The 55670-nt window shown below is 71.0% G+C and carries 56 protein-coding genes and 1 other RNA gene (2 of these 57 only partly in view); 31 read left to right on the top strand and 26 right to left on the bottom strand.

The window, feature by feature from the left end; genetic code table 11:
- Nucleotides 1-58 carry the end of a class I SAM-dependent methyltransferase gene (locus ACGFY9_RS23420; protein WP_393756986.1) on the top strand. It extends 707 nt beyond the left edge of the window, so only the last 58 of its 765 coding nucleotides appear in the window; the start codon falls outside the window, past its left edge; the stop codon is at nt 56-58.
- A 36-nt stretch (nt 59-94) separates the two neighbouring features.
- On the opposite strand, the gene ACGFY9_RS23415 is transcribed toward ACGFY9_RS23420, so the two are convergent.
- Nucleotides 95-727: a response regulator gene (locus ACGFY9_RS23415; protein ID WP_393757412.1), complete on the bottom strand. Its 633-nt coding sequence runs from the start codon at nt 725-727 to the stop codon at nt 95-97.
- Between the two features lie 397 nt (nt 728-1124).
- On the opposite strand from ACGFY9_RS23415, the gene ACGFY9_RS23410 reads away from it, so the two are divergent.
- Nucleotides 1125-2687 (top strand): alpha-L-arabinofuranosidase B, encoded by a 1563-nt coding sequence (locus ACGFY9_RS23410; RefSeq protein WP_393756984.1) that lies wholly within the window; start codon nt 1125-1127, stop codon nt 2685-2687.
- Here the strand turns inward: ACGFY9_RS23410 and ACGFY9_RS23405 are convergent.
- The 3 genes from ACGFY9_RS23405 to ACGFY9_RS23395 are packed head-to-tail and all read right to left on the bottom strand — an operon-like array spanning nt 2665 to nt 5710.
- Nucleotides 2665-3954, bottom strand: coding sequence for a sensor histidine kinase (locus ACGFY9_RS23405; RefSeq protein WP_393756982.1), 1290 nt, complete (start codon nt 3952-3954; stop codon nt 2665-2667). The genes ACGFY9_RS23410 and ACGFY9_RS23405 overlap by 23 nt on opposite strands.
- A 17-nt stretch (nt 3955-3971) precedes the next feature.
- Nucleotides 3972-4688, bottom strand: a complete 717-nt coding sequence (locus tag ACGFY9_RS23400; protein WP_393756980.1) for an ABC transporter permease — start codon at nt 4686-4688, stop codon at nt 3972-3974.
- Nucleotides 4685-5710 (bottom strand): ABC transporter ATP-binding protein, encoded by a 1026-nt coding sequence (locus tag ACGFY9_RS23395; RefSeq protein ID WP_393756978.1) that lies wholly within the window; start codon nt 5708-5710, stop codon nt 4685-4687. The genes ACGFY9_RS23400 and ACGFY9_RS23395 overlap by 4 nt, the downstream gene beginning before the upstream one ends.
- Before the next feature lie 535 nt (nt 5711-6245).
- On the opposite strand from ACGFY9_RS23395, the gene ACGFY9_RS23390 reads away from it, so the two are divergent.
- Genes ACGFY9_RS23390 through ACGFY9_RS23380 form a run of 3 tightly spaced genes read left to right on the top strand, consistent with a single transcriptional unit; the run spans nt 6246 to nt 9209 of the window.
- A complete protein-coding gene (locus tag ACGFY9_RS23390) occupies nt 6246-7121 on the top strand; it encodes a MaoC/PaaZ C-terminal domain-containing protein (RefSeq protein WP_393756976.1) in 876 nt (291 codons plus the stop codon).
- A 29-nt stretch (nt 7122-7150) separates the two neighbouring features.
- Complete coding sequence (locus ACGFY9_RS23385; RefSeq protein WP_393756974.1) at nt 7151-8227, top strand: Zn-dependent alcohol dehydrogenase; 1077 nt, start codon at nt 7151-7153, stop codon at nt 8225-8227.
- A 31-nt stretch (nt 8228-8258) separates the two neighbouring features.
- Complete coding sequence (locus ACGFY9_RS23380; protein WP_393756972.1) at nt 8259-9209, top strand: 3-oxoacyl-ACP reductase; 951 nt, start codon at nt 8259-8261, stop codon at nt 9207-9209.
- A 77-nt stretch (nt 9210-9286) separates the two neighbouring features.
- On the opposite strand, the gene ACGFY9_RS23375 is transcribed toward ACGFY9_RS23380, so the two are convergent.
- Complete coding sequence (locus ACGFY9_RS23375; protein ID WP_393756970.1) at nt 9287-9454, bottom strand: hypothetical protein; 168 nt, start codon at nt 9452-9454, stop codon at nt 9287-9289.
- Between the two features lie 125 nt (nt 9455-9579).
- Complete coding sequence (locus ACGFY9_RS23370) at nt 9580-10872, bottom strand: hypothetical protein (protein ID WP_393756968.1); 1293 nt, start codon at nt 10870-10872, stop codon at nt 9580-9582.
- Between the two features lie 198 nt (nt 10873-11070).
- Here ACGFY9_RS23370 and ACGFY9_RS23365 point away from each other — a divergent pair, with 198 nt between their 5' ends.
- From ACGFY9_RS23365 to ACGFY9_RS23355, 3 genes are read left to right on the top strand one after another with little or no spacing between them, the layout of a single operon-like run.
- Nucleotides 11071-11961 carry a Nif3-like dinuclear metal center hexameric protein gene (locus ACGFY9_RS23365; protein ID WP_393756966.1) on the top strand — a complete coding sequence of 297 codons (891 nt, stop codon included), beginning with the start codon at nt 11071-11073 and terminating at the stop codon, nt 11959-11961.
- Nucleotides 11958-12701, top strand: coding sequence for a zinc ribbon domain-containing protein (locus tag ACGFY9_RS23360; RefSeq protein WP_393757410.1), 744 nt, complete (start codon nt 11958-11960; stop codon nt 12699-12701). The genes ACGFY9_RS23365 and ACGFY9_RS23360 overlap by 4 nt, the downstream gene beginning before the upstream one ends.
- 12 nt (nt 12702-12713) lie before the next feature.
- Nucleotides 12714-14051 carry a bifunctional RNase H/acid phosphatase gene (locus ACGFY9_RS23355; RefSeq protein WP_393756964.1) on the top strand — a complete coding sequence of 446 codons (1338 nt, stop codon included), beginning with the start codon at nt 12714-12716 and terminating at the stop codon, nt 14049-14051.
- Here ACGFY9_RS23355 and ACGFY9_RS23350 read toward each other — a convergent pair.
- The gene (locus ACGFY9_RS23350) at nt 14026-14679 is read right to left on the bottom strand and encodes a bifunctional 4-hydroxy-2-oxoglutarate aldolase/2-dehydro-3-deoxy-phosphogluconate aldolase (protein ID WP_393756963.1); all 654 of its coding nucleotides are present in this window, start codon (nt 14677-14679) and stop codon (nt 14026-14028) included. The genes ACGFY9_RS23355 and ACGFY9_RS23350 overlap by 26 nt on opposite strands.
- A gap of 108 nt (nt 14680-14787) precedes the next feature.
- Nucleotides 14788-15570 (bottom strand): peroxide stress protein YaaA, encoded by a 783-nt coding sequence (gene yaaA, locus ACGFY9_RS23345; protein ID WP_393757408.1) that lies wholly within the window; start codon nt 15568-15570, stop codon nt 14788-14790.
- Between the two features lie 106 nt (nt 15571-15676).
- Here yaaA and ACGFY9_RS23340 point away from each other — a divergent pair, with 106 nt between their 5' ends.
- Nucleotides 15677-17107, top strand: a complete 1431-nt coding sequence (locus ACGFY9_RS23340; RefSeq protein ID WP_393756961.1) for an RNB domain-containing ribonuclease — start codon at nt 15677-15679, stop codon at nt 17105-17107.
- Here ACGFY9_RS23340 and ACGFY9_RS23335 read toward each other — a convergent pair.
- Nucleotides 17058-17603: a hypothetical protein gene (locus tag ACGFY9_RS23335; RefSeq protein ID WP_393756959.1), complete on the bottom strand. Its 546-nt coding sequence runs from the start codon at nt 17601-17603 to the stop codon at nt 17058-17060. The genes ACGFY9_RS23340 and ACGFY9_RS23335 overlap by 50 nt on opposite strands.
- A gap of 33 nt (nt 17604-17636) precedes the next feature.
- Complete coding sequence (locus ACGFY9_RS23330) at nt 17637-19205, bottom strand: FAD-dependent monooxygenase (protein ID WP_393756958.1); 1569 nt, start codon at nt 19203-19205, stop codon at nt 17637-17639.
- Nucleotides 19206-19251: 46 nt separating this feature from the next.
- On the opposite strand from ACGFY9_RS23330, the gene ACGFY9_RS23325 reads away from it, so the two are divergent.
- The 5 genes from ACGFY9_RS23325 (at nt 19252) to ACGFY9_RS23305 (ending at nt 23061) form a co-directional block, all read left to right on the top strand.
- Nucleotides 19252-19917, top strand: coding sequence for a TetR/AcrR family transcriptional regulator (locus ACGFY9_RS23325; RefSeq protein ID WP_393756956.1), 666 nt, complete (start codon nt 19252-19254; stop codon nt 19915-19917).
- Nucleotides 19918-19965: 48 nt separating this feature from the next.
- A complete protein-coding gene (locus ACGFY9_RS23320; RefSeq protein WP_393756954.1) occupies nt 19966-20796 on the top strand; it encodes an AraC family transcriptional regulator in 831 nt (276 codons plus the stop codon).
- Nucleotides 20797-20818: 22 nt separating this feature from the next.
- A complete protein-coding gene (locus tag ACGFY9_RS23315) occupies nt 20819-21793 on the top strand; it encodes a DMT family transporter (protein ID WP_393756952.1) in 975 nt (324 codons plus the stop codon).
- 162 nt (nt 21794-21955) lie between these two features.
- Nucleotides 21956-22371, top strand: an RNA gene (rnpB, locus tag ACGFY9_RS23310) — RNase P RNA component class A.
- 150 nt (nt 22372-22521) lie between these two features.
- Nucleotides 22522-23061, top strand: coding sequence for a DUF2637 domain-containing protein (locus tag ACGFY9_RS23305; protein ID WP_393757406.1), 540 nt, complete (start codon nt 22522-22524; stop codon nt 23059-23061).
- 293 nt (nt 23062-23354) lie between these two features.
- On the opposite strand, the gene ACGFY9_RS23300 is transcribed toward ACGFY9_RS23305, so the two are convergent.
- Nucleotides 23355-23795 (bottom strand): hypothetical protein, encoded by a 441-nt coding sequence (locus tag ACGFY9_RS23300; RefSeq protein WP_393756950.1) that lies wholly within the window; start codon nt 23793-23795, stop codon nt 23355-23357.
- Between the two features lie 424 nt (nt 23796-24219).
- On the opposite strand from ACGFY9_RS23300, the gene ACGFY9_RS23295 reads away from it, so the two are divergent.
- Genes ACGFY9_RS23295 through ACGFY9_RS23280 form a run of 4 tightly spaced genes read left to right on the top strand, consistent with a single transcriptional unit; the run spans nt 24220 to nt 29572 of the window.
- On the top strand, nt 24220-24723 hold the full coding sequence (locus ACGFY9_RS23295; protein WP_393756948.1) for a DUF4365 domain-containing protein: 504 nt from the start codon (nt 24220-24222) through the stop codon (nt 24721-24723).
- An 8-nt stretch (nt 24724-24731) separates the two neighbouring features.
- Nucleotides 24732-25817, top strand: coding sequence for a hypothetical protein (locus ACGFY9_RS23290; RefSeq protein ID WP_393756946.1), 1086 nt, complete (start codon nt 24732-24734; stop codon nt 25815-25817).
- Nucleotides 25818-25847: 30 nt separating this feature from the next.
- Nucleotides 25848-26459: a hypothetical protein gene (locus tag ACGFY9_RS23285; RefSeq protein WP_393756944.1), complete on the top strand. Its 612-nt coding sequence runs from the start codon at nt 25848-25850 to the stop codon at nt 26457-26459.
- Nucleotides 26456-29572, top strand: a complete 3117-nt coding sequence (locus tag ACGFY9_RS23280; protein WP_393756942.1) for an ATP-binding protein — start codon at nt 26456-26458, stop codon at nt 29570-29572. The genes ACGFY9_RS23285 and ACGFY9_RS23280 overlap by 4 nt, the downstream gene beginning before the upstream one ends.
- A 96-nt stretch (nt 29573-29668) precedes the next feature.
- Here the strand turns inward: ACGFY9_RS23280 and ACGFY9_RS23275 are convergent, their stop codons facing one another.
- From ACGFY9_RS23275 to ACGFY9_RS23265, 3 genes are all read right to left on the bottom strand, one after another.
- Nucleotides 29669-30709 carry a TIGR02677 family protein gene (locus tag ACGFY9_RS23275; RefSeq protein ID WP_393756940.1) on the bottom strand — a complete coding sequence of 347 codons (1041 nt, stop codon included), beginning with the start codon at nt 30707-30709 and terminating at the stop codon, nt 29669-29671.
- Nucleotides 30710-31074: 365 nt separating this feature from the next.
- A complete protein-coding gene (locus tag ACGFY9_RS23270; protein WP_393756938.1) occupies nt 31075-31338 on the bottom strand; it encodes a Txe/YoeB family addiction module toxin in 264 nt (87 codons plus the stop codon).
- The gene (locus ACGFY9_RS23265) at nt 31335-31607 is read right to left on the bottom strand and encodes a type II toxin-antitoxin system Phd/YefM family antitoxin (protein WP_393756936.1); all 273 of its coding nucleotides are present in this window, start codon (nt 31605-31607) and stop codon (nt 31335-31337) included. The genes ACGFY9_RS23270 and ACGFY9_RS23265 overlap by 4 nt, the downstream gene beginning before the upstream one ends.
- A gap of 337 nt (nt 31608-31944) precedes the next feature.
- Here ACGFY9_RS23265 and ACGFY9_RS23260 point away from each other — a divergent pair, with 337 nt between their 5' ends.
- On the top strand, nt 31945-32760 hold the full coding sequence (locus ACGFY9_RS23260) for an SAM-dependent methyltransferase (RefSeq protein ID WP_393756934.1): 816 nt from the start codon (nt 31945-31947) through the stop codon (nt 32758-32760).
- A gap of 171 nt (nt 32761-32931) precedes the next feature.
- Entirely contained in the window at nt 32932-33438 is a 507-nt protein-coding gene (locus tag ACGFY9_RS23255; protein ID WP_393757404.1) for a hypothetical protein, read from the top strand.
- Between the two features lie 205 nt (nt 33439-33643).
- Here the strand turns inward: ACGFY9_RS23255 and ACGFY9_RS23250 are convergent, their stop codons facing one another.
- Complete coding sequence (locus tag ACGFY9_RS23250; RefSeq protein WP_393756932.1) at nt 33644-34282, bottom strand: TetR/AcrR family transcriptional regulator; 639 nt, start codon at nt 34280-34282, stop codon at nt 33644-33646.
- 213 nt (nt 34283-34495) lie between these two features.
- Here ACGFY9_RS23250 and ACGFY9_RS23245 point away from each other — a divergent pair, with 213 nt between their 5' ends.
- From ACGFY9_RS23245 to ACGFY9_RS23235, 3 genes are all read left to right on the top strand, one after another.
- Nucleotides 34496-35146, top strand: coding sequence for a nuclear transport factor 2 family protein (locus ACGFY9_RS23245; RefSeq protein WP_393756930.1), 651 nt, complete (start codon nt 34496-34498; stop codon nt 35144-35146).
- A gap of 80 nt (nt 35147-35226) precedes the next feature.
- Entirely contained in the window at nt 35227-35970 is a 744-nt protein-coding gene (locus ACGFY9_RS23240; protein WP_393756928.1) for an SDR family oxidoreductase, read from the top strand.
- Nucleotides 35971-36062: 92 nt separating this feature from the next.
- Nucleotides 36063-36995, top strand: a complete 933-nt coding sequence (locus ACGFY9_RS23235; protein ID WP_393756926.1) for an LLM class F420-dependent oxidoreductase — start codon at nt 36063-36065, stop codon at nt 36993-36995.
- Nucleotides 36996-37100: 105 nt separating this feature from the next.
- Here ACGFY9_RS23235 and ACGFY9_RS23230 read toward each other — a convergent pair whose 3' ends face one another.
- Nucleotides 37101-37619, bottom strand: a complete 519-nt coding sequence (locus ACGFY9_RS23230; protein ID WP_393756924.1) for a cupin domain-containing protein — start codon at nt 37617-37619, stop codon at nt 37101-37103.
- Between the two features lie 30 nt (nt 37620-37649).
- The gene (locus tag ACGFY9_RS23225; RefSeq protein ID WP_393756922.1) at nt 37650-38441 is read right to left on the bottom strand and encodes an MBL fold metallo-hydrolase; all 792 of its coding nucleotides are present in this window, start codon (nt 38439-38441) and stop codon (nt 37650-37652) included.
- Between the two features lie 84 nt (nt 38442-38525).
- On the opposite strand from ACGFY9_RS23225, the gene ACGFY9_RS23220 reads away from it, so the two are divergent.
- A complete protein-coding gene (locus tag ACGFY9_RS23220; RefSeq protein WP_393756920.1) occupies nt 38526-39194 on the top strand; it encodes a TetR/AcrR family transcriptional regulator in 669 nt (222 codons plus the stop codon).
- A gap of 61 nt (nt 39195-39255) precedes the next feature.
- On the opposite strand, the gene ACGFY9_RS23215 is transcribed toward ACGFY9_RS23220, so the two are convergent.
- The 4 genes from ACGFY9_RS23215 to ACGFY9_RS23200 all read right to left on the bottom strand — a co-directional run bounded on the left by ACGFY9_RS23215 (nt 39256) and on the right by ACGFY9_RS23200 (nt 45104).
- The gene (locus ACGFY9_RS23215) at nt 39256-40392 is read right to left on the bottom strand and encodes a C40 family peptidase (protein ID WP_393756918.1); all 1137 of its coding nucleotides are present in this window, start codon (nt 40390-40392) and stop codon (nt 39256-39258) included.
- A gap of 111 nt (nt 40393-40503) precedes the next feature.
- On the bottom strand, nt 40504-41040 hold the full coding sequence (locus ACGFY9_RS23210) for an RNA polymerase sigma factor (protein WP_393756916.1): 537 nt from the start codon (nt 41038-41040) through the stop codon (nt 40504-40506).
- Nucleotides 41041-41230: 190 nt separating this feature from the next.
- Complete coding sequence (locus ACGFY9_RS23205) at nt 41231-41896, bottom strand: M15 family metallopeptidase (RefSeq protein WP_393756914.1); 666 nt, start codon at nt 41894-41896, stop codon at nt 41231-41233.
- A gap of 103 nt (nt 41897-41999) precedes the next feature.
- Nucleotides 42000-45104 carry a BTAD domain-containing putative transcriptional regulator gene (locus ACGFY9_RS23200; RefSeq protein ID WP_393756912.1) on the bottom strand — a complete coding sequence of 1035 codons (3105 nt, stop codon included), beginning with the start codon at nt 45102-45104 and terminating at the stop codon, nt 42000-42002.
- A 402-nt stretch (nt 45105-45506) separates the two neighbouring features.
- On the opposite strand from ACGFY9_RS23200, the gene ACGFY9_RS23195 reads away from it, so the two are divergent.
- The 6 genes from ACGFY9_RS23195 to ACGFY9_RS23170 all read left to right on the top strand — a co-directional run bounded on the left by ACGFY9_RS23195 (nt 45507) and on the right by ACGFY9_RS23170 (nt 51091).
- Nucleotides 45507-46394, top strand: coding sequence for a hypothetical protein (locus ACGFY9_RS23195; RefSeq protein ID WP_393756910.1), 888 nt, complete (start codon nt 45507-45509; stop codon nt 46392-46394).
- A 134-nt stretch (nt 46395-46528) separates the two neighbouring features.
- Nucleotides 46529-46984, top strand: coding sequence for a hypothetical protein (locus ACGFY9_RS23190; protein ID WP_393756908.1), 456 nt, complete (start codon nt 46529-46531; stop codon nt 46982-46984).
- A 430-nt stretch (nt 46985-47414) separates the two neighbouring features.
- Complete coding sequence (locus ACGFY9_RS23185) at nt 47415-49187, top strand: helix-turn-helix domain-containing protein (RefSeq protein ID WP_393756906.1); 1773 nt, start codon at nt 47415-47417, stop codon at nt 49185-49187.
- Between the two features lie 512 nt (nt 49188-49699).
- Entirely contained in the window at nt 49700-50137 is a 438-nt protein-coding gene (locus ACGFY9_RS23180; protein ID WP_393756904.1) for a roadblock/LC7 domain-containing protein, read from the top strand.
- Nucleotides 50134-50508 carry a DUF742 domain-containing protein gene (locus ACGFY9_RS23175; protein WP_393756902.1) on the top strand — a complete coding sequence of 125 codons (375 nt, stop codon included), beginning with the start codon at nt 50134-50136 and terminating at the stop codon, nt 50506-50508. Before ACGFY9_RS23180 ends, ACGFY9_RS23175 begins: the two co-directional genes overlap by 4 nt.
- Nucleotides 50489-51091 (top strand): ATP/GTP-binding protein, encoded by a 603-nt coding sequence (locus ACGFY9_RS23170; protein ID WP_393756900.1) that lies wholly within the window; start codon nt 50489-50491, stop codon nt 51089-51091. Before ACGFY9_RS23175 ends, ACGFY9_RS23170 begins: the two co-directional genes overlap by 20 nt.
- A gap of 24 nt (nt 51092-51115) precedes the next feature.
- On the opposite strand, the gene ACGFY9_RS23165 is transcribed toward ACGFY9_RS23170, so the two are convergent.
- The 5 genes from ACGFY9_RS23165 to ACGFY9_RS23145 form a co-directional block, all read right to left on the bottom strand.
- The gene (locus ACGFY9_RS23165; protein ID WP_393756898.1) at nt 51116-51781 is read right to left on the bottom strand and encodes a DUF4232 domain-containing protein; all 666 of its coding nucleotides are present in this window, start codon (nt 51779-51781) and stop codon (nt 51116-51118) included.
- A 115-nt stretch (nt 51782-51896) separates the two neighbouring features.
- On the bottom strand, nt 51897-52775 hold the full coding sequence (locus tag ACGFY9_RS23160; RefSeq protein ID WP_393756896.1) for an NAD(P)-dependent oxidoreductase: 879 nt from the start codon (nt 52773-52775) through the stop codon (nt 51897-51899).
- A 221-nt stretch (nt 52776-52996) separates the two neighbouring features.
- The gene (locus tag ACGFY9_RS23155) at nt 52997-54394 is read right to left on the bottom strand and encodes a hypothetical protein (protein ID WP_393756894.1); all 1398 of its coding nucleotides are present in this window, start codon (nt 54392-54394) and stop codon (nt 52997-52999) included.
- Between the two features lie 37 nt (nt 54395-54431).
- Nucleotides 54432-54824 carry a MazG-like family protein gene (locus ACGFY9_RS23150; protein ID WP_393756892.1) on the bottom strand — a complete coding sequence of 131 codons (393 nt, stop codon included), beginning with the start codon at nt 54822-54824 and terminating at the stop codon, nt 54432-54434.
- Between the two features lie 43 nt (nt 54825-54867).
- A complete protein-coding gene (locus tag ACGFY9_RS23145) occupies nt 54868-55413 on the bottom strand; it encodes a DoxX family membrane protein (protein ID WP_393756890.1) in 546 nt (181 codons plus the stop codon).
- 122 nt (nt 55414-55535) lie between these two features.
- Here ACGFY9_RS23145 and ACGFY9_RS23140 point away from each other — a divergent pair, with 122 nt between their 5' ends.
- Nucleotides 55536-55670: the 5' portion of a nuclear transport factor 2 family protein gene (locus ACGFY9_RS23140; protein ID WP_393756888.1), read on the top strand. Its footprint extends 192 nt past the window's final position; the window shows 135 of its 327 coding nt (coding positions 1-135); the start codon lies at nt 55536-55538; the stop codon falls past the right edge of the window.

Raw genomic sequence — 55670 nt, 5'->3', positions numbered from 1 at the left:
CTGCTTCGGGGAGGACTTCCTCTGGGCTGCGTTGTTCCGCCGGAGGACCGGAGCGTAGGGAGGGAGAGCAGTGGGGGGCAAGGGGGGCAGGGGGCTACAACCACCCCTGCTGTCGGGCCTCCCGCATGGCCTCCATGCGGTTGCGGGTGCCCGTTTTGCCGATCGCTGACGAGAGGTAGTTGCGGACGGTGGACTCGGAGAGGTGGAGGTTCGTGGCGATGTCGGAGACCGTCGCGCCGTCCACCGAGGCCTTGAGGACGTCGCACTCGCGGGCGGTGAGTGGGTTCGGGCCCGCGCTCAGCGCGGCGGCGGCCAGGGCCGGGTCGATGACCGTCTCGCCGGTGAGAACGCGGCGGATCGCGGCGGCGAGGTCTTCCACCGGGCCGTCCTTCACCAGGAAGCCCGCCGCGCCCGCCTCCATCGCCCGGCGCAGATAACCGGGGCGGCCGAAGGTGGTGAGGATCAACACCCGGCAGTCCGGGGCCTGTTCGCGGAGTTCGGCGGCGGCGTCCAGGCCGCTCATGCCGGGGAGTTCGATGTCGAGGAGGGCGACGTCGGGGCGGTGGGTGAGGGTCGCGTCCACGATCGTGTCACCCCTCCCGACCTGGGCGACGACCTCAAGGTCCGCCTCCATGCCGAGCAGCAGGGCGAGGGCGCCGCGCATCATGCCCTGGTCCTCGGCGAGCAGCACTCTGACGGACTTGGCGGGCCGGTGGTCCCGGGGCATCTCATCCACGGGGCAAGAGTAAGGCCCAGGGAGACCGCGGTCGGTTGTCAAAAACTCTTCATTGTTCGCGTCCGCGAGTCTTGACGGTCCCCGGCTGCGGGCAAACAATCGCCTCGGCATTCCGCAATCACCTCGGAATTTCCGGATGCCGGGCCGATTTCGGAAACCTTTCGACAAACTCTCGACGGTTCGACATTTCGATCGCGAATGGGTTCGGTATATCGATCGAACGAGGTTCGGTATATCGACCAGCCACTCGCGCCGCAACTCCAGGCACCCCGCCTCACCCGCGCTTCACCTCCAAGCACCCCGCCCCACCCGCGCTTCACCTCCGAACAGCCCGCTCCACCCGCACTGACCACCCGCACCGCCCTACCCGCAACAGAAGAGGTGCACCGTGTTCCTGAGATTCCTCCGCACCCGGCCGCGCCGGCTGAGAAACGCCACCCTCGCCGCACTGTCCGCCCTCGTGACCGTCCTCGTGCTGGCCGTCGGCGTGCCGCAGGCGTCGGCCGCCACCTCGCTGCCGTGCGACATCTACGCCACCGCCGGGACGCCCTGCGTCGCCGCGCACAGTCTCGTCAGGGCGCTCTACTCCTCGTACAACGGCTCGCTCTACCAGGTGCAGCGGGCCTCCGACAGTGCCACCGCGAACATCGGCCTGCTGGCGGTCGGCGGGTATGCCAACGCGGCGGCGCAGGACTCGTTCTGTGCCGGTACCACCTGCGTCATCACCAAGATCTACGACCAGTCCGCGCGCCACAACGACCTCACGATCGAGGGCGCGGGCGGGGCCGGTGTCGCCGATGTCGGGGCGCCCGCGGACGCGCTGCCGGTGACCGCCGGCGGGCATCAGGTCTACGGCCTGGAGATCTCGGCAGGCATGGGCTACCGCGACAACTCCACCTCGGGCGTGGCCACCAACGGTGGTGCCGAGGGGATGTACATGGTGACGTCCGGCACCCATGTCAACGGCAGTTGCTGCTTCGACTACGGCAACGCGGAGACCAACAACCAGGACACCGGCAACGGTCACATGGACGCGATCAACTTCGGTACGGAGTGCTGGTTCTCGCCCTGCTACGGCGGGGGCCCCTGGGTGCAGGCCGACCTGGAGAACGGGCTGTTCCAGTCGGACTCCGGGTACAGCAAGAACACGGCGAACACGGGCACCGGGGCGATACCGTTCGTCACCGCTTTGCTGAAGAACAACGGTCAGGACCATTTCGCGCTGAAATCCGGAAACGCCCAGTCGGGGAGTCTCACGACCTCCTATTCCGGGGGTGAACCCACCACGAGCGGTTACTCACCCATGCATCAGGAAGGCGCGATCGTCCTGGGCACCGGCGGGGACAACAGCAACGGCTCCATCGGTTCGTTCTTCGAGGGTGTCATGACCGCCGGCATCCCGACCGACGCCGCCGACAACTCCGTACAGGCGAACATCGTGTCCGTCGGCTACGGCGCCTCGACCGGCACCACCGGAACGCTGGCGGCCGGTTCGGAGATCTCGCTGCGCGCGACCACCTCGTGCTGCACCGGCGACTACATCCGCCACCAGAACAACGCGGCGGTCCTCTCGGCCATCACGTCCAGCAGCGCGGCGCTCGACAAGGGCGACGCCACCTGGATCGTCCGCAGGGGGCTCGCCGACAGCTCCTGCTATTCGTTCGAGTCACGGAACTACCCGGGCGACTTCCTGCGGCACTACAACTACCAGCTCTACCGCCAACCCATGGTCGGCACAACGCAGTTCAGGCAGGACGCCACGTTCTGCGCCTCGACCGGCAAGAGCGGCACGGGCACCTCGTTCGCGTCGTACAACTACCCGACCAGATATCTCCGGCACTACAACTACAACGTCTACATCGCGAGCGACGGCGGCTCCAACGCCTTCGACAGCGCCACCTCGTGGACGGACGACGTGAGCTGGGTCGTCACGGCTCCCTGGGCGCCGTAGACCCGGAAGCAGTCACGACGGAGGGCGTCAACTCCGCTGACTCCACCGGGAGTTCGGCGGTGACCGTGAAGCCGCCGCGTGGTGACGGGCCGGCCCGCAGGGAGCCGCCCGCCACCGCGAGGCGTTCCGTCAGGCCCTTCAGACCGGTCCCGCCGCTGCTCTCGGCGGGTCCGGTCGCAGGGGATCCCCCGTCCCCGGGACCATCGTCCGCGATCGTCAGGCGGACGCGGTCCATGACCCCGTCGAACCTGATCTCGCAGCGGGTCGCGCCGCTGTGCCGTACGACGTTGGTGACCGCCTCGCGGACCACCCAGCCCAGCAGGGCCTCGTTCTGCGGGGTCAGGAGCGGGCCGGACCGGCGGACGACCGGGTCGATGTCGGCGGCGGACAGGGCGGAGCGGGCGCGGTCCAGTTCGGTGGCGAGGCTGCCCTCGCGGTAGCCGGTGACCGCCTCGCGGATCTCGGTGAGCGCCTGCCGGCCCACGGCCTCGATGTCGGTGATCTGGCCGAGCGCGGCCTCCATGTCGCGGGGTGCGAGGCGCCGGGCCGCCTCCGACTTCACGACGATCACCGAGAGGGTGTGCCCGAGCAGGTCGTGCAGATCGCGGGAGAACCGCATCCGTTCCTTCTCGACCGCGCGGCGCGCCAACTCCTCGCGGGCGGCGCGCAGTTCGCGTACGGCCTCGGAGAGGGAGAGGATCGCCGCGGTCACCATCGTCGACAGGAACGTGCCGTAGGCGACGTTGATCGCGTCCCAGCCCGCCCGGTACACGGAGACCGCGGCGGCGAGCGCGGTCAGGGCGAGGCCGACCTGGCCGAGGCGCGGGCCGCGGACGACGGCACCGGTGGCGAGGCCGAGCAGCGGGAAGAAGTAGAGCCAGCTGCCGCCGTAGCCGAGGGCGAGGCCGCAGGTGATCAGGCCCATCACGACCAGCGCCACCAGCGTGGAGACCGCCTGGCGCTTCTCCTTCACGAAGGAGCGGAACACCACATAGATGTAGAGGGAGTTGAAGGCGAACAGGCCCAGGGCGCCAATCCAGGGGTTGGCGGTCTTGCCCTGGAGGAGGTTGGAGAAGGAGCCCATGCCCATCAGCAGCCACGGCAGCAGGGAGAAGCCGGTCGGCGGCGGGCCCGGGTTCTCGGGCCACTCGCCCTTGCGGCGCGCTTCCTTCTGCGCGATCTTGAACTCCGCCATGTCGGCCCTCCACTGGGCCCGCGCCGCCCGCCAATGCCGTAGTTGGCAGGTGATCCCTCGCATCCAGGACATCTCTCTCGCTCCCCCGGTCACACGGTCCGCCCGGTCCGGCGGTACGCCAGCACAGCGTACGAACCGAACGCGAGCAGCCAAGCGGTCAGAACCACGATCGCGCCGAGTGCCGGGGCGTGCCCGTCGGCGACGGAGGTGCCGAGTTCGGCGAAGCGGTTGGTCGGGGTGTAGTGGGAGATCGCGCGCAGCCAGCCGGGGAAGAGGCTGATCGGGAACCACAGGCCGCCGATCACCGCGAGCCCCATGGTGCAGGCCATGTTCGCGACGCCGGTGGTCTGGGAGGTGAGCCCGTAGCCGTTGCCGAGACCGAGCAGGGTGAAGGGGATCGAGCCCAGCCACAGCAGCAGCGCGATCGCCGCCCACTGCCAGGCGTCCAGCCGTACGCCGTTGACCAGACCGCCCGCCGCGAGCACCGCGACGATCGCGGGCAGCACGGTCACCGAACCGGTCAGCGCCCGGCCGAGCACGACCTGCCGCGGGGTCATCGGCGTCACCCGCAACTGCCGCAGCCAGCCGATCGCCCGGTCCTCGGCGACCCCGCCACCGGTGTTCAGCGCGGACCCGATCGCGCCGTAGGCGGCCATGCCGACCATCGCCGTGGCCTTGTAGCCGCTGTCGTCACCGCCGAGGTTCGTGAACAACAGGTACATCATCACCGGCATCGCGACACCGCCGATCACGAAGCCGATGTCGCGCAGGGTCCGGCGTACTTCGAGGCACAGGTAGTCGATCATCGGACGGTCTCCGTCTCGGGGGAGGTGGGAGCGGGGGAGGTGCGGTTCGGGGATGCCGGGGTGGGTTCGCGGCGGGTGCTGTCCGGGCCGGATGAGGCGGTGCCGTCGGCTGCGGGGGCCGCGTCGCGCCGGGCAGGCGGGCTCACGGTCTCCGGTTCGCGGGACGTCAGCGCGAGGAACGCGTCGTCCAGGGACGCCGGCGTGACCTCCAGGCCGCGGATCGCGTTGCGCGCGGCGAGGGCGATCACGGTCGCGTCCGAGTCGTCGGTGCGCAACAGGGCGCGGTCGCCGCGGACTTCGAGGGACCGTACGCCGGGCAGCAGGGCCAGGTCCTCGGTGGCGCGGCCGGCCAGGTCGAAGGAGACGAGGCTGCCGCCGGCCGCGCGCTTGAGCTGCTCGCCGGTGCCGTCCGCGACGATCCTGCCGCGGTCGATGACGACGATCCGGTCGGCGTGCGCGTCCGCCTCCTCCAGGTAGTGAGTGGAGAACAGCACGGTGTGCCCGCGCCGGGCGAAGGCCCGCATCGACTGCCAGAACGCGTGCCGCGCCTCCACGTCCAGCGCCGCGGTCGGCTCGTCGAGCACGATCAGCGACGGGTTCCCGGCCAGCGCTACGGCGAACCGCACCCGCTGCGTCTGCCCGCCCGACAGCCGGTCCACCCGCCGCCCGGCCAGCTCGCCGATACCGGCCAGCTCCAGGGCCCGCGCGACCGGCAGCGGCTTCGGATAACGCCGGGCGACGAAGGCGACCAGCTCGCCGACGGTGACCCGGGGCACCGCCCGCGCCTCCTGCAGCATCGCCCCGACCAGACCGTTCCGTACGGCCAACTCGGGTGCGGCGCCGAAGAGTTCGACCGTGCCGGCGTCGGGCGCGTTCAGCCCGAGCAGCAGGGAGATCGTCGTCGACTTGCCCGCGCCGTTGCGGCCGAGCAGCGCGACCGTCTCGCCGCGCCCGATCTCCAGATCCACACCGTCCACGGCACGCACCGTGCCGAAAGCCTTGACCGCCCCCGCGAAGGACACGGCACGCTCTGCCCGGTCCGCAGCCCCGCTTGCCGACCGCTCCGCCGGCTCGTCTGCCGTCCGGCCCGCGGTCCTGCTTGCCGATCGCTCCGCCGGCTCGTCTGCCGTCCGGCCCGCGGTCCTGCTTGCCGATCGCTCCGCCGGCTCGTCTGCCGTCCGGCCCGCGGTCCCGCTCGCCGTCCGCCCCGCCACCCAGCTTGCCGCCAGGCCCGCCGCCCCACCCGTCTGTGTCATGGCTACGACGCTACGGATCCGGGCCCCTCGCCCGGCAGGTGCGCTTGTACGGACTCGGGCAGGACAAATGTCACGGGTGCCGGTGCGGACGCCGGTGCCGACACCGACCTGACGCACCGTCAGGAGCCTTCACAAGTGCGGGGCGCTCGGCTATACAGAAGGGCGCCGGACTGGAACGCGTTCTAGGTCGGCCCGTGACGACCTCGGTGCGGCCGACGGTGCGGACGGCCGCACCGGGGTCTCTCGCCACCATGACGCACGCCGCCGCCACCGACGTTCGCCGCCACCGAACAGGAGCCCCATGCCGATCGACGCCGCCAGGGCACTCGCCGCCGACCCCCGCTCGGGAGAGATCTCCTGGAACACCAAGGACGTCCAGCTCTACCACCTCGGCCTCGGCGCGGGCACCCCCGCGACCGACCCCGACGAGCTGCGCTACACCCTGGAGTCCCGGCTGCACGTCCTGCCGAGCTTCGCCACCGTCGCGGGCAACGGCTCGCCCGGCGTCATCAGCGGCCTGTCCATGCCCGGCGTCGAGGTCGACCTCGCCCGCGTCCTGCACGGCGGCCAGTCCCTGCGCCTGCACCGCCCGATCCCGGCCCAGGGCACCGCGACCAGCACCGGCAGGATCGCCGCCGTCTACGACAAGGGCAAGGCGGCCGTCCTCGTCATGCGCACCGAAGTCGCCGACGCCGACGGCCCGTTGTGGACCAACGACGCGCAGATCTTCGTACGGGGAGAGGGGGGATGGGGTGGCGACCGCGGGCCCTCCGCCCGTCTCGAACCACCAACAGGCGAGGCAGACAGGGTAGTTGAGCGTGCCATCCGCGAGGACCAGGCCCTCCTCTACCGCCTCTCCGGCGACTGGAACCCGCTGCACGCCGACCCCGAGTTCGCCAAGCTCGCCGGGTTCGACCGGCCCATCCTGCACGGGCTGTGCACCTACGGCATGACGCTCAAGGCGGTCGTGGACACCCTGCTCGACGGCGATGTGACCCGGGTGCGCTCCTACGACACACGGTTCGCCGGAGTGGTGTTCCCCGGTGAGACGCTGCGCATCCGCATGTGGCGGCAGGGCGACACCGGCGCCGGCGCCGGCGCCGTGCGGGTCGCGGTGAGCGCCGTGGAACGGGACGACGCGCCCGTCCTCGCCGACACGATCGTCGAACACTCCTGAGACAAGCCCGAGTTGAGGGGAGCCGCACCATGCTCGCAGCCGTACTGCACGAGATAGGCCAGGACAAACTGGAGGTCCTCGACGACGTCGAGGCGACGGGCTTCGGACCCGGCCGGGTCAGGATCCGGGTGCGCGCCACGGGGCTGTGCCACTCGGACCTGTCCGCGATGGCCGGCGTACTGCCCCAGCCCGCCCCCTTCGTACCCGGACACGAGGGTGCCGGCGAGATCCTCGAAGTCGGCGAGGGCGTAAGCCACTTGAAGCCCGGTGACCGGGTCGTCGTCTGCTGGCTTCCCGCCTGCGGTGTGTGTCCCGCCTGCAAGCGCGGCCAGACCCAGCTGTGCCTGGCCGGGTTCATGAACGCGGGCACCCCCAACTTCAAGCGCCCCAGCGGCGATGTGTTCGGCTTCGCGGGCACCGGCACCTTCGCCGAGGAGGTCGTCGTCGACGCGGGCTGCGCCGTGCCGATCCCCGACGACGTGCCCTTCGACATCGCCGCCCTCATCGGCTGCGGGGTCACCACCGGACTCGGCGCCGCCCTCAACACCGCTGACGTGGAAGCCGGTTCGTCGGTCGCCGTGATCGGCTGCGGGGGCGTCGGCATCTCCGCGATCCAGGGCGCCCGGCTCAAGGGCGCCGCCGAGATCGTCGCCGTCGACCCGGTCGCCTCGCGCCGTGAGGCCGCCCTCAAGTTCGGTGCCACGAGGGCGATTTCACCGGACGAGCTGCCCACGGCCAAGCAGGAGGTCACCGGCGGCGAGGGCTTCGACTACGTCTTCGAGGTCGTCGGCCGCTCCGCCACCGCCCGCACCGCCTACGAGAACACCCGGCGCGGCGGCACCCTCGTCGTCGTCGGCGCGGGCGCCCTGGACGACTATCTCCAACTCAGCATGTTCGAGCTGTTCTTCGACGAGAAGCGCATCCTGCCCTCGATGTACGGCGGGGGAGACGTGCTGCGTTCCTACGAGCGCACGATCGCCCTGTGGCGCGCGGGCCGCGTCGACCTGGAGAGCCTGATCACCCACCGGGTGCCGCTGGCCGACATCAACGAGGCCCTCGACCAGATGCGCCAGGGGACGGCCCTGCGTACGTGCATCGAGATCTGATCCCCGATTCCCCTGTGCTGAAAGGACCTTGATGTCACTGCCACTTGAGGGCCTCTCCGCGATCGTCACCGGCGCCGGACGCGGGCTCGGCCGGGCCGAGGCGCTGGAGCTCGGCCGGCTCGGCGCGGCCGTCGTCGTCAACGACTACGGACAGCCGGGCCGGGACGGTTCGGGGGAGGCGTCCGCCGGTCCCGCCGAAGAGGTCGCCGCCGAGATCCGCGAGGCGGGCGGACGCGCCACCGCCCACACCGGGGACGTCGCCGACTTCCAACAGGCCGCCGAACTGGTCGAGTTGGCGATCGCCGAGTTCGGCGGGCTCGACATCCTCGTCAACAACGCGGGCATCCTGCGCGACCGCATGGTCTTCTCCATGACGGAGGGGGAGTGGGACGCGGTGATCCGGGTCCATCTCAAGGGCCACTTCAACACGACCCACTTCGCGGCCAGGCACTGGCGCGAGCGGTCCAAGGCGACCGGCGCACCGGTGTACGGGCGGATCGTGAACACCTCGTCCGAGGCGTATCTCGCGGGCTCGGCGGGACAGCCCAACTACGCGGCCGCGAAAGGCGGAATCGTCGGCCTGACCACCTCCACGGCCCTCGCCCTCGCCAAGTACGGCGTGACCGCGAACGCCATCTGCCCACGCGCCCGCACCCGGATGACCGAGGACGTCTTCGCCGGGTTCGGGGAGAACGGTGACGGCCTCGACCCCCTCGCACCCGAGCATGTCGCCCCGCTCGTCGGCTACTTGGCCTCACCCGCCGCCGAACGCGTCAACGGACAGCTCCTCGTCGTCCACGGCGGCATGGTCGCGATCGTCGAACGCCCGCACGTGCAGGCCAAGTTCGACAGCAAGCAGGACATCTTCAGCTACGACGAGCTGGACGCCGTACTCACTCCGCACTATGCGGAGCGACCGCAGGGGGAGACGTTCGCGGCGGCCGAGGTGCTGGGACTCAAGCGGGAGCCGGGCACGGCGTAGGGAACGCGGCGGCCCCGCTCGTCAGGAGACGAGCGGGGCCGTGTCGTGCGCGATGGCGCAGGGCGTCCGACGTGTCGTCAGACAGCCGCGTACTTCGACTGCGTGGACTGCTCGGACGGCTTGCGGTGACGGCCGTGGGCGGCCGAATCGCCGTCCTGCGCCGAGACTGGGCCCCGGTGCTTGCCGTGGCCGGAGGCCTCGTGTGTGTCGGCAGACATGGTCTGCCCGGTGTTCGTGTCGTTCATCGGATACTTCACCCCGTAGCAACATGATCCTTCTTACAGCCCGGCGATCTTATCCAGCCGTTCCCGGGGTGAAGCGAGACGGCCTGCCGTCCGGAACGACTTCGTTACCGAGCCACACCACTTCGTTACCCGACCGCCACCCGGCCTTTAAGCGGAGCCTCCCGCAACGGCACCGGACGCGGCGCGACCGGCACCGGAGGATCCGGTTGTGACGGTGCCGACGGTGACGGCGCGGCCTCCCCAGGCGCGCCCCCCGTCCCGTCCCGAACCGGATCCTCCGGGCGTGTTTCCCCCGTACCCCCCACGCCCCCCGCCGCCGCAGGGGATCCCACGTCCCCTGCTTCCCCCGGGCCCCCCGTCCCCCTGGGCACCGCGAACCGCGCCACACCGCACGGCACTTCCCGTGTGGCGTACGGCAGTCGCAGCACCCCGTCCTCGGTCCACAGCCCGGCGCCCGCCAACCACCCCTCGGGCGCCGGGAGTTGGAGCAACTGCCGCTCGGCGGGCCGCCATACGGCGAACCAGGTGCCGGCCGGCCCGTCGACGCGCAGCGCGACCCCGCAGTTCTCCGGCATCAGCACCTGCCCCGGCTGGATCGCGAACGGCGTCACCGTGCAGTCCGGCAGCCGCAGGCACTCCGGGAACCGCACCGGCAGCGTGGAGCCGATGACCCCCCAGCCCAGCCGCTCCTCCCGCCCCGGCGACGGCGCGTCCGAGCTGATGAGGAGCAGCCCGCTGTCGGGATCGGCCGCGAGCAGCCGGTCGTCGCTGTCCGCGGCGATCTGCAGCAGCGGCGACACCTCCCCGTCCCGCTCCAGGTCGACCACGATCGCCTTGGTCCGCCCGCCGACCTCCCGGTCCAGGGCCAGCATCCGCCCGGCCCGGTCCAGCCAGACCCCTCCCGAACACCGCCCCGGGACCATCGCGAGATGCTCCGGCCCGAACGCCCCGCCCGCCACCAGCCACACGGCGGTCGAGCGCCGGCCCACGGCGAGGGCGTACGCCTTCTCGCCCCCCGGCGCGGGCGGCAGCAGCCGTAGCCGGGTGTCGGGGTCCGGGCACTCGATCGCGCCGAGCAGCAGCTCACCCGTGCCCGGGCCGGTCGGGTAGAGCAGCGAGAACGCGTGCCGCCCGTCGACCAGCCGCCGGATGAGCACCCGTCCGTCGCTCATCGGCTGGACCTCGGTGCCGGGTTCCTCCGGCTGGTTGCCGGGCAGGGGCACGGCGTACGGCTCGGGGCCGTCCAGCGTCCACCGCTCCGGGAACAGACAGTCGCCGGCCGGCGCGAGGCGGGCGGCGTACGCCCCGTCCGCGGTGATCGCACACGTGGTGCCACCGTTCCGCGGGTCCCCGCAGTCGTCTCCGCAGTCGTCCCCGTCCTCGTCCGCCGCCGTGGGCTCGATCGCACAGGCCGTCATGGTTCGGTCACCTCCGGCCACGAAACTAGTTTTCGCACGTACGGACGTGGGACCGATGAGCAGCCGCTTCACCAATAAGGGTGGCCAAGTAACGATTCGCCTGAGGAAACCGGGGCGGGTGTGCTGAACGGGGCCGTAGGCCCGCATACGGCGGCTTCAGCGGTTCAGCCGCACAGTGCGGCCAGGTAGCCTTTCCCCGTGCCCCGTCAGTCCGTACCCCGCCTGTCCGAAGTCATCGCCGCGCTGGAGAACCTGTGGCCCGCCGAGCGGGCCGAGTCCTGGGACGCGGTCGGCACCGTCGTGGGCGACCCGGACCAGGACGTCACCCGCGTGCTGTTCGCCGTGGACCCGGTCCAGGAGATCGTCGACGAGGCGGTGAAGCTGGGCGCCGACCTGCTGGTCACCCACCACCCCCTCTACCTGCGCGGTACGACCACGGTCGCGGCCTCCACCTTCAAGGGCCGCGTGGTGCACACCCTGATCAAGCACGACGTCGCGCTGCACGTCGCCCACACCAACGCCGACCGCGCCGACCCGGGAGTCTCCGACGCCCTCGCGGGCGCGCTGGACCTCAGGGTCGTAGGACCGCTCGTACCGGACCCGACCGATCCGGAAGGCCGCAGGGGCCTGGGCCGGATCTGCGAGCTGGACCACCCCCTGACCGTCCGCGGCCTCGCGGCCCGAGCCGCCGAGCGCCTGCCCGCGACCGCGCAGGGCATCCGCGTCGCGGGCGACCCCGACGCCCTGGTCCACCGGATCGCGGTGAGCGGCGGCTCCGGCGACAGCCTCTTCGACGACGTACGAGCGGCAGGCGTGGACGCCTTCCTCACCGCGGACCTCCGCCACCACCCGGTATCAGAGGCCCGCGCCCAGAACTCTCAGACCTCTCAGAACCCTCTCGCGCTGCTCGACGCGGCGCACTGGGCCACCGAGTGGCCCTGGTGCGAGCTGGCCGCCGCCCAGCTCGACGAGATCTCCGACCGCGAGGGATGGGACCTGCGGGTCCATGTCTCCAAGACGGTCACCGACCCCTGGACCGCCCACGCGGCGTCCACCACCACACCTGACAAACCTGGAGCCCCCAACTGAACGCCGCGCCCGCCGACCAGATCCGACTTCTCGACGTCCAGGCCCTCGACGTACGCCTCTCGCAGCTCGCGCACAAGCGCAACTCCCTGCCCGAGCACGCCGAGATCGACTCGCTGACCAAGGACCTCACCCAGCTGCGCGACCTGCTCGTGGCCGTGCAGACCGAGGAGAGCGACTGCGCCCGCGAGCAGACCAAGGCCGAGCAGGACGTGGACCAGGTGCGCCAGCGCGCCACCCGCGACCAGCAGCGCCTCGACTCGGGCGCCGTCACCTCGCCCAAGGACCTGGAGAACCTCCAGCGCGAGATCGTCTCCCTCGCCAAGCGCCAGGGAGACCTGGAGGACATCGTCCTGGAGGTCATGGAGCGCCGTGAGTCCGCGCAGGAGCGCACCGCCGAACTGACCGAGCGGGTCGCTTCCGTGCAGGGCAGGATCGACGACGCGACCGCCCGCCGCGACGCCGCCTACGAGACCCTAGACGCCGAGGAGGCCACGGCCGAGAAGGAGCGCGAGGTCGTCTCGGCCACCATCCCCGCGGACCTCCTCAAGCTCTACGACAAGCTCCGCCAGCAGCAGGGCGGCATCGGCGCGGCCAAGCTGTACCAGCGCACCTGCCAGGGCTGCCGCCAGGAGCTCGCCATCACCGACTTCAACGAGGTCCGCGCGGCGGCCCCCGACACGGTCGTCCGCTGCGAGAACTGCCGCCGCATCCTGGTCCGCACGTCCGAGTCCGGCCTGTAAGGAGCCTGCGCCGTGCGGGAGTTCATCGTCGAGGCCGACGGCGGTTCCCGGGGCAACCCGGGGCCCGCGGGCTACGGTTCCGTCGTCATCGACGCGACGACGGGGGAGACGTTGGCGGAAGCGGCCGAGTACATCGGCATCGCCACGAACAACGTCGCCGAGTACCGGGGTCTGCTCGCCGGCCTCCGCACGGCCCACGCCCTGGACCCGTCGGCCTCCGTCCACGTCCGCATGGACTCCAAGCTGGTCGTCGAGCAGATGTCGGGCCGCTGGAAGATCAAACACCCCGACATGAAGCCGCTGGCGGCAGAGGCGGCCACCGTCTTCCCGCCCGAGCAGGTGACGTACGAGTGGATCCCGAGGGCCGAGAACAAACACGCTGACCGCTTGGCCAACGAGGCGATGGACGCGGGGAAGCGGGGCGGGCAGTGGTCGGCGTCAGACTCAACGGCGGAACTTCGCAGCATAGGCTCGGCTGAGGCTTTTCGGGGGCGCGGGACCCATGCGAAGCCATCCAACGCAGGCTCAGCTGAGGCTTTTCAGCGTCGCGGAACACACGCCGAGCCTTCCAACGCAGGCTCAGGCGAGGCTTTTAAGGGGCGCGGGGAACTGCGCGACCAGCCCCCACCGGCCGCCACTGTGACGACAACGGACAAAACCACAGCCGACACCCGCGCAGCCCGCAACGTAGCGACCCCCCGCGCCGGTTGGGCCCCCGCAGACATGGGCGCCCCCGCAACGTTCGTCCTCCTGCGCCACGGCGAAACCCCCCTGACCCCCCAGAAGCGTTTCTCAGGCAGCGGCGGCACCGACCCCTCCCTCTCCCCCGTCGGCCAGGACCAAGCCACCCGAGCAGCAACCGCGTTGGCAGCCCGAGGCACGATCCAGCACATCATCGCGTCCCCCCTGGCCCGCACAAGGGAGACAGCCGCAGCCGTAGCAGACCGCCTGGGCCTGGACGTGACGATCGAAGAGGGCCTGCGCGAAACGGACTTCGGCGCCTGGGAGGGCCTCACCTTCGGCGAGGTACGCGAGCGCTACCCCGAAGACCTGACCACCTGGTTGGCCGACCCCACGGCCCAACCCACCGGCGGCGGCGAGAGTTTCGCGGACACGGCAACCCGAATCGCCGCCACCCGGGACAAGCTGACCGCGGCCTACGCGGGCCGCACCGTCCTCCTCGTCACCCACGTCACCCCGATCAAGACGTTCGTCCAACTCGCCCTGGGCGCACCGCCGGAGTCCCTGTTCCGCATGGAACTCTCGGCCGCATCGATCTCGGCGGTGGCGTACTACGCCGACGGCAACGCGAGCGTACGACTCTTCAACGACACGTCCCACCTACGCTGAGCGCCGAGGCTTCACGGGCCAGCACTTCGATCCGCCCCCAGTCCCGCGCGGCCACCGCATCCGCCGGAATCATCCAACTCCCGCCCACACACCCGACGTTGGGCAACGCCAGGTAGCCGGGCGCGGAGTCGACCCCTATCCCCCCGGTAGGACAGAACCGAGCCTGCGGCAACGGCCCCGCCAGCGCCTTGAGATACGCCGTACCCCCCGAGGCCTGAGCCGGGAAGAACTTCATCTCCCGCACCCCGCGCTCCAACAACGCGACAACCTCGGACGTGGTCGACACCCCCGGCAGGAACGGCACCCCGGCCCCCTGCATCGTCTCCAGCAGCAGCTCGGTCCACCCGGGACTGACGAGGAACCGCGCCCCCGCCCCCACGCACTCCTTCACCTGCCCCGGAGTCAGCACGGTCCCCGCCCCCACCACGGCCCCCGGCACCTCACCCGCGATCGCCCGCAAGGCCTCCAGCGCGACCGGCGTCCGCAAGGTCACCTCGATCGCCGGCAACCCGCCCGCCACCAGCGCCCGCGCGAGCGGCACCGCATCGGCGACGTCCTCGATGACGACGACGGGCAGCACGGGAGCGAGATCGAGCAGGCCGGAGGAAGGCCATGGCGAGGAAGACATGCCCTCATCCTGCCGAGCCGATGCACCACACGCAAAGCTCATTGCGCACACTGCAACGCACGCGCTCAAAAACCCTCAGTGACGCTTGAAAACCCTCGCTCGAAACCCCTAGTGGATCTCGTCCACCAACACATCCAGCGCCCAAGCCCGCCCCGCCTGCGAAGGCGCCTCCGCCTCCACCACATACCCCAAGTCCCGCAACGCCTCCACCAGCTCACCCGGCGACCCCGGCGCCCCCGCAGAGGTCAGCAGACTCCGCACGATCCGCCCCTTCGTCGCCTTGTTGAAGTGGCTGACGACCTTCCGCGTCGGCGCGTGCAGCACCCGTACGGTCGCCGTCCGCCCCGCGACCTCGCCCTTCGGCTTCCAAGCCGCCGCGTACGCCGACGACCGCAGATCCAGCACCAGCCCGTCCCCGGCGACCTCCGGCAGCACGGCCGCCATCGGCGCCCGCCAGTGCGCGCCCAACGCGCCGAGCCCGGGCAGCCGTACCCCCATCGAGCAGCGGTACGACGGAATCCGGTCCGTCACCCGCACCGCGCCCCACAACCCGGAGAACACGAGCAGCGAGCGCGCGGCGCGCTTCTTCGCGGCCGGTTCGAGCGAGGCCAGGTCGAGGGCGTCGTAGAGAACCCCCGTATAGATCTCCCCGGCGGGCCGTGCGCCGGCCGTCCGCAGGTCGACGTTCTTCGCGATCTCGCCGCGCAGTCCCTCGCTGAGCCCGAGGACCTCGCGTGCCTTGTCCTCGTCGGCGGCGCACAGGTCGACGAGTTCGTCGAGTACGGCCGCGCGGGCGTCGGCGAGTCCCGGCAGGGAGAGCGATTCCGGCTTGAGGGGGGCACCGCGGCCGGAGGAGGCCTTGCCTTCGGACGGCGGCAGCAGGACGAGCACGGCGGGTTTCTCCTTAGGGGACTTCTGGGGGGGGAACTTCTGGCTCACGTGGGGCTTGCGTCAGCGTAAAGGGTGCGGGTCTGCGGATTGTGCCTACGCTCGTGTCATGCCCAGCCGCCGTATCCGGGTGACCGGCGCCCCCGAAGCCCCGCTCCGCGCCGCCCTCACCGCACTCCGCACCGAACTCGGCGTACCCGAGAGCTTCCCGCCGGAGGTACTGGCGGAGGCGGAACGGGCGGCGAAGTCCCCGGTGCCGCCCGCCGAGGACGCCACCGGCATCCCCTTCTTCACCATCGACCCGCCCACGTCCATGGACCTGGACCAGGCGATGCACCTGTCCCGTAGGGGGAGCGGTTTCCGGGTCCGGTACGCCATCGCCGACGTCGCCGCCTTCGTGGTCCCCGGCGGCGCGCTGGACGCGGAGGCCCACCGGCGGGTCACCACCCTCTACTTTCCCGACGAGAAGACCCCGCTGCACCCGCCCCTGCTGAGCGAGGGCGCCGCGAGCCTGTTGCCGGACGTGGCCCGGCCGGCGGTGCTGTGGACGATCGACCTGGACGCGGACGGCCGTACGTCCGCCGTGGACGTCCGTCGCGCGCTCGTCCGCAGCCGGGCCAAACTCGACTACGCCACCGCGCAGCGGCGCATCGACGCGGGCACCGCCGAGGAGCCGCTCGCGCTGCTGAAGGACATCGGCGAGGCACGCGAACGCCTTGAGGTCGAGCGCGGCGGCATCTCGCTCAACGTGCCCGAGCAGGAGATCGTCGAGCGCGACCACACCTACGAACTCGCCTACCGCGCCCCGCTCCCCGCCGACGGCTGGAACGCCCAGATCTCCCTCCTCACCGGCATGGCCGCCGCCGACCTGATGCTCACGCACGGCACCGGCGTCCTGCGCACCCTGCCCACCGCCCCCGACGGCGCCGTCGGCCGTCTGCACCGCACCGCGCACGCCCTGCACATCGACTGGCCGCACCACATGTCGTACGCCGAACTCATCCGCTCCCTCGACCCGCACCTCCCGCACCACGCGGCCTTCCTCCAGGAGTGCACGACCCTGCTGCGAGGCGCGGGCTACACGGTCTTCCGCGACGGCAACCTCCCGCCCGTCACCACCCACGCGGCGGTGGCCGCCCCCTACACCCACTGCACAGCGCCCCTACGACGGCTCGTCGACCGCTACGCCGCCGAACTCTGCCTGGCCCCCTCCTCCCCACCCGCCTGGGTCCTGGCCGGCCTCGACGCCCTCCCCAAACAGATGGCCGACGGCACCCGCCTCGCGGGCACCGTCGAGCGCGAGTGCGTCGACATCGTCGAGGCGGCGCTGCTCAAGGACCGCGTCGGCGACCTCTTCGACGGTTATGTGGTGGACGTCGAGGAACGCCAACCCACCGTGGGAAAGGTGCAGTTGGACACCCCGGCCGTCGTCGCCCGCCTCGAAGGCGGCACGACCCCGCTGCCGTTGGGGGAGCGGCTGCGCGTCCGGCTCACCCAGGCGGTCCCGGGGACGTCGAAGGTACGGTTCGCGCCCGCCTGACCGCGTCCGCAAGGGTTTCTACGACGAGTGCGGCGTCGTCGGCGTGGAAGTGGACGGTGTCGACCTCCCGCCGTCGGCCGAGGAGTGTGAAGTGGGCTACGGGCTCGGTGAGTTGGAGGGTGACGGAGGTGCGGAAGCCGACGGGGAGATCGAGTTCGCCGTCGGACCGGCGCCGGGCCACCTGCAACTCGCCCTCGGCGGAGGCGATATGACCCAGCGGGACGATCACGTCCGCGCGGGCGGCCCGGCGGAGCCGTAGCCCCTGGTCGTCCAGCAGGTGCGGGCGGGCGACGGCGGCCGCGTGCAGGGCGGCGACGGACGCGACCGCGAACAGGCCCAGGACCGGCACCACTTGGTGGAGGACCGGTGAGTCCCGCAGCAGTACCGACATGGTGAGCGTCTCCAGGACGCACGCGAGCGCCGACCCGGCCACCAGGGCCCGTCGCGCCCGCGCATACCCGAACACCCGCCCGCCGCCTGCCCAGTTGGTCCTCATGGGGTCAGTTCAGATGCTGACGTCGCGGCAGTGTCAAGCGCCAAGCGGCGCGCCGAACCAGAGTCCCAGTGCCTCCGAGGGGTCGTCCTCGGTGCCGTCCGTGTCCGACGCCCAGGCGGTGAACCCGTCGGGGCGCACCAACAGCCCGGCCAGTTCCGGGTGTTGGGGGCAGCTGGTGGTCAGCACGTCGACCAGGCCCTCGTAACCGGCCGCGCGGGCCCGGAGTTCGGGGTCGTCGGTGAGGTCGAGGAGGAGGGCGCGGCCGGTGTGGAGGTGGTCGCCCAGGCGGGTGCCGTCGGCGAGTTCGAGGTCGGGGGCGCTGCGGCCGGTCAGCGGGTGGTCGCCGGGGAGGTCGTAGCGCTGCCAGGCGCCGGAGATCCGCTTGACGAAGTACGTCGTGCCGTCGACCGTCCCCGCGAGGTCGCTGATGATCCCGCGCAGGGCACGGGCGTGGGCGTCGGGGCGCATGACCGCGATCTGGGCGCGCGTCCAGTCCAGCACCCAGGAGCCGATCGGATGCCGTTCCGCGGTGTAGGTGTCCAGCAGGTCCACCGGGGCCCGGCCGCTCACCACCAGGGCGAGCTTCCAGCCGAGGTTCATCGCGTCCCCGACACCGAGGTTGAGCCCCTGTCCGCCGAACGGCGAGTGCACATGCGCCGCGTCGCCCGCGAGCAGCACCCGGCCCGAGCGATAGGTGTCCGCCTGACGGCAGTTGTCGGTGAACCGGGTCGCCGTGTGCAGCGCGTGCACGGTGACGTCGACTCCGGTCACGCGGCGCACGCTGGCCTGCAACTCCTCGGTGGTGACCGGGGATCGACGGTCGGCGGGCGGCCCGTCGAACTCGATGGAGACCATCCGTCCCGGCATCGGGCCGTAGGTGTACATCCCCGTGCCGGTGGCGTTCCAGCCCTTGCTCAGCCCCTCGGTGCCGGTCATGCCGGCGATCGCCTGGTAGCCGGTGATCTCCGGTGCGGTGCCCGGGAATTGGATCCCGGCGAATTTGCGGACAACGCTGCGGCCGCCGTCGCAGCCGACCAGCCAGCCGGCGCGAATGGTCTGCGGCGCGGAGCCGTCCGTAGGCGCGAGGTGGACGATCACGCCGTCCCCGTCGCCGTCGGCGTCGTAGCCAATCAACTCGACCTGCCTGCGCACCTCGGCGCCGAGTTCGCCGGCACGCCGGCCGAGCAGCCGCTCCAGCGGGGCCTGCGGGACGAACCGGCCGACCTCGCCGGGCGGACCGACCTCCGCGAAGGCGGGGTCCGACGCGTCGAGGAGATCGGCCCGCAGCGTGATCCCGGCGAAGTGCCCGGCGGACTTCGGCGGCGGGGCGGCTCCCTCGCCGCCGCTCTGCGTCCGCAGGAACTCCTTCATGCCGTTCGCCGTCTCGACCTGCACCTCGGTCAGCGCTGGCAGCAGCCCCCGCCGGTAGAGGGAGACGGCGGTGAGGGTGTTGATCCCGCCCGCCTTGATCGTCTCGTCCACCTCGGCCAGCCGCTCCGCGACCAGCACCCGCGCCCCGCCGAGCCGCAGCTCACAGGCGAGCAGCAGCCCGATGGGTCCGGCTCCGGCGATGACGACGTCGTAGTTCGTGTCGGTGTTCATGCCTTAAGTGTAGTCACTAAAAAATTATGTTGGCTACACTGTTCTCGTGAACGAGAGCGCGAGTGAGAACAAGGGCGTGAGCGAGAGCAAGGACGCGGCCGAGCTGCCGCTGAGGGAGCGCAAGAAGCGGGCGACCCGGCAACGCATCTCGAACGTCGCCTCGGCGCTGTTCCGGGAGCGCGGCTTCGACCAGGTGTCGGTGGCGGAGGTCGCGCGCGCCGCCGAGGTGTCGACGATGACCGTCTTCAACTACTTCCCGCGCAAGGAGGACCTGTTCCTCGACCGCATCCCGGAGGCGGTCGAGATGTTCAGCGGAGCCGTACGCGACCGCGCCCCCGGCGAGACCCCGCTGGCCGCGCTCCGCCGCCTCGCCCTCGAACTCCTCGACCGGCGCCACCCGTTGGCCGGCCCGGACAGCGGATTCCCGGACTTCTGGGAGGTCGTGGCCGACTCGCCCGCCCTGCGCGCCCGGGGCCGCGAAGCCCTGGAGGAGATCGAGAACGCCCTGGCCACCGCCCTCGCCGAGACCGCCCCGGACACCCCCGACCCCGCCCTGACCGCGGCCCTGACCGTCGCCGCGTACCGCACGGTCTACGTCACCACCGCGCGCCGCGTCTTCGCGGGAGAGGGCGCGGAAGGACTCGTAGATGATCATCGGGCACGGATCTGCGCGGCCTTCGACGCGTTGGAGCGGGCGCTCACCCCGGCATGACACGCGGCCCCCGCGCGTTGCACCCTGTGGAGGAAGGGGGTGCGGCCGGTGAGCGCACGTGAGCAGGCACTGTGGACGAGGGCGAGACTGGGCCGCAGTGGCCCGCCGCTCGACCTCCTGACCGCCCGCTTCGACCGGCACGTCTACGCCCCGCACGCGCACGAGGAGTTCACGATCGGCGTCTGCGTCGGCGGCTCGGAACTCATCGACTACCGCGGCGGCCGCATCCGCGCGACCCCGGGCTCCATCGTCGTACTCGCCCCCGGCGAAATGCACACCGGCGGCCCGGGCAGCACCACCGACGGCTACGCCTACCGAGCCCTCTACGCCGACCCCGCCCTCCTCACCGACGGCATCCTCGGCGCCGCTCTCCCGCACTTCCGCGAGCCGCTCCTCGACGACGCCGAACTGGCCGTGGCACTGCGCGCGGCGCACACCCAACTCAGCGCCTGCCCCGACCCGTTGGAGGCGGAGTCCCGCCTCCCGTGGCTCCTCACGGCCCTCGCCCGCCGCCACTCCACATCGAGCCCGGCACCGGACGAGATCCCGGGCGCGGCCTGGGTGGCCCACGCGGTGAGGGACCGCCTGGCGGACGAACTGCTGACCCCGCCGTCGCTCTCCTCCCTGGCGGCGGACTTCGGCCTGTCCCGCTACCAACTCCTCCGCGCCTTCCGTACGACGATGGGGATACCGCCGTACGCCTGGCTCGCCCAGTACCGGGTGACCCGGGCGCGCGGGCTGCTGGAGGCGGGCGGGCGGCCCGCCGAGGTGGCGGCACAGGTGGGCTTCGCGGACCAGGCGCATCTGACGCGGTGGTTCCGGCGGGTGCTGGGGGTGACGCCGGCGGCGTACCGCAACAGCGTTCAAGACTCCCTATGAGGGGGCGGCGCAGACTCGCCGTATGACTGCACGCGGCTGGTTCCTGTTCTCCCTGATGGGAGTGGTCTGGGGCGTCCCCTACCTGATGATCAAGGTGGCGGTGGACGCCCCGCTGTCCCCGTCCATGGTCGTCTTCACCCGCTGCGCCCTGGGCGCCGTACTCCTGCTGCCCTTCGCCCTACGACAGGGCGGCCTCGCCGGCACACTCCGGACGCACTGGCGCCCGATGCTGGCCTTCGCGTGCATCGAGATCATCGTCCCGTGGTTCACGCTGACGGACGCGGAACGGCACCTGTCCAGCTCTACGGCGGGACTGCTGATCGCGGGCGTACCGATCGTGGGCGTGGTGACGGCGAGGTTCTTCGGCGACGCGGAACGGCTGGGGGCGCGACGGGTGGCGGGCCTCGCCCTGGGCCTGTCCGGGGTCACGGTCCTCACGGTCCCGCACCTGACGGGCGGCGACGCGCGCTCGCTGGCGGAGGTGCTGCTGACGGTGCTGGGCTATGCGACGGCGCCGCTGATCGCGGCCCCCCACCTGAAGGACGTCCCGACACTCCAACTGACCGCCCCGTGCCTGGCGTTGGCGGCGATCGTCTACGCCCCCGCGGCGGCGCTCACCTGGCCGTCCTCGGTCCCGTCCCCCCAGGTCCTGGCGTCCCTCGCCGGCCTGGGCGTGATCTGCACGGCGGTGGCGTTCGTGGCCTTCCTGGAACTGATCAAGGAGGTCGGCCCGACGCGTTCGACGGTGATCACGTACGTCAACCCGGCGGTCGCGGTGGCGGCGGGCGCGCTGTTCCTGGGGGAGAGCCTGACGGTGGGGATCGCGGTGGCCTTCACGTTGATTCTGGCGGGGTCGGTGCTGGCGACGGCGGGGTCGGGCGGATCGGGGGGATCGTCGGGGTCGGGCGAACCGGTGAGGTCGGCGGTTCCGGGAGAGCCGATGGGATCGGCGGTACCTGGAGGATCGGCGGGATTGGGTGAGCCGGTGGGGCCGTGAGGTCGGTGGGGCTGGTCGAACCGGCGAGGTCGGAAGGGTCGGCGGGACGGGGTGAACTGTGGGGCCGTAGGGATCGGCGAGGCTGGTCGACCGGTGGGCCGGAAGCATCGGGCGACGGTCGAGGGGGCGGCGCCCGCCCGGTAGCATGGTCGACACGGCAGACGAGCCGGGCGGACGGCCGCGTGGAGTGCCCCTAGGGGGACTTCCCGAGGAACGTCCGGGCTCCACAGGGCAGGGTGATGGCTAACGGCCACCCGGGGTGACCCGCGGGACAGTGCCACAGAAAACAGACCGCCCGGCGCTTCGGTGCCGGGTAAGGGTGAAACGGTGGTGTAAGAGACCACCAGCGCCTGAGGCGACTCAGGCGGCTAGGTAAACCCCACCCGGAGCAAGGTCAAAAGGAGCGGCCGCCTCGCAAGAGGCGCGGCTCTGCGCGGACGTTCGAGGGCTGCCCGCCCGAGTCCGCGGGTAGACCGCACGAGGCCGGTGGCAACGCCGGTCCTAGATGGATGGCCGTCGCCGGGGGGATCGTGAGGTCCTCCCGGACACAGAACCCGGCGTACGGCCCGGCTCGTCTGTCGGTAGGGCTCTGACCTGGACTTATGGCCTGGGCAGGGCCCTTTCCTGTGTCCGGTGGTTTCCCGCTTGTACCTGCGAGAGTTCCTGGGAGTTCCCGTGGATGTGTGCACGCGTTGGCCGGGAGCCGGGGCTTCAACCTGGACCTGTGAATTCGGGCTCTGTGCGCTCTCGTGGTGGCCGGAGTCGCGGCCTACGCCTCGTATGTTCATCAGCGGGAGTTCGCGCTGCAGGGTGGGGCCGATACGGTCAGTGCTTCGTTGTGGCCGTTGTCCGTGGACGGGCTCCTGCTCCTGGCAACGGTCGCCCTGCTGAAGCCCGCAGCGCCGCACGCGCGCCGGGCGAAAGGCGCGGTGTGGGTAGCTTTCCTACTGGGGATCGCGGTCTCGCTGGCGGCGAATATCGCGGCGGCGCCGGCTCCGGAGTGGAAGCCGGTCCTCGTCGCCGGATGGCCTCCCGTCGCCTTGTTGCTGTCGGTGGAACTCCTGGTACATCGCCCGGTTGACCGGCTGGATGTGACGACGGGCCAAACGGGAGAGGGAGGCGGCCACACGAAGGGCGAGCTGTTGCAGCAGGACGACGATCCGTTGCCGCCGCGGGCTCGCATGGTCGATGCCCGGCGCCGGGAACTGCATCAACGACCCGTTTCGGCCGAGATGCTGCGAAAGGAACTGCGCCTCGGCGCGAGGTGATCGAGACAGTTGGCCGCGCTCGTACGGGGGGAGCCGGAGTGGCGACGGCGCGACAGAGGTGTTCCGTAATTGGGCAAATGAACCGCAGGGGCAGAGGGCGTCCAGAGGCTAGGCGAGGTTGTCGGTTGTCTCGGTAGGGGTGGCCGTGCTGAGAGTTCGGAGCGCGCCGAGGGCGTTGACCCGCTGGTCTTCCAGGTCGTTGTAGATGTGGCGGAGGGCGGTGGCCTAGGGGCCGTCGGCGGGGCAGTTCTGGGCCTGTTGCAGGAGATTGTGCTGGCGGCGGGAGACGTCGCTCAGTAGGAGGTGCAGCCGGTCGCGTTCGCCTTGGCGTGGGTGGCGTCGCGGTGTTGGGCGGGTTCGAGGGTGGTGCCCAACGGATCGGGCCGGTGGGGGCAGAGCACATGGTCGGTGTAGCAGGCGGCGAGCGCGTCCAGCAGGAGATCCTCGCGGATGTAGGCAGTTTTGGGGCGGCCGGTGTAGGTGTCGGGTCGGCCGCGGTTGTTGGCTCGGGGCTGGCAGCAGTAGTTGGTGATGCCTTTGCGGTGTTTGCCGAACATGCGCCGGTTGCAGGCGTGCAGGAGCATGCCGCATAGCACGTAGGTGTGGTTCGTCTGCGGATGGGCGTTGACGGTGTCCCTGGTCCGGAAGCCTCGGTTGCCCGGCGGTTTCTGGGTGAGGGCGTCGTACGTCCACTTGGGGATCAGTGGTTCGTGTACCGATTGGGGTGACCACACCCACAGAACAGGGTGGGGGCGTTGTAGGCACCGCTTCGGGAGCGGCTGGCGTGCCGTGCGCGAGGGCCGGCCAGCCGAGAGGAGCATCAGGACGAGGGTGGTGGCTCCGAATGCACCGTGGGCGCTGACCACGGGCACGGACAGGTGGCACATCAAGGCCCCCTGACTTCCCAGAAGTGGCACATCAAGGCCCCCTGACTTCCCAGAACGGGAGAACGAGCCAGATGCGGCACCCACAGCATCGTCCGTACCCGGCCGGGGCGGGAGGCCCGCCCCTACATCGCATCAAGGATGAACAGCTGCCTGCCGGCCATCGTTTCGCAGGCCTGTCGGAAGGTCCATTTTGGGGCCCTGACAGTCGTTGGCGCGTCCCGTAAGATTCCGACTACTGTGTGCCACAGCAGGGGGACATTGGGGGGCTTTCGTGCTCGATGCGAAGCAGCATCAGGGCAAGTTCGGCGAAGACTACGTCCGTGTGCTGGCCTCTGCGGCGGGGCTGATCGTCCTGCAAGGCGATCTCGACGCGGACGGGGTCGACCTCGGGTTCCGCGCCACCGGCCGCTACGGACGGACGCTGTCGCCCACTGTCGAGGCTCAGATCAAGACATGGTCGGCGCCGTCCGTGTCGTCCGGCCACCTGAACTTCCGCGGGCTCAACGAGTGGCAGTTCAACAGGCTCGTCGGTCCCGACTTCACCGTGCCCCGCTTTCTGTTCGTCATCTGCGTCCCAGCCGACAACCAGGCGTACGCGGCCATGAGCACCGACGGTGTGATGCTCCGTCACCTCGGCTATTTCGTCTCGCTTCGTTCCGAGGAGCCGATCAAGGACCCCGACCGTCGCCGAAAGCGTCCGGTCAGAGTTCCGACAGCGAACGTGCTCACCGCCGCCTCACTGCGCCGGCTCGCCGAGACGCAGTCCGACTGGTAGGGGAACCGATGACGATTCCGCTGAAGGTCGACGACATCGCCAGCTATCTGGCGGAAACGGGCTGGGAGCGGAATCCACAAGGCTGGCGCGGAGCGAGTGTCTGGCAACACCCGGGCGACTACGAGGTGTTGGTACCCGCTCGCGACGGCATGGGCGACAACGACCGCCGAGTACGGGAGATCCTGCGCTGTCTGTGCGCGCTGGAGGACCGGCCGGCGGGCGACATCGCCCTGGAGATCGCCAGACCGCAGCTGGACAAGCAGTCCTTCCGCACGTTTCCCACCGGCCACGACCCCGGCTACACCTCGCTGCTCCTGGGTACGCAGACGGTGCTGGGTGTCCGCAACCTCCTGACGGTGGCGGCGCGCACCGTCGTGCAGGGTCCGCACTTCGCCTTCGCCGGCCGGCAACCGGGCGTGGTGGGCGACCTCTTGCGCGCAGCCGAACTCGGCCCCTCCCGCGCCGGGAGCTACGTCGTCGAGATCCGGGTGGCGGCGGACGCGACGGCCCGAACCCCGAGCGGGGAGCAGGTCACCGGTCGGGCCGTGCTGGTCCAGATGCTCGAGGCGGTGAGCGCGGCCCAGGCAGCCGTAGCGGCGGACGCGCCCGCGGCCTTCGACGAGACCGTCACGGCCGGCGTCTCCGCGGATCTGTGCAAGGCGCTCAGTGAACTCTCCGGTTTCGACCGGAGCGAGCCCTTCGAGATCGGCTTCCGGTGGGCGCGCTCGCAGCCACGCGATGTGCCGTCACACGTCGTCGCGTTCCCGGAGACCTCCGGATCACTGCTGCGCGCCGCGTCCCTGCGGCTTCGCGGCCTCAACGCCACCGGTGCCGCTACGGTCTCCGGTTTGGTCGAGGGGCTGCATGACGACTCCTCAGGCATCGACCGGTGGCGGATCAAGGTCCGCGGTGAGCTGCGCACCGAGCACGCCGAACTGGTCGGGAAGGTCGTCTGGGTGCGGCTCCCGGACCAGGCCTCGTACGACCGTGCGATCACCGCGCATCGGGAACGACAGGTGATCACCGTCGTGGGCGAGTTGTCCAGCACGACCGGCCGGGTGGAACTGGTGCCCAGGCGGGGGTTCGACATCTGACCGGATTTCGGCTCATCGAGGAGGGGTACTGTGCCGACGGATTTGACTGTACGGGATCATGCATCGCTGTTCGCCCTGATGGTGGTCGCACGGCCGGTGACCAACCGTGAACTGCGCGAACTCGCCGGCCTGGAGATCACCGCGGCGGTGCGACGGCGAGTGAACCAGGATGCCGAGCGGATCGTGACCAGGAAGCACGGTGCGGTCAACACGCACCAGCTCACGCCCGCGGGCCGGACCTGGTGCGAGTCCGCTCTGGTGGCCGGCCGCCCGGACGGAGCGAAGTTTCCGGCCGGGGTCCTCTATGCGGTGCTGGACAACGTCGGACAGTACCTGGCCCGCTCCGGCACCAAGTTCGGCGAGTTCTTCCAACCCGACGTCGAGGACTGGATCCGCGCGGTCTACACGGAACTCACCGTCCGCCGGAAACCGGGCAGCTGGGTCAGACTGTCGGCGCTGCGCCCATGGCTCGAGAATCTGCCGAGAGGGGCCGTCGACGCCGAACTCGACCGGATGATCGAGCAGCCCGACGTACAGCTGATGGGCGAGCTCAACCAGCGCACGCTCAGCGACGAGGACCGCACAGCCGCCGTCGACATCGGCGGCGAACCCCGCCACCTGCTGCGGATCGGACCGGCGTGAACGGGGAACTCGCCGCCCTGGAGACGCTGTACATCAACACCGCGCTGACCCAGGAAGAGATCTGGAAACCGGTGACCTCCTACCACGTCGACGGCCTTCATCCTGAGGTGTTCCGGCGGCTGGGGAGGGCGATGAACGCCGTCGAGCGCGCCCACTCGCCGGTTGCGACCGTGGTGCGTGGCGAGAGCGGTTCGGGCAAGACGCATCTGCTCGGCTGGACCCGCCACGAGATCCAGCAGCGCGGCGGCTCCTTCTTCTACGTCAAGCTCGTCACCGGCCGGAACTTCTGGGAGAGCGCCGCCGACAGTCTCGTCGACAGTCTCTACCGGGAGGACGAGGGCGGCCAGGAACAACTGATTCGCCTGCTCGACGAGCTTTCGCGCCAGGCTCGCCTCGACACGGACACCCATGCCGCCGTCACTGGCCGGCGCGAGTTGACGCGCGCCCATGTCGATGCGTTCGTTCGGGGGATCCGGACCATCGACCGGCAGGTGGGCAACGAGGCCGCGGACACGGCCCGCGCGCTGGCGCTCCTAGCCTCCGCCGGCGATCCCGTGGAGATCGGCAGGGCCTACTTCGCGCTCAACGACGACGACGGGGACAAGCGCGCCGCCTGGGGGATGTCGCCGGGTGGGCGACAGGCCCAACTCGTCCTCCGCGATCTGACGCGCCTGTTCGCCCTGGCCGGACCGCTGGTGTTCGCCTTCGACCAGCTCGACACCCTGGTGTCCGCCGCGGAGACGTCGTCGCTGACGTCGGCCCCTTCCGGCGAGGGCCGAGCCGCCAAGCGGCTGAGCGGTGAGATCGCCACCGGCCTGATGGAACTGCGGGAGGAAGCCCGCCGGACCCTGATGGTCGTGGCGTGCCACGAGGACACCTGGGAGCAGATTTCGCGGGCGGCAGTCCGGTCCGCCCTGGACCGGTTCGAGGTTCTGCCGACGCTCGGCGCGATTCCCGACGAGGCCACCGCCGGCGCCATCGTCAGCAGCCGCTTTCGGCCCTACTACGAGTCGATGGGGTTCACTCCGCGGTATCCCACCTGGCCGGTCACCTCGGCGGCGCTGGCCGAAGCCCCACACCGTTACACCGCACGGCGGCTGCTCATCCGGGTCCAGAAGCACATCGAGGCGTGTCTGCAGACCGGCACGGTGGCCGAACTGATCTCCCTGGCAGGCGCGGAGCCCACGGCAGCCGCACCGCCCGCACCGGCGAGGGCCGTCAACCTGAGCACCCTGACGGAGTCCTTCGACAAGCTCCGTGCCGAGGCGGACGACCTCGGGCCGCTCGACCCCACGACCGAGGACGGGTTGATGCCCGCTCTGCTGGGCGTGGGGCTGCGGAGTCTGGTCAGGGAACTGGGTGTCGACGAGACGCGGTTCTCCATCGAGACCGACTTCGGCCGCAAGGCGGCGTTGCATGCCCGGTTGCGCTATGTCGTGGACGAGGTCAGCGAGAACGAATTCCACTGGTCCTTCCGGGCGATCGCCGCGAACAACGCCATCGCCGCCCAGAACCGGATCCGCAACGCGGCCGTGGAGGCCGGCCTGATGCCCGACCTGGCGAGCCGCCGACTGATCCTGCTGCGGAACATGCCGTACCCGAGCGGCCCCAAGACCAAGGGCATCAAGGACGACTTCGAGGCGCGGGGCGGGGTGTCGTTACCGATCGGCGCCGCCGACCTCCGGACCCTGGTCGCCCTCCGGGCCATGCTCGACGATCGTACGTCAGGCCTGGACGAATGGTTGCGACAGGAGCACCCCGCTTCCCGCGTCGAGGTCTTCGCGCCGGTGCTGGGAGACCTACGGCAGCATCTCGGCATCGCGACCACGGAAGTCGGCTCCGGGGTGGCGGCGGATGCGGCGGGCATACCGGAGGACGCCGAGGCCGCTCGTACCGAAATCGTCGTCGGAACCACGGTCCGGGGCGGCCGTTCGTTTGCGATACCCATGGAACGACTCCGGATGCACACCGCGGTGGTGGGCGCGGCGGGATCGGGCAAGACGGTCCTGATCAAGCGACTTGTGGAGCAGTGCGCTCTGCGCGGCGTCTCGGTGATCGTGCTGGATCCGAACGACGACCTCGCACGGCTCGGCGACCCCTGGTCACGCCCGCCGAAGGGTTGGACGGACGACCATGAGCGCGAGGCCCGACACTATTTCGCGGATGTCGAAGTGGTGGTGTGGACACCGGGTCTGAACCGGGGACGTCCGATCTCCTTCTACCCGCTTCCCGACTTCGGTCCCGTCCTTGACGACGAGGACGACTTCCCCCGTCTGGTCAGGTCGACCGTGACCTCACTCGCGCCACATGCCGGTGTACGCGGCAGCAGTGCTCGCGCGACCCAGCAGCTGGGGGTACTCAAACGTGCTCTCGAACGGTACGCGCGCGACGGCGGCAAGACCCTGGCCGGCTTCGTCGAGCTGCTCGCCGAGCCTCCGAGCGACATCGTGAACAGCAGGACCAGTCGCTTCGCGGTTCAGATGGCGGACACGCTGGAAGCCGCGATGGAGACCGACCCGCTGTTCGGGGAGTCCGGCGCACCCGCCGATCCCGGCATGCTCCTGATCCCGTCGCCGGGAAAGGCCGCCCGTATCTCGGTGATCAGCTTCATCGGTCTGTCCGGCGACGGACCGGCCCAATTCGTCAGCCGCCTTCAGGCGACCTTGTTCTCATGGTTCAGGGCGCACCCGGTCGGTGACCGTGCCCTGGGCGGGCTGCTGGTGATGGACGAGGCGCAGAACTTCGTGCCCTCCGGCGCATCGAATCCGAGTACGGACAGCACGGTCGAACTCATCCGCCAGATACGCAAGTACGGACTCGGGATAGTCCTCGCCTCACAGCTCCCCAGGGGCATCCACAACCAGGCGCTGGGCAACACCGTGAACCAGTTCATCGGCCGACTCATAGGACCCGCGCACATCGAGGCCGCCCAGACCATGGCCCGGGCGCGGAACGCGGTCCTCGACAACCTCGCCGGTCTCAAGGCCGGCATGTTCAACGCCGCGAGCGAGGGGACCGGATTCAGCAAGATCGAGGTGCCGATCTGCCTCAGTCACCACGATGTGCCGCTCACGGAGGACGAGATCGTCGAGCGAGCCCGCCGGGGTACCTGAGCGGTCGTGAGGCGGTGAGCGCGTCCTGGCCCGTGCCGAGATCCTGGCCTGCGCGGACAGGGTCGCCAGGGCGCTTGAGCTGTCCTATCCCGGCGGTCACCCCCCGCGTCGCTCGTAGCTACCGGTGCGGCACAGCTGCGGGCTGATCCGCAGGGGCTCGGCCTCGGCCCACGGGGTGGAGGCGGCCACCGGATGAGTGGCGCGCCGGTCGAGGGTGTCGGCGTCGACGGTGAGGTGACGTGCGGGGTACAGCTCGAACCCGGCATGCCACAGCCGGTGCCGCGCCGGGTCGTCGGGGGCCTCGGCGAACCAGCGGGCCAGGGTGCGGAAGTCCGCCGAGCGGTCCGAGCGCCCGGCCCGCCGCTCGTTCAACTGCCGTACGACTGCGAGCAGTTGAGGAATGGCGCCAAGAGCGCGGCCGCGCAGCAGACGGGCTTGCGACTCGCGGCCCTCGGCCGACACGAACCAGGCGGCCAGCCCCGCCCACCTGCCCACCCATCGCTCATACGCTCGCGCCTCGGCGATTTCGGCCTCGTCCGGCGCGGCGTCGGCCGCTTCCCGGGGCGCCGCCAGCCGCAGCAGCACGCCGACCCGCCCCTGCTCCTCCAACTCGCCGATGAGCAGGGCGATCCGCCCTCCCAGGGTGATCAGGTCCTGGATGAACCGTTCCAGGTACTGGATCAGTCGGTCCTTGTAGGCGAGGAACACCTCGACCTCCACGCCGTGCAGGTCGATCGTGCGTTGCAGGGACCCCATGAAGGCCCGCGCGTTCTCCGCCAACGCCTCGAACCGGCTCGTCAGAGCGGACAGCGCCAGATGCGCCTTGGCCGGGTCCGGCTCGCCTTCCTCCTGCTCGGCGGCGATCACCAGCAGAGCCCGCAACTGGGTGACGATGTCGTGCAGGGCCACCGCCTGCAGCGCACCGCTCCGCCCGAGTGCCTCGTCGTACGCGGACAGCGCCTGTTCGGCTGCCTCGCCGGCCTGGGTGAGTTGGTAGATGAAGCGTTTGCGGTAGAAGTCCTCGACCGCGGTGACCCGGGAAGTGTCCGGATCTGCCCGCAGATTGCCCCAGTCGACAAGGCTGTCCAGTGCCTGGAACGCTCCCATCACCCGGCGGTAGAAGGCGGCGTTGGGCACGGTGAGATGAGCGAAGGGCGTATATCCGGCCCGTGTCGGTCCAGGAGGCGTCGACGTCATCGTTCAGGCATTCTCCCCGACGGACACCTCGCTGTGGCAATCGTGGCCTGATCTTCGCGCAGGTCACGCCGGGGCGGGCTCTCGCCGCTTGCGTAGTCGGCCGTACTTTGTGGGCCGTGTTGTAGCCGTCGCCTGTGATGGGGTTTCTTGGCCACGGTAGGCCTGCCGAACCCAGGGCTTGTGTGAGGCGTCGCTCTCACTGTGGGCATCGCACAAAGGGCCGCTTCGCCGGTCGGCAGGAGGCTGCAACTGCGTGCCGCTGCAGGGTGGAGGCAAGAAGCGCTCGCCGACTTGGCTGAGCCAGGCTAGTCGGTGTAGTGGTAACGAGCCTTGAGGATCTTGACTTGCTTGTCGTCGGCTCGGTAGACGAGGCGGTGTTCGTCGTCTATGCGGCGCGACCAGTAGCCGGAGAGGTCCCCCTTCAACGGTTCGGGCTTGCCGATGCCGTTGAACGGATCGCGCTGGATCTCGCCGATGAGGCGGACGATGCGGCGCACCATCTTGCGGTCGGTCTCAAGCCAGTGTTGGAGGTCGTCCCAGGCGGCTGGGTCGAAGTTGACGTCCCTCACTCGTCACCGGCCAGTTCTTGGAGTTCCTCCACGGTTTTGGTGACCCCTGTCTGGCCCGCACGGTCGCGGGCGACGGCTTCCATGAGGCGGCGGGCGTTGGCCGGTGAGCGCAGGAGGTAGATGGTCTCCTGCCAGGCGTCGTAGTCCTCTGCCGACATGAGGATCGCGTCGCCGTTCTTGGAGTGAATCCGTACCGGCGCGTGGTCGTCGTTGACCTTCTTGATCAGGGGGAAGAGATCCTTGCGCGCCTCGCTGGCGGTAAGGCTCATGGCATACGTCCTTTCGCGGAGCGGTACGTAATATCGTACCGGACTGGTACGAAAATTCGTACCTACTAGAGTGGTGGATTCCGGGTCGGTGTGCACGTGATGTGCGCGGCTTCTGGTCCCACGGAACGTCCGCGCAGCTCGGAGGGTGCTCCCTCGGGTATCCAAGCCATCCCCGCGGTGTACAGCCCGACCCGGGCCGTCCCATGGCCGGCACACCAGTCGGAAGACATGGACTAGAAGACATGAACTGGTGTGTTGGAGACGGGAGTTGAGCCCTAAGATGTGCCGCGAATGATCCCCGTTGATCCCCGCCCCGGTTGAAGGACGCCCCCAACTCATGAGCGACCCCGTGCCGGCGCCCGAGCCGGCGGAGCAGCGGAAGATCGATACGTCGGTGCCGCACTCCGCCCGTATCTGGAACTACTGGCTCGGCGGCGAGGACAACTACCCCGTCGACGAGGCGGCCGGTGACGCGTACACCGAGGTGTTTCCCGGGATCGTCACCATCGCTCGCTCCAGCCGTGGCTTCCTGCGTCGCACCATCGCGTATCTCGTTTCCGAGGCGGGTATCCGGCAGTTCCTGGACGTCGGTACCGGCCTGCCGACCGCGCAGAACACCCACCAGGTCGCCCAGGGGCTCGCTCCCGAGGCGCGGATCGTCTACGTCGACAACGATCCGATGGTGCTCGCTCACGCCCGCACCCTGCTGCACTCCACCGCGGAAGGTGCGACCGCCTACATCGACGCCGACGTGACGGACCCGGACCGCGTTCTTGAAGTCGCCGCCAGGACACTGGACTTCGGTCGTCCCACCGCGCTCATCCTCAGCAACATCCTGGGCCACGTCGCCGACCACGATCAGGCCCGCTCCATCGTCACCCGGCTGATGGAAGCCCTGCCCTCGGGCAGTTACCTCTCCATCAACGACGGGTCGCGCGGCATCGACCCTGTCTTCGAGCAGGCCCAGAACGCCTACAACGACAGCGGCGCCGTTCCGTACAACCTGCGCTCCATTGATGAGATCACCGCGTTCTTCGACGGCCTGGAGCTTGTCGAGCCCGGTGTCGTCTCGGTGACGGAGTGGCGTCCGGAGCCCGGTTCGGGCATCCCGGAGGTCATCGCCGAGCACGGTGGACTTGCGCGTAAGCCGTAGTGACCGAGTAGCCGTGACGACCGCGTAAGCCGTAACGGCCGGACAGGAAGAGCAGGAAGAACAGCAGGAAGCGCACAACCTTCCGGAAAGCCGTCGGTCTGAAAGGGCACACACCTACGCGAGCTACCGGGGGTAGTCATGCGACGGATAGGTACTGCACTGGCCGCGACAATGCTGGCGGGCGGCGGCCTGTTGGCCGGCACGGTTCCGGCGGTGGCCGCGCCGACGGCCGTGGACTGCGCCGTGACGTGGGGAAGCCTGGACAAGAACGGTGACGCCGCTGCCTCCAGGCGACTGACCGACGTGCGGACCGGACGGCACGAGTGCTTCGACCGCCTGGTCTTCGACGCCCAGGGCACGGCGGCCGACCCGATCGGCTACACGGTCCGCTACGTCGACGTACTGCATCAGGACCCGAGCGACATCGTGGTTCCGATCAAGGGCGGAGCCATTCTGGAGATCTCGCTGTTCTCCTCGCGCTACGACCCGGCGACCGGACAGCCCTACCCGCCGCTTCCGTCCGTCGACGTCACCGGATACCGGACCTTCCGGGAGTTCAAGGTCACCGGCGGCTCCGAGGGATACACCCAGGCCGGACTCGGCGTCCGTGCCCGGCTGCCGTTCCAGGTCTTCCAGACGGCCAACCATCTCGTGGTGGACGTGGCTCACACCTGGTGACCCCGTACGGCCCGGCTCGTCTGCCCCAAGGCTCTGACCTGGTCCTACGACCGGGTCGGGGCCCTTTCCCGGGTGCCACGGGTGGATACCGCGGCTATGTCGACGACTTGAGCACCGGGTGACACGCGGGATCCGGTGAACTCGGCGAGGGGCAGCGGCGGGTGACCGTTCGGGCTGTCCGGATTCCAGCGGCCCTGAGGCCCGGTCAGTGGCCGGCGCCGGCGTCCCCCAGGAACGCTCCGGCCACCACGGGGACGAGCTGCCGTTCGATCTGCTCGGCGGGCATGGCGGCCAGTTCGGCGCCGATGGGTGCCAGGGCGAGCCAGTTCAACATGCCGGCCGCGCAGCGCGTACGGAAGTTCAGTTCCTGCTCGTCGACTCCGGGAACGTGAGGCGTCAGTACGCGGAGGACATCCCGGCGACTCTGGACGAACTTGCCGGTCAGCCGCTCCCATCCCTGGGGTGGTTCGATGCCGATCCGTGCCACGGTCCGCATCATGGCCAGGTCCTGTCCGCCGGCCGCGAGTGCCCGCATCATCGGCCCGGCGAAGGCCGCCGCGACCTCGTGGAGGGTCGCGGTGGGGCTGAGGGAGCCGATGGCCTCCATCTGCGCGTCCAGGTACCGTTCCAGCGCGTGCTCGATCGCGGTGTCGCACAGTGCTTTGAGTGACCCGAAGTGGTAGCTCACCGCGGCGACGTTGGCGCCGGCGCGGTCTGTGATCTCGCGGAGCGTCAGGCCGTCCGGGCCTCGTTGCGCGAGCAACTCCAGGGCGGCCGCCTGCAGGCCATCCCGGGTGCGCTGACCGGCCTCTCGGCGCAGGTCCGTCTTCTCTACCCTGGTCATGCCCTGTAGTCAATCAGTTGTTTGACTTGATTGTCAACGGTTGCGTCGCGGATCGGGGCACTCTCACGGCCGGGTGTCCACACAATTCAAACAGTGGCTTGACAGCTTGGGGTGCCGTTCATAAAGTCAAGCCAGCGTTTGATTTACTAAGAGCGCGAGAGAGACCGCTGCGGCGGCTCCCGAATCCTGAGAACGAACGTGAAGGAATACGTCATGAAGCTGATCAGTCGGAAGTCGATCACCGCCGCGGCCGCTGTGGCTGTCGTGGGTGGTCTTTCCATCGCCGCCGTGCCGTCGCAGGCGGCGAGCCCCGTCCACAACAAGGCGGCGGTGCACAGCAGTTCGGCGGCTCCGGCCCTGACCGCCCGTCAGCTGGCGAAGCTGCCGCTCACCGACCGCCACCTGACCAAGCACGAGAAGGCCAACCTCGCGGTCGTCCTGCGCGACTACTACGTCGCGGAGGGCAGCCACATCGACGTCCCGACCTTCGTCAACAGCTTCACCAAGGACGGCGTCTTCAACGACATGGTCGCCGGCCAGGCCTACCGGGGTAAGGCGCTCGGCACCGTACTGCCCTACATGAAGGGCCTCTTCTCCGACGTTCACCGTGACCTCAAGCGCATCACCGTGAACGGCGACACCATCAGCATCGAGCTGTCGATCGACGGCACCTTCGACGGGCAGCTCCAGACGCCGGCGGGCGTGGTCAAGGGGAACGGCCACAAGGTCGCCGCGCCGACCGCCGACTTCTGGTACCTGAAGAACGGCAAGGTCACGGCGTTCAACTGCTTCGTCGGCTACTCGAAGATGTACTCCGACATGGGCGTGGACTTCGACTGGGCCTCGGCGGTCAACAAGCACTGAGGTCTTCTCCGGCGGGTGACGCGCGGGCGCGCCCCGTCCGAGCGTCTCCATCACGAACCACAGCCCAGTCGGAGAACCTCTTGAATCCCACAGGCAACACCGTCTTCGTCGCCGGAGCGACCTCCGGCATAGGCCTCGGCCTCGCGCTGCGGCTGCACGCGGCAGGCAACCGGGTCATCATCTCCGGGCGGCGCGAGGACAGGCTGAAACAGATCGTCGCGGAGCACTCCGGCGTCGAGGCCGTCGTCCTCGACGTCACCGACCCGGTCGCCGTCCAGGACGTCACCGCTCACCTGCTGCGACGCTTCCCCGACCTCGACGTCCTGGTGGCGATGGCCGGCATCATGCTGCCGGAGGACCTCCACAACGGCGGCTTCCTCGCTACGGCGGAAGCGACGGTGGCGACGAACCTCCTCGGCCCCATCCGTCTCGTCGCCGCTCTCACCGAACACCTCGCCACCCGGCCCCGGGCGACGATCATGACCGTGTCCTCGGGGCTGGCCTTCGTCCCCCTGCCGATCGCCCCGACCTACAACGCCACCAAGGCCGCCGCCCACTCCTTCACCGAGAGCCTGCGCGTCCAACTGGCGGACACCGGCATCGAGGTCCTGGAGTTGGTGCCCCCGGCGGTGCGCACCGCCTTGATGGGCCAGGAGAACTCGCAGACCGCCATGCCCCTCGACACCTTCCTCGACGAGGTCATGAGCATTCTCGGCGCCGGCGATCAGCCGGACGAGATCCTCGTCAAGACGGTCGAGCCGGTGCGATTCGCCGAGGCCCGCGGTGAGTACGGCACCATGCTGCGCATGCTGTCCGGACACTGACTGACCGTCAACTAATGGAACTGCAAGCCAGGTTCGGCCAACCGGACAACGCCGACTTGAGCGCGCGATCAACCGCAGAGGAGCGCACCGGCATGACCACCCGGCTCGGAATGGGTCTCCCGCAGAATCGGCAGTACGACCTCGGCAAGGACGTGCCCGATGTGGCGCGCGCCGCCGAGGGCATCGGATACGACAGCGTCTGGGTGTACGAACGCGCCCTGTTCCCCGAGCCCCGGACCCAGCCGCTGTACGGCGTCCCGGGCCTGCCCTGGCCCGACGCCTACCGGGGCGTGGCCGAGCCGCTGGTCACGCTGACCCTCGCGGCGGCGGCCACCGAGCGGCTCGAACTGGGCACCGCCGTGCTGGTCGCCCCGCTGCGCCTCCCCTTCCAACTCGCCAAATCGCTGGCCACGTTGGACGCGGCGAGCGGCGGCCGGGTGGTCGCGGGACTGGGCAGCGGCTGGTCCCTCGACGAGTACGCGGCCGCCGGGGTGCGCCCGTTCGAGGAGCGCGGCAAGGTGATGGACGAGGTGTTCGCGGTGTGCCGGGCGGTGTGGGGCCCGGACCCGGTGGTCTATGAAGACGGCCGGATCACGAGGATCGCCTCGGCCGTGGTCGGGCCGAAGCCGGCCCGACCGATCCCGATCCTGGTGCCGGCCAACTCCCCACGGGCGATGCGCCGACTCGTCGACCACGCCGACGGCTGGCTGCCGTACGCCGACGGACCCGCTCAAGTGGCCGAGGGCTGGCGGCAGTTGCAGGATCTCGCCGCCGAGCGGGGCCGCACCCGGCCGCTGCGGACGGTCGTACGCGTGAACCCGGACTACACCGCCAAGCGGTACGAGGGCCCGGACCGCCAACCGTTCCAGGGCGACGTCGAGCAGATCGTCACCGATCTGATGGCGTACGCCGGGATCGGCCTCGACGAGTTCCTGGTCGACCTCTCGTGGGCCGCACGGGACGCGCACGAACTGAAGGACCTGGCCGCCGAGGTGTACACGACGGCCCGTACGGCCGGTTTCTGACCGGCGGGTTCAGTCCTCCGTGAGGTGGACGGGTGCGATGTCGTCGTAGACGTCCCCCGGGCCGGTGGTCTCCCGGCCCGGGGGACATTGCTGTGCCGCTCTCGCTCAGGCTCGGTCGGCGGGGCCGCCGAGGTCCGCTTCCTCGGGCAGGATCTCCATGTCTATGTCCTCGCGTCCGAGGAGCGGGCCCAGAGCCAGGCCACGCTCCGGCGGCCAGAACTCGGGCCGCTTGCCGGGGGCGGGGTCGTCCCCGCCGTCCAGCCACAGTGCCTCGCCGCCGCCGGGGGTGAAGAAGGCCACCATGTGCGCCTGTTCGTCGGTGCGGTTCCGGAACCGGTGCCGGGTGCCCCTCGGTACGAAGACGAAGTCACCGGTGTTCACCACGAAGGTCTGGTCGCCGTTCAGGAATTCCAGCTCACCCGAGACGAGGTAGAAGGATTCGTCGGCGCTCTTGTGCACATGCGCCACGGGTCCGCCGCCCGGGGGCACCCAGCAGACGGTGAAGCCCACGGCGCCGTTGGTGGAACCGGCCGTGGCCAAGGTCTCGTAGACGTCGCCGGACATCCACTTGACCACGCCCTTCTCGGTGGGCACGTGCAGGACGCGGGGGGTGTGATAACTCATGTCGTTTCCTCGGGAGTTGGAAGGCGGGGGTCAGTGGGCGCCGAACTGCCGTGCCTGTCGGGTGGCGGTTCGGACGTCTCCGGCGAAGGGCTCGCCGTGACCGGGCAGCAGCAGGTGGACCGTCGGTTCCGCCGCCGGCCCCGCCGCGAGTCCGTCGAGGCGGTCGAGGGCGTCGAGCGCGGCCCGGCTGTCATGGGTGAAGCAGCGGCTCACGATCGTGGGTCCGGTGTGGTCGGTGAAGCCGTCGGCGGTGACCAGGGCGTCGCCGGTGAAGAGGAGCCCGCGGCCGGCGAAGAGGTACGCGGTGCTGCCGGGCGTGTGACCGGGCAGGGTGACGGCCTGCGGGGTGCCGGGAACGTCCTTGAGCACCTGGTCGGCGTCGAAGGTGCGCGCGCCCGGCACCCCGGGCGCGGTGAAGGCGCCGTCGCGAGCCAGCCGTAGCGGAATGGCGAGGGCGGACGGCCGGCGCAGCAGATAGGGAACCATCGAACGCTCGGGCTTGGCGTGGCGGTTCGCGCTCCGCGGGCCGTCGCGCAGGATGGCGGCGTCCCGCTCGTGGATCCAGAGCTCGGCGCCGGCTTCCCGCAGGGCGTGGGCCAGTCCGGTGTGGTCGGCATGCCCGTGGGTTAGGAGTACGGCGCGGACGTCACCGAGGGAGCGGTCCAGGCCGCCCAGCAGTTTGCGCAGCTGCTCCAGATGCGTCGGCGTCCCCGCGTCGACCAGGACGAGACCGTCCGGGTCCTCGATCAGGTAGAAGTTGACGACATGGTCGCCGAGGCGGTGGACGCCGGGTGCGACCTGCGTGGATGCGGGACGGGACATACGAGCCTCCGGCAGCCGGGCAGTATTCGATACAATGGACTGTGTCCGATACGGTCGACTGTAACAGAATGGGAGGGTGCGTCGATGCCGGACGGGACGCCACGTCGGTCCTACAACTCCGAGGGCCGCCGCGAGGCCGCGCGCCGCAACCGGGCCGCGGTGCTGGACGCCTGCCGAGAGCTGCTCTTCCAGGACGGCTACCACGCCACGACGATCAAGGCGGTGGCCGAGCGTGCGGGCGTCTCCCCCGAGACGGTCTACAAGTCGTTCGGCGGCAAGCCCGGCATGGTCAAGGCCCTGTGGGACATCACGCTGGCCGGTGACGACGAGCCGGTCCCCATGGGAGACCGCCCCCAGATCCAACAGATCCTGGCGACAAGGGAGTTGAGCACCAAGTTCCGTCTCTACGGCGCGTACGTCCGCGGCATCCATGAACGGATCACCCCGCTCTTCGCCCTGCTGACCCAGGCGGGCCCGGACGTCGGAGAGGTCCTGGACCTCGGCGAGCGGGAGCGGCTGACCGGCGTCACCGCGTTCGTCACCCACCTCGACGAGAGCGGCGCGCTGGGCCCGGACGTGGACCCGGCCCACGTCGCGGACGCGGTCTGGGCGCTGGCCGGCCCGCAGCTGTACACCCAGCTCACGGCGGGGCGGGGCTGGTCCGCCGACACGTACGAGGAATGGCTGGCGGACACCCTCACCGCCACGCTCATGCCCCGTCCGCGCACGGCGGAGCCGGAGCGCCCTCGCTGACAACGACGCGGCCGCCGCACGCCCCTCAAGGCGTACGGCGGCCGGCGACCTCGGCTCCACCTCAGCAGGTAGGTACATCCAGCCAGGCAGGGCCCTTGATGTAGATGTTGGTCATCCAGGAACCGTCCGTCAGCTTGGACCAGGCGTCGTTGGTGTAGCCCTCGGCCGTGACCTCCTGGGCGTGCGCCTGGCAGACGACGTTGACCGTGGTGGGCTGGGCGAAGTAGTCGACCACGCCGGCGTTGACGTTCGGCTGGCTGTGGGTGCGTACACCGGTGCCCCAGGTCTGGAAGGGCTTGCTGCCTCCTGAGGGCGGCGGGGTGCTGCTGCCGCCGCAGTCCGGGATGCCGGGCAGTGAGGCCGGGCCCTTGATGTAGATGTTGGTCATCCACGAACCGTCGGCCAGCTTGGACCAGATGTCGTTGGTGTAGCCCTCGGCGGTGACGGTCTCGGCGTGCTCCTGGCACTGGACGGACACCTGGGTCGGACCGGCGAAGGTGTCCACCACGGCACCGCGCACGCTCGGCGTGGAGCGGGTGCGCACCCCCGTGCCCCAGGTCTCGAAGACCGTACCGCCGTTCGCGGGTGGGGGAGTCGGCGTGCCCGAGCCGTTGACCCGGATCGCGCCCGCGTAGTCGCCGCCGGTGCGTACGGGGGCGACCCGGATGTGGGTGCCCGACTCGTACGCCTCGACCATCTGCCCGTTGCCCAGGTACATGGCGACGTGGTGGATGTGCCCGCTGCCCCAGAACATCAGGTCGCCCGGCAGCAGCGGGGCGCTGCCCTGCGCGGCGGAGAAGCGGGCCGAGGCCTGCGAGCTGTGGAACTGGTCGTCCGCCGTGCCGTTGAGCAGGTCCCTGCCGGTGGCCTGGTAGTAGGCGTAGCGCGTCAGGCCGGAGCAGTCGAAGCCCTTGCGCTCGTTGTCGTGGAGGCTGTCGGGGTCCGAGCCGTCGTAGTAGCCGTAGCTGGCGCCCGGCGTGGCCGCGTGGCCGCCGCCCCAGCTGTACCAGACGCCGATCTGCGAACAGGCGGCGTTCACCGCGGCCTGCGCGGTGGCCGAGGCGCCCGGTGCCAGGACACCGCAGGTGGTGTCCTGTGCGGCGGCGTGGGCCGGTGCGGAGACGAACACGGACAGGGCGAGGACCGAGGCCCCCAGGAGCGCGCCGCTGGTCCGGCGGCGCGTGCTGCTGGTGTTCAAGGAAGTCTTCCTTCGTCGAGATGACGTCACCGGGCGGGCCGGGGACGGCGGTTGGGGACGGCGGTGGGGACGTGTGTGCCGCTCCCCACCCCCGTGGGGGAGCGGCACGGGCTAGTTGCCGAGCGCGTCGCGCATCTTGGCCAGGCCGCGCATCCGGTTGCGCTGGACCGTTCCGCGGTGGGCGCCGAGGCGTTCGCCCGCGGTGTCGTGGCTGAGGCCCTCCAGGTCGACGAGGATCACCGCCGCGGCCTCCTTCTCGGAGAGCACGCGCAGCAGTGCCAGCGTGGTCTGGGACGCCTCGTAGGAGGCCAGCCCGCCGTCCCAGCCCGCTTCGGGCAGCCGGTCGGTGGACTGTTCGCGCCGGGAGGGGTGCTGCCACGCGTCGCGCAGCAGGTTCAGGGCGACGGTGCAGGTGTAGGCGTACGGGTGCTGCTGCCGCGTCAGGTTCTGGGCGCGGGCGCGTCGGGAGAGCCGTAGGTAGGTCTCCTGCAGCAGGTCGTCGGCGTCGTGCGGGTTGCCGGTCAGGGCCAGCAGTCGGCGGCGCAGGCGTGGCATGTCGGCGGCGAAGGACGCGTCGAAGTCCTTCGGGCTCATCCGGTCGCCGTCCTCGCGCTGTGGTGGCGGGACGGCGCAGGTTCTGGTCTCCATGCTGTTTCCCCCTCGGTCGTGAACTCGGTGGTGAACTCGGCCGTACGGTGCGGTCGTTGGGTGTCCCGGTCGGTGGCTGGTCAGGCCGTCGGGCCGGGGGTGCGGCGGTCTGGGGTGCTGGAGGCTGGGGTCTTTTCTAACCAGTCAAAGCTCGCTACGATGGTTAGATTTGCCCCCGGCTTCCAGCGCCTCAGGCCGTCGGGCCGGGTGGGGCGGCGGGGCCGTAGCGGGCGGCCGGTGCCCGGCGCAGCAGCGCCCAGTACCGGTCGCCGTACGACCAGTGCCACCATTCGGTCGGGTAGTTGACGAAGCCGGTCGCGTCGAGGGCCCAGCTCATGAGGGACCGGTTGGCGCGTGCCTCGGCGCTGATGCCGGGCGCCTCGGTGCGGCAGGCGCCGTCGCTCTCCTCGGGGGTCGCGTTGACCTCCGTGCCCAGCGGCAGTTCCCGGCCGTCCCGGTCGCACAGCGTCAGGTCGACGGCCCCGCCGCTGACGTGCGGTGCGACCTCGGGCGGGGAGATGTACGCGCTCGCCAGTTCGCGGATCCGTTCCGGCGACGCGTCCGGGTGGGCCCGGCGCATGGTCCGCGCGTACTGCTCGAAGTACCGGCGTTGCAGTTCGGGCGGCCGGTACCCCTCCACCACCAGGAACCGGACCCCGGCCGGCAGCAGCCGCTGGGCCCGCACCAGCCGCCGTAGCGCACCGGCCCTGAGGTGGGCGTAGTTGCCGTCGTCGTCGGCCTGCCGGTGGTCGATCCGCAGGTCGTCCGTGGTGCGCAGGTCGACCAGCGGTTCGCCGCAGTCGTCCTCCGCGACCGCGGCGACCCGGGCGTCCGAGAGCGTGATGATCTCTGTCACGTGCATCAGCATCGCGGAGCTCGCTGCAACTGCTCTGCAAGTTGCCTGTAGGCGGTCCACCAGGGCTTCTGCAGGCGTGCGGAGGGCTACGGCGACCTGTGGACTACCCGGTGCCCGCCATCGGCTCCTGTGCCTCGCGGCAGCCCAACTCCCGGAAGGCGCCGAGTGCTTCGGCCCTGGCCGCCCGCGCGGCCGACGCGTCGCCGTGTGCCTCCCGGACCTCGGCCAGGTCCCGGAGCGTGCGGGCCCGCCACAGGGGCAGCCGCAGGGTTTCCCATGCCGACAGGGCCCGCTCCAGCGGCTCCCGCGCGCCGTCCGGATCGCCGGCGGCGAGATGCCACTCGCCGAGCGTGCGCAGGACGAGCGCCTCGCCGAAGCGGTCCTGGCGCTCGCGGGCCACGGTCAGGCAGCGGCCGAGCCGCGCCCGTGCCTCGTCGAGGCGGCCGAGCCTCAACTCCGTCTTGGCCAGGGACTGTTCGGTGTACATCACCCCGAAGGTGTCCCGCAGACCCGAGAAGATCCGCAGCGCCTCGTGCAGCAGCCGTTCGGCGTCCGCGAGCGCGCCCTCGGCCCGGTCGCACAGGGCCAGCGACCGCAGGGTCAGCGCCTCGCCGTGCCGGTCGCCCTCCGCGCGGTACAGGTCCAGTGCCCGCGCGAGAGCTTCCCGGGCCCGCCCGCCGCGCCCCTGTTCCCGGTGCACGTATCCGATGCCGTACAGCACCCGGGCCCGGGCGCCCGGCCCGGCGGACTCCCCGTACCGCTCCAGCGACGTGTTCAGCAGCTCCAACGCCTCGGCGTACACGGCCTGTTCGCGGCGGGCCGTCCCCATTCCGGCGAGGGCGAGCGCCACGCCCTCGGGCACGTCACCGCGCGCCTCGAACAGCCGCAGGGCCCTGCCGAAGTAGGTGTACGAATCCTCGAACTCGTCCTGTTCATAGCGCAGTTGGCCAAGCCCCGCGAGCAGCCACGCCTCTCCCTCGTCGTCCCCGCCGCGGTGTACGGCGGCCATGGCCGCGGCGTGCGAGCGGGACCAGGCGTCGAACTGGTTGTACAGGGCGGCCGAACTCGCGATCAGCGCGCCGGCCAGATCGCGGGCGGCGCGGACCATGCCGTGGTCGGCGCAGTACTCGACTGCCGCGAGCAGACAGGCCTGTTCGGCGGCGAACCAGGACGTGGGCCGCTCCAGCAGCTCCTCCTCCGTCTCCGCGTCGAGGGGCCGTACGGCGGCCGGTTCGGGGAAGCGCCGGGCGGCTCCGCCCGGGCCGAGGGCGGCCGCCTTCTCGGCGAGACCCAGCCAGGACGCCACCAGCCGCAGCACGGCCGCCGTACGCTCCTCCGGGCTCTCCTCGGACAGGCAGCGCTCGCGGGCGTGTTCGCGGGCCAGGTCATGGATGCGGTACCGGCTGCGTCCCGTCTCGTCGACGCCGATCACATCGATGAAGTGGCAGTCCACCAGCCGCTCCACCGCCTCCTCGGCCTCCTCCGTGCCGATGTCCAGCAACGGGGCGGCGATCCAGGCCGCGAAGTCCGGCAGGTCGAGCAGGGCCAGCCGGCGCAGCGCCCGGCGCTCGGGCAACTCCAGGTCGGCGTAGCCGAGTTCGAGGCTGGTGCGCAACTCCAGGTCCCCGGCGCGCAGTTCGCTCAGCCGGCGGCGTTCGTCCCGCAGCCGGTCGGCGAGCCGGCCGGGCGCCCAGTGCGGGCGGGCCGCCAGCCGGGCGCCCGCGATGCGCACGGCCAGCGGCAGCCGTCCGCACAGCGAGACGATCTCCGCGGCCCGTTCCGGCTCGGCGCTCGTGCGGTCCGGTCCGGCGACCCGGCGCAGCAGTTCGAGCGCCTCCGCCTGACCGGGCACGGCCAGGTCCAGGTGGGCGGAGCCCTCCAGCGCCACCAGCCGGCGCCGGCTCGTGACGAGGACGGCGCAACCCGGGCCGGGCGGCAGCAGGGGCCGTACGTGCGCCTCGCCCGCCGCGTTGTCCAGGATCAGCAGGACGCGCCGGTGTCCGATGTGGGTGCGGTACAGCCCCGTCAGCTCCTCGACCGAGGTCGGCAGGGTCTCGGGGTCGGCGCCCATGGCGCGGAGCAGCCGGGCGAGGGCGTCGGCGGGCTGCAGCGGCGCGGTGTCGGCCGCCCGCAGGTCCACGAACAGGCGGCCGTCCGGGAAGAGTTCGGACATCCGGTGGCCGACATGCACGGCGAGCGCGGTCTTGCCCGTTCCGGACCGGCCGGAGATCACCCCGATCGGCGGAGCGGTACGGCCCGCCTCGTCGACGCCGCCCACCAGCGAGGCGGCCCAGGCGATCTGCTCGGAGCGGCCCACGAAGTCGGCGATGTCCGGCGGGAGATGGGACGGTGCGGGGGTGGGAGTGGAGCGGCCGCCGGCCGGCGGCCTCGGGGGCCCGGCGGGGTCCCGCCCGGTGCTGTGCGGGCGGGCGGTGCCGGGTCGGCGCGGGGTGCCCGCCACCTGTGTGTCGTTGGTCAGTACGGCCTGGTGCAGCGCCTGTAGTTCCGGGCCGGGATCGATGCCCAGCTCCTCGCGCAGGACCGCGCGGCCCTCCCGGTACGTGCGCAGGGCGTCGGAGACGCGGCCGGTGCGGACCAGCGCGGTCATCAGCTGGCCGCGCGGCCGTTCCCGCAGGGGGTGGGCGGCGACGTGCGCGAGCAGCGGGGCGATGGTCCGGTCCGCGTGGCCCAGATCGAGCTGCAGCCCGAAGGACTCCTCCTGGGCGACGATCCGCAGTTCGGCCAGCCGGGAGGCCTCGATCCGGGCGAACGACTGGCCCAGTCCCTCCAGCGCTTCCTGGCCGCGCCACAGCGCCAGCGCCTCGCCCAGCCGGTCGGCGGCCTCCTCGCGGTGGCCCGCGGCGGCAGCAGTCCGGCCCAAGGCGAGCAGGTCCTCGAACCGGCGGGCGTCGATCTGGGACGGGTCGAGGTCGGCGACATAGCCCGGCGGCCGTGTCCGGACCACCGTGTCCGGCGTGACCTGGGCCAGTGCCCGGCGTACGGCGGAGACATGGGTGGCCACCAGGGCGCCCGCGGTGGCCGGCACCCGCTCGTCCCAGACGCAGTCCACGAGCCGCTCGGTGGAGAGCACCTCGCCGAGATGGACGACGAGTGCAGAAAGGACTGCCAGGGGTCTGACACCGCCGAGCGGGGCCCGCCGGTCACCGGCCCACACCTCCACCGGACCGAGCAGCCGCACTTCGAACATCGTTCCCCGATCGCCGCACCACCCGCCCGATGGAGCACGGCAAAGATAGCGGCGAACATGCCCACGACATAGCGAAGGCACAGCAACGGCCGGACCGCCGTGACCGGATTCGATCGATTCGGCGGACCGGTGTCCCTCACCTGCGACGTCAGGGCAGGTGATGTCTGTCGTGCGCGCCTCTGCTCAAGGGGGCGGCGCTCCTCTCTCCTCTCCCCGGTTGACTGGTTTTCGACGGTCGGCGATGCCTGCCGCGTGCAGGGAAGACGGTTCTCCGGCCGCCCTCGTATGAGTGCCGGAGAAAGAGGAAAACCTTGTGGGCCGGGGGCATACGGACGGGACCTGTGGGGCGTCTACGGCTCGAAAGCACCACGTCCGTTCGACCAGAGCCCCGGGAGCCGCCCCATGCACCGCTGGACCTTGGCCCTGCTGACCGCCGGCCTGCTGGCGACGACGGCCACCGGATGCGCGGGCACCACGACCGCCCCCGGGGCGTCCGCGAGCAGCACGCCCCGGGCCGCGGGCAGCACGGCGGAGACGCTACGGCTCGCGGAGCAGCTCCTCATCAAGACGTGCATGGAGAAGGAGGGACACAAGTACTGGGTCGAGCCGCGCAGCCCCGACGACGTCTCGATCCGGTTCCCCTACGTCGTGGACGACCCGGCATGGGCCAGGGCCCACGGCTACGGCACCGATCTGCGGCGGCAGCGGGAGGCCGAGGTCCGGAGGGACCCCAATCAGCAGTACTTCCACTCCGTGCCGGCCACGGACAGAGCCGCTCTGGTCAGCGACCTCAACGGGGCGCGGCCGCAGGGACTTTCGGCCCGGCTCCCGAACGGCATACGGGTCTCCCACAGCGACCAGGGCTGCCAGGCCACCGCCCAACGGCAGCTGTACGGGGATCTCCAGGCGTGGTTCCGGGCCACCCGGGTCACCGACAGCCTGGCCGGCATGCGCGTCGGCCTCGTGACGGACGACACGCGCTACAAGGCGGCCGTCAAGCCGTGGGCACGCTGCATGCGCGAGCGGACGTACACCTACGCGGACCCCGCCCGGGCCCGGGCCGCGGCCACCCTGCCGGAGACTCCGTGGCCGCACGCCAAGGAGGTACGGCTGGCCTCGGCCGAAGCGGCCTGTGCCGTCTCCAGCGGCCTGTCGTCCGTCGCCAAGTCCCTGGACTCCGAGTACCGGGACCGGCTGCGGCGGAGCCACCCCCGGGAGACGGCCGATCTCGCGCGCCTCAAGCGCGAGGCGCTGCCCCGGGCCCGCGCGATCGTCGCGCAGGACGACTGAGCCCGGCTCGCCTCCTCCTACGCCCCACCACACACAGACCACCACGGCCGTCGAGCCGTGGGCGCATCACCCCACCCTGGGCGCATCACCCGACCGTGGGCGTATCACCCCATCACAACGAAACGAGAGAAACCATGTCCGTCAAGCGTCTCCTCACCGTCGCGGCCTCGGCCGCCGCCGTCGCCGCGCTCTTCTCCCCGGTCTCCAGCGCCAGCGCGCTGGACGCGGGCACCCAGAAGACCGCGACCGCGCAACTCTCCGGGGACGGCTACCTCCACGTCTACACCCAGCCCTACGGCGGCGGCCGCGAATGCAAGTGGTCCGGCAACTCCGACAACTGGGGCACCTGCCGCAACCTGACCTCCGACATCTGGAACAACGGCTACGCGGGCGGCCTCGACGCCGTCGACCTGTACACCGCCCCCAACGCCGGCGGCGCGCACGCCTGCATCAGCCAGGGCGACAGCTGGCCCGACACCACGACCGGCGAGTACCGCTTCACCTACGGCGCGGGCCTGGAGCAGTTCGGCAAGAGCGTCAACAACAACATCTCCTCGCACCGCTGGGTGGACTACTGCAGCCAGGGCTGACGACCCGACGGTCACGCCCCGGTACGCCTGCGCACAGGTGTACCGGGGCGACCCGCGCATGTGTGTGGCCGCCCTGACGGGACGACAGTCGGTGGCGTCGGGATGATCCGGGGTCCGGAGCGCCCCCCGCGCGCCCCGGACCGTGGACCCCCCATTTCCCCGTCGTCGTTCAGCTCTTGGATGCCCCGTGGAACACGGGTGAATGGGCGCCGGATGTGCTGCGGTCGGATGCCCCCGGCATATCGACCGCAGCACGCGCCCCGGGTTCGTCCGAAGGCATGATCAGTGCGCCCGTTCCCCCATAGGACGCGCCCCCGTGCCCGTAGGCTCCGGCACAGACAGCTTCCCCGGTCATCGGGCCGGTCCGGAGGGGTCCGGTGTTGCCAGCGGGTATTTGGCAACACCGTTCGGGCGGTGTGTTGTTGGGGGGATGGTCATCGAGTACGACGGATTCGGCGCCGAGTTACGCAGGCGCCGCATCGCGGCAGGCATGTCGCTGAGTGAGCTGGCCGGCAAGGTGTACTGCAGCCGCAGCTTCCTGAGCCGCGTGGAGAACGGGCGCCGCAGGGCGTCCCTGGAGTTGGCCCAGCTGTGCGACGAGGTGCTGGGTGCCAAGGGCGCGCTGGTCGGGCTGGCACCGCTGCCCGGGTCGGACGCCGTGCCGAAGGCGGTCCGGGGCGGCGCGGGTGAGCGGACGCCCGGGGCGGTCAGGTCGCCGGAGAAGGACGGGCGTCCGGCCGGCGGCCCGGACCGTGCCGAGTTCCGCCGGCTGCTGAGGCGCGGTGACCTCAGCCATACCGCGGGCGGGATGCGGGAGGCAGAACGGCACTACACGGCCGCCTACCGGAGCGCCGAGGGCGACCCGCGCGCGCAGGCCGAGGCCGTGATCAGGATGGCGCGCCGCTGGTCCGATCCCGGGCAGGTCGACCGTGAGCTGCTCCAGCTGATCCGGGGCTGTCTGGCCGCGCTGGACGGCGACAGCGGCGCGGAGGCGGCGGGGCTGCGGCTGCGGCTCGAAGCGCATCTGGCGAAGAAGATGGCCCTGGCGGTCAGCCAGGACACCGCGGCAGGACTGGCGGGACCCGCCGAGGGAGCGCGGCTCGCCGAGGAGACGCTGCGCCGATTACCCGACGACGGCGACGACGAGGTGCGCTGCGAGGTCCTCACCGAGTGCCGCTGGGCGCGCTACGACTTCATGCCGGCCCCCGAGTCGCTGACCCTCTCCGAGCGGTTGCGCGAGGCCGCGGCCCGGCAGGACTCGCCCTACTTCCGCGGTGAGGCCCTCATGGCCGTCGCCGTCGACCAGCTCCGCAACGGCAGGATCTTCAGCGCCCTCGCCACCGCGAACCAGTACCGCAAACACGCCGCCGAGACCCAGAGCGCCCTCGCCCTGTGGCAGCGGCACACCCTCGACGCCCTGCTCGACCTGTGGCACGGCCGGTTCGACGCCGCCGCCGAGTGGATCTTCGTGGAGTCGCTGAAGTTCATCGAGCTGCTCCGCGCCGACTACGCCGTCCCCGCGGACAACCTCACCCAGACCCGCCTCGGCCAGGCCTACTGGCTGCTGAGGCAACAGGGCCGGCTGGCCGAGCTGTTCACCTCCGACCTGGCCGGTGACGTCGAGCGCCACTCCTACTTCCCGGTCTGGCGGGCCGGTCTTGCCCTCGCGATGTGCGAGACCGGGCAGTACGCCGAGGGCGCGGACCTCTTCCTCGGCTGCGTCGCCGACGTCGACCGCTTCCCGCCGTCGGGCTGGGCCGTCCCCGCGCTCGTCCTGCTCGCGGAGGTCTGCGCGGCGCTGGACCTGGAGGGCGGATTCGAGGCCGAGTTGGCACCGGTGCTGCCCACGCTCCGCGCGCGCCTCGCCCCGCACGACGGCCAGCAGCTCGCCCTGGGCGGCTGGCCCACGGTCCTCGTCGGCCCGACCGCCCGCGCCTGCGGCGTCCTCGCCCTGGCCGCGGGCGAACCGGAGACCGCCCTCGAACACTTCCGCCAGGCCGCGGTCCCGGCCCGCTCCTCCCAGCCCGAACTCGCCCGCCTCCGCGTGGCCCAGGCCCGCGCGGTGCGCCGCGTGGGGGGTCCGGGGAGCGAGCCGAACGCGGTGCGGCTGCTGCGGGAGGCGTCTCGGGGGGCGGAGACCTACGGGATGACGTGGCTGGGGGCGCAGTGCGAGGGGTTGTTGGGGGCGCCGGGGCGGGGGTGAGCGGGGCAGCGGGGGCGTTCTTCCGTGCACGGCGCCCGCCCAACGGTCCCGGCGGCCGGTGGAGTTGGTGCGCCTGGACGGTCTTCATACTGTGAACTAGGTCACAGGTGTCTCCGGTTCGGGCCGCTCGCCCCGTAGCCGTCTTCCCGCCCCCGGCGCCCCCGAGCCACCCTCCCCCCCTCGCCTCCCCCTGGGTAGTCAGCCAAAACGTCTTTGTGGCCGGGGAGTTGGCGGTGAGGTGCCGGGCGGGAGGCCGAGCGGCGGCCCGAGCAGGCGCGGTCGATGCTGGCCGCACTGCGGGACGGAACGCGCAGGGCCCGCGAGCAGGAGGACGTGCCCGCGCCCGCCTGGCCCTCGTCGCCGCCCGGAGACGGCCCCCGGCCGAAGTCACCGCGAGGGAACGCTCCCAGGCAGGCGTCCCCGCAAGCAGAAGCCCCCGCGCCCACCTGGAACACGGCCCCGCCCGAGCGGCGTCAGTTGCCCACCCGTCCCCGTCCGACAAGGAACACCCCATGACTGCGCCCAACACCACGCACGGCGGACTGGCCTGGCTGCTGGACAACCTGATCGAGCGGATCCCCGAGACCCTGCACGCCATCGTCCTGTCCGAGGACGGGCTCCTCGTCGGCTCCTCCGAACGGCTCGCGCAGGACGACGCCGAGCAACTCGCCGCCATTTCCTCGGGAGTTCACTCGCTCGCGCTGGGCACCAGCCGGCACTTCGGCGGCGGACGCGTGCAGCAGACCGTCATCGAGATGGACGACCTCTTCCTCTTCGTCACCACCGCCGGCGGCGGCGCCCGCCTCGCCGTACTCGCCTCCTCGCAGGTGGACGTCGGCAACGTCGGCTACGAGATGACCATGGTCGTACGGCAGGTGGGGCAGTTCCTCAGCGCGCCCCCGCGATTCCCGGAGTACAGCGGCGCGCCCTTCGCGGGTGAGCATGAATGAGACATTGGTCCGAGGAAGACCCGTGGGAGGACGAAGACCCCGCGCTGCTCGTCCGCCCGTACCAGGTGACCGGCGGCCGCACCCCGACCTTCCACCCCGGTATCGAACTGATCACCCTGATCAGCACCGTCCGGCCGCCGACCCGCGACCAGCGCCTCCAGCCCGAACAGAACCGGCTGCTCGCCCTGTGCCGTACGCCGACCGCGCTGGTGGAGGTCGCCGCCCGGCTCGACCAACCCGTCGCGGTCATACGGGTGTTGCTCGATGACCTCCTGGACAACGACCTCGTCTCCGTCTCCCCGCCCGCCGCGGCCGGTACCCCCGACGCCCGTTTCCTCCGGGCAGTGATCGATGGCATACGCAGAATCTGACCGCCGCGCCATCACCGTCGCGCCCGACGCCGCCACCGCCAAGATCCTCGTCGCGGGCGGCTTCGGCGTCGGCAAGACCACCCTCGTCGGCGCGATCAGCGAGACCACGCCCCTGCGCACCGAGGAACTCATCACCGAGGCCAGCGTCGGCGTCGACGACCTCGCCGGGGTGGAGCGGAAGACCACGACGACGGTCGCCATGGACTTCGGCCGGATCACGCTCAGTTCGGCCCTCGTGGTCTACCTTTTCGGCGCCCCCGGCCAGGACCGCTTCTGGTTCATGTGGGACGACCTGTCCCGCGGCGCGCTCGGCGCGGTCGTCCTCGCCGACACCCGCCGCCTGGAGAACTGCTTCCCCTCCGTCGACTTCTTCGAGCACCGCGGCATCCCCTTCGCCGTGGGCGTCAACTGCTTCAACGGCGTCTGCGAGGAGGACCCCGAGGAGATCCGCGCCGCCCTCGACCTCGCCCCCGACATCCCCCTCGTCCTGTGCGACGCCCGCGACAAGGAGTCGGTGAAGACGGTCCTGCTCGCGCTCCTCGAACACGTCATGCGGGGACTGGCGGCGGAGGCGTCGGCATAGCCGTACGACCAGTCGGCCGTACGGTCATGAAGGCTTCGTCGCGGACACGGCCGTCGCGGTCAGCGTGCCGTCGCACTCTGCGAACTGCCCGTCGTCCAGGGCGACTTGGTGAGCCCCGGCATCGGGCAGGCCGATCACCATCGTCGGATAGATCACCGGTGCCGAACCGGACTCGCAGTAACCGTCTCCCTCACCCTGCACCTGCACGAAGGTCAGTTTCAGCCAGGCCTGACCACCGGGGACGAGCTTCACCGGGGAGGCGGTACCGACGGGCGTGACCTGGAGCGGAACGTTGAGCTCCGGGGAACCGTTCGCCGCACCGGCGACGGTGGGGTGCCCCTGGAGGACGCAGGCCTTGGAACCGGTGTTGGTGAACTGGACGACCGCTGCCCCGGTCCCGGTACCGGCCGGGCGGTCGGCGGCCTGGTAGGCGGTCGCTTTCAGGGCGGTTGCCGCGCAGGCCTTCGCCGCCGTGCCGGTGGACCCGGACGATCCCGTGGACCCGGACGATCCCGTGGTTCCAGACGTTCCAGTGGACCCGGAGGAGATGGGAGAGGCCGTCGCGCCCGGCGCGTCCGACGACCCGCCGGACCCGCTCTCCGCGTCACCCGGCTGGCACGCCGTCATCACCATCGCCGCCGACAGTGCGGCCAGCGCCATCGTGGCCCTGCGGATGCTGCTCTTCTGCATGACGTCCCCCGAACTTGCCGTGTACGGACCGGCTCTCACCGGCACTCGCGGAGAGAGACAGGTCCGTCGCACCCGGGGTTCCGCCCACGTACTGGCTGTGACGCAATGGTGACGCTCAGTCGAAGCTCGCGAAATAGGCCGCCGCCATGTCCTCGTCCCCATGCCCCTGCGCCGCCGCCCGGGCCAACCGCTCCGCCCCCGCAGCCGCCACGTCCAGCCGTACACCGTTCGCCGCGCCCGCCTGCACGATGAGGCGGGCGTCCTTCTCCGCCGTCGTGACCGCGAAACTCGCCGGAGTCAGCCGGTCGTTGAGGATGGCGGCCGACTTGGCGTGCAGGTAGCTCATGTCGAGGGGGCCGCCGGCGATGAGGTCGAGAAAGCTCTGGGGGTTCACGTCCAGGGCCTTGGACAGGGCGAGGGCCTCGCCCGCCGCGTTCGTCACGGCCAGGACCCAGCTGTTGGCCACCAGCTTCAGGCGGGTCGCGGTCGCCGCCGCGCCGTCCTCGCCGACCCACATCGTGCGGGCGCCGACCGCGTCGAAGACCGGGGTGACCGTCGCGCGGCCGGACTCCGGACCGGCCGCCAGGACCGTGAGCTGACCGGCCTCGGCGGGCTGGCGGGTGCCGAGGACGGGGGCGTCGTAGAAGACGAGGTCGTGCCGGTGGGCGAACTCGGCCAGTTCGCCCACCGATTCGAGGCTCGACGTCGTCGACTGGATCCACGCGGCGCCGGGGCGCAGGACGGGCGCGGCCTCGCGCATCACGTCGAGGACGGTGCCGCCGTCGTAGAGCATCGTGAGGATCACGTCCGCCTCGCGTACGGCCTCCGCCACCGTGTCGGTGACGTTCGCGCCGTCGGCGGACAGGGGGTCGGCCTTGGCGCGGGTGCGGTTCCAGGCGTGCACGGTGTGACCGGCGCGGGCGAGGTTGCGGGCCATCGCGGCGCCCATGATGCCGGTGCCCAGGACGCCTACGGTGAGCTTCTCGGTGGTCATGACTCGGCTTTCGTCCTCGACGGTGTTGTCGAGGACCAGGGTGCCAGGGTGGCGCGCGCCCGGCCTCCCGGCGGGGCGCGCGCCGTCCGTCAACCAGTGATCGCGGACCCGTCGGGCCTGTGACTGCGGGCCGCCGACCGTCGACCCGTCGACCCGACGGCCCCCGGCCGCCGACCGTCGGCCCGTGACCGCAGGCACGTCAGTCGGTGACCGCAGGCCCCTCAGCCGGTGACCGTGAACCAGGTCGAGCGCGACTTCTGCCACTCCGGGTACGAGAGGTCCTTCGCCTCGGTGCCGTCGCCGTACAGGTCGGCCGCGCCGTCGTCGGTGATCAGCTGGGCGCGGGCGCCCGAGGCCGTCAGGTCCGGTACGTCGACGACCGCCTCCCAGGCGCCCGGGTCCGTGGTCGGCAGGTCGCGCAGCTTGACCGGCCGGTCGGCCGCGTTGCCGGTCCAGGAGTAGAGGGCGTACGGGTCGGAGTTGTCGTCGGCGGCCCAGGAACCGGCCACGATCAGATACTGGTTCGCCGCGTTCTTGCGGATGTCGCGCACCGAGAGGCCGCCGAGGTCCAGCTCGATCGGCGTGCCGAAGGTGGCGGCGGTGCCGTTCGCGACCACCTTGTCGATGTTGGTGACCGGCACGAGCAGCGCCTTGCCGCCCTCCACCGCCGGGGCGAGCGGCGCCCGGAAACCGAGATACGCCGTGGTCGTGGAGCCCGGCGCGAACTCCAGCCCCTCCACGTTGAACCCGTCGATCTCCTTGGGGATCTCGCCGTCCGCGGTGCCCGCCGCGAAGCCGTACCGGTTCCCGTTCGCCTTGTCCCACGCCACCAGGTTGTCGCGCAGCTTGCCGTACGAACTGCCGTAGGAGAGCGTCGTGTTGGCGCCCGTGCCGGTCACCTTCGTGGTGAAGACCGTGTTGCGGGCCGACTTGTACTCGCCGTCCTTGTTGTTGCCGAGCGAGCCGGTCCAGTAGATCGTGTCGCCGACGCGGGCCGCGCCCTCGATGTCGATCTCCTTGTCGACGCCGATGTCGTTGCCGAAGTCCCAGGTCTTCACAGGCGCGCCCGAGGCCGAACGGTCGTACAGGCGAAGGACGTTGGACTCGTCATCCGCTACGACGGCATAGCCGCCACCCACGTCGACCGCGGCGGAGGCGTCGCTGGAGCCGGTGAAGTAGCGGGTGTCCGTGGGCTGTTGGACCGACGCCGAGGCCGCGTAGTGCAGGGTCTTCGTGGCCGTCTTGCCGCCGAGGCCCGTGACCTTCACCGTCAGGTCGGTGTAGCCCTGCGCGGCCGCCGTGACGGCGAGTTGGCGGGTGGCGCCGGTGCCGGACACGGTCACCGCGCTCGCCGGCGCCACGGACGTCTTGCTGCTCTTGCTGGCCGCGACCGTCAACGCGCTGACGTCCGCGCCGCTCTGAGCGACCGTCACCTGGACCGTCGGATCGCCGACCGCGCCCACCGCGCCGGAAAGGTAGGTGGCCGAGAGGGAGATGGTCGGTGTGCCGTAACTCGCCGCGTGCGCCTGGCTGTTGCCCAGGCTCAGGGCGGCGAGAGCGAGGCAGGTGCCCGCCACGGCGACCGTCCTGCGCCCACTGGTGAAAATGTAGTCCTGCACGGGGACCCCTTCGTCGGCTCGGTGTCGACGAGAAGGTTCAGCGGATCTCACCAACTCCGCGGGGTGTGGGCAGGTCTCGGGGGTGAACAGCTGCGGACGGGCCGAGGGAGCGTTCCATGACCCGGGCCAGGTGGCGGGTGAAGACCTGCCGCGTATCGGGGGTGAGCGTGCGCAGCGCCACCAGCGCGGTGATCACGACGTCGCACAACTCGCCCTGTACGTCGTCCCAGGTGTGGGAGGCACCCTTGCGCGGGTTCTGGCCGGTCGCCCCGATCACCGCCTCGGCGACCTCGCCGACCTCCTCGGACAGCTTCAGCATGCGCAGGAGCATGCCTTCACGGCCGTCGAGGGGCTGCTCGGCCTCCAGCCAGGTCCACAGGTCGTCGATGCCGGCCCAGAGGTCGGGGGACCGGTCCTTCTGCTCACTCATGGACCCAGCCTGCCATCACCGCCGTGCCCGTCCCCGCCCGTGCCTACTCGTCGAACAACGTCTCCTGCCCGAACTCCGCCGCCTCCCGCACCCGCCTGTTCCGCAGGCCCACCACCACGGCCGTAGCCGCCCCCGTCACCGCGAGCGCTGCCGGGACCATCCAGCCACGGTTCACCGCGTGCCCGAGCACGTGGTCCAGGGAGATGCGGCCCGGGCCCGTGACCGCGAGGCCGGCCGCGGTCAGGGCGAGGGAGGCCGCGTACTCGTAGCCGCCGGCCGCCGCGAAGAAGCCGTTGGGCGCGTGCACGGCGGCGGCTCCCGTCATCGCGCCGGCCGCCGCCGCGCCCGCCGCCGGGGTCGCCAGACCCAACGCGAGCAGGGCGCCGCCGCCCGCCTCCGCGAGCCCCGCCATCGCGGCACTCTGCTTCCCCGGCGCGTACCCCATCGCCTCCATGGCCGCGCCGGTGCCCTCGATCCCGCCCCCGCCGAACCAGCCGAACAGCTTCTGCGCGCCGTGCGCGGCCAGCACGCCGCCGGTACCCAGCCGGAGCAGCAGCAGGCCCAGATCTTGTCGGTCGTAACAGGTCACGGTGACTCCCTGATCAGGCGGCGGGGACGGTCCCTCCACGGTCGCACCCCGGACGCGGGGCGGGCCTGCGCAGACCGCCGTTCGGGTGGCGGCCCCCGGGGAACGGTGTGAGTCTGACCGGCATGACGATTCAGACAGCCAAACTCAGCGATCCGGCGGTCCGGGCGTTCGTCAGCGCCGTCAACGCCCATGACCGCGACGCCTTCCTGGCACTGCTCGCGCCGGACGCGACGATGGCGGACGACGGCTCCGACCGT

Origin of the sequence: Streptomyces sp. NPDC048504, assembly GCF_043200035.1 — a bacterium.
GTDB lineage: Bacteria > Actinomycetota > Actinomycetes > Streptomycetales > Streptomycetaceae > Streptomyces.
This window is presented reverse-complemented; position numbering and strand designations above follow the sequence as displayed.

Coding starts and splice junctions, on each gene's coding strand:
- ACGFY9_RS23415 (WP_393757412.1), bottom strand. CDS start 727: ATGCCCCGGGACCACCGGCCCGCCAAGTCCGTCAGAGTGCTGCTCGCC.
- ACGFY9_RS23405 (WP_393756982.1), bottom strand. CDS start 3,954: ATGTCCTGGATGCGAGGGATCACCTGCCAACTACGGCATTGGCGGGCG.
- ACGFY9_RS23400 (WP_393756980.1), bottom strand. CDS start 4,688: ATGATCGACTACCTGTGCCTCGAAGTACGCCGGACCCTGCGCGACATC.
- ACGFY9_RS23390 (WP_393756976.1), top strand. CDS start 6,246: ATGCCGATCGACGCCGCCAGGGCACTCGCCGCCGACCCCCGCTCGGGA.
- ACGFY9_RS23385 (WP_393756974.1), top strand. CDS start 7,151: ATGCTCGCAGCCGTACTGCACGAGATAGGCCAGGACAAACTGGAGGTC.
- ACGFY9_RS23380 (WP_393756972.1), top strand. CDS start 8,259: ATGTCACTGCCACTTGAGGGCCTCTCCGCGATCGTCACCGGCGCCGGA.
- ACGFY9_RS23375 (WP_393756970.1), bottom strand. CDS start 9,454: ATGAACGACACGAACACCGGGCAGACCATGTCTGCCGACACACACGAG.
- ACGFY9_RS23370 (WP_393756968.1), bottom strand. CDS start 10,872: ATGACGGCCTGTGCGATCGAGCCCACGGCGGCGGACGAGGACGGGGAC.
- ACGFY9_RS23350 (WP_393756963.1), bottom strand. CDS start 14,679: ATGTCTTCCTCGCCATGGCCTTCCTCCGGCCTGCTCGATCTCGCTCCC.
- ACGFY9_RS23340 (WP_393756961.1), top strand. CDS start 15,677: ATGCCCAGCCGCCGTATCCGGGTGACCGGCGCCCCCGAAGCCCCGCTC.
- ACGFY9_RS23335 (WP_393756959.1), bottom strand. CDS start 17,603: ATGAGGACCAACTGGGCAGGCGGCGGGCGGGTGTTCGGGTATGCGCGG.
- ACGFY9_RS23330 (WP_393756958.1), bottom strand. CDS start 19,205: ATGAACACCGACACGAACTACGACGTCGTCATCGCCGGAGCCGGACCC.
- ACGFY9_RS23315 (WP_393756952.1), top strand. CDS start 20,819: ATGACTGCACGCGGCTGGTTCCTGTTCTCCCTGATGGGAGTGGTCTGG.
- ACGFY9_RS23290 (WP_393756946.1), top strand. CDS start 24,732: ATGACGATTCCGCTGAAGGTCGACGACATCGCCAGCTATCTGGCGGAA.
- ACGFY9_RS23265 (WP_393756936.1), bottom strand. CDS start 31,607: ATGAGCCTTACCGCCAGCGAGGCGCGCAAGGATCTCTTCCCCCTGATC.
- ACGFY9_RS23260 (WP_393756934.1), top strand. CDS start 31,945: ATGAGCGACCCCGTGCCGGCGCCCGAGCCGGCGGAGCAGCGGAAGATC.
- ACGFY9_RS23255 (WP_393757404.1), top strand. CDS start 32,932: ATGCTGGCGGGCGGCGGCCTGTTGGCCGGCACGGTTCCGGCGGTGGCC.
- ACGFY9_RS23250 (WP_393756932.1), bottom strand. CDS start 34,282: ATGACCAGGGTAGAGAAGACGGACCTGCGCCGAGAGGCCGGTCAGCGC.
- ACGFY9_RS23245 (WP_393756930.1), top strand. CDS start 34,496: ATGAAGCTGATCAGTCGGAAGTCGATCACCGCCGCGGCCGCTGTGGCT.
- ACGFY9_RS23235 (WP_393756926.1), top strand. CDS start 36,063: ATGACCACCCGGCTCGGAATGGGTCTCCCGCAGAATCGGCAGTACGAC.
- ACGFY9_RS23230 (WP_393756924.1), bottom strand. CDS start 37,619: ATGAGTTATCACACCCCCCGCGTCCTGCACGTGCCCACCGAGAAGGGC.
- ACGFY9_RS23225 (WP_393756922.1), bottom strand. CDS start 38,441: ATGTCCCGTCCCGCATCCACGCAGGTCGCACCCGGCGTCCACCGCCTC.
- ACGFY9_RS23220 (WP_393756920.1), top strand. CDS start 38,526: ATGCCGGACGGGACGCCACGTCGGTCCTACAACTCCGAGGGCCGCCGC.
- ACGFY9_RS23210 (WP_393756916.1), bottom strand. CDS start 41,040: ATGGAGACCAGAACCTGCGCCGTCCCGCCACCACAGCGCGAGGACGGC.
- ACGFY9_RS23200 (WP_393756912.1), bottom strand. CDS start 45,104: ATGTTCGAAGTGCGGCTGCTCGGTCCGGTGGAGGTGTGGGCCGGTGAC.
- ACGFY9_RS23195 (WP_393756910.1), top strand. CDS start 45,507: ATGCACCGCTGGACCTTGGCCCTGCTGACCGCCGGCCTGCTGGCGACG.
- ACGFY9_RS23190 (WP_393756908.1), top strand. CDS start 46,529: ATGTCCGTCAAGCGTCTCCTCACCGTCGCGGCCTCGGCCGCCGCCGTC.
- ACGFY9_RS23185 (WP_393756906.1), top strand. CDS start 47,415: ATGGTCATCGAGTACGACGGATTCGGCGCCGAGTTACGCAGGCGCCGC.
- ACGFY9_RS23180 (WP_393756904.1), top strand. CDS start 49,700: ATGACTGCGCCCAACACCACGCACGGCGGACTGGCCTGGCTGCTGGAC.
- ACGFY9_RS23175 (WP_393756902.1), top strand. CDS start 50,134: ATGAGACATTGGTCCGAGGAAGACCCGTGGGAGGACGAAGACCCCGCG.
- ACGFY9_RS23170 (WP_393756900.1), top strand. CDS start 50,489: ATGGCATACGCAGAATCTGACCGCCGCGCCATCACCGTCGCGCCCGAC.
- ACGFY9_RS23165 (WP_393756898.1), bottom strand. CDS start 51,781: ATGCAGAAGAGCAGCATCCGCAGGGCCACGATGGCGCTGGCCGCACTG.
- ACGFY9_RS23160 (WP_393756896.1), bottom strand. CDS start 52,775: ATGACCACCGAGAAGCTCACCGTAGGCGTCCTGGGCACCGGCATCATG.
- ACGFY9_RS23150 (WP_393756892.1), bottom strand. CDS start 54,824: ATGAGTGAGCAGAAGGACCGGTCCCCCGACCTCTGGGCCGGCATCGAC.